Source organism: Streptomyces sp. NPDC042364, assembly GCF_056437585.1.
Window position 1 is genome coordinate 1 of sequence record NZ_JBWKAJ010000032.1, and the last position, 57,671, is coordinate 57,671.

The following is a 57,671-nucleotide window of genomic DNA, read 5'->3' on the forward strand; positions in this document are numbered from 1 at the left end:
GACAACACCGGATCCCCGGCCCCACCACCCCACGCCACCGCCCCCTCGGTGACCACCACCAACCGCGCACCCTCGAACCGATCCTCCGCCAACCACTCCTTGAGGAGGCCGAGGACCCGCGTGGTCGTGGCGTGGGTGGCCGCGGCGCTGTCGTCGGCGGGGCGCTCGATCCGGACGAGCACATCGGCGGGAACCGTCTCGTCGGGTTCCGGCAGCTCGGTGAGAACAGCCGCGGGGGCGGGGCCCGGGCTCGTGGGGACCCTCACCCAGTCGGTCTGGAAGAGGTTGTCGACGTGGACGGGGCCCGTCTCCGCCAGGCCACCGGATGCCTCCCGCAGCGTCAGCGACTCCACCGAGGCGACCAGACCACCCGAGGAATCCGCCAGCTCCAACGCCACCGCGTCCGACCCGAGCGCCACCATCCGCACCCGCAGCGCACGCGCACCGGACGCCCACAACGACACACCCGACCACGAGAAAGGCAACCGCGCCCGACCGTCACCGAACACCGGCGTGAACATCACCGCGTGCAGAGCCGCGTCGAGCAGAGCCGGATGCGCACCGAAGCGCTCCGCGACCGCCTCCTGCTCCTCGGGCAGCCCCACCTCGGCGAAGACCTCGTCACCACGCCGCCACACCGCACGCAGGCCCCGGAACACCTGCCCGTACGCCAGCCCCAGCCCGGCCAGAGCCTCGTACACACCGTCGACCGGCTCCACCACCGCGTCCCGCGGCGGCCACACACCGAAGTCGAAGGAACCGGCAGGCGACGCCTCTCCGGCCGGGGACAGCGCGCCGGTCACGTGGAGCGTCCACGGATCGGAGTCGAGGGCGTCCTCGGCGCGGGAGTGGATCTCCAGCGTGCGCCGGCCGGCGTCGTCCGCCGCACCCACCCGCACCTGAACCCGAACCCCACCCCGCTCCGGCACCACCAACGGCGCCGCGATCGTCAGCTCCTCCACCCGGTCACAGCCCGCCTGCTCACCGGCCCGCAACGCCAACTCCAGGAAGCCCGTCCCCGGAAACACCACCACACCCGCCACCACATGGTCCCGCAACCACTCCTGCGCGACCAACGACACCCGACCGGTCAACAGCAGACCGTCACCACCGGCCAACTCCACCGCGGCACCCAGCAACGGATGACCCGCCGCACCCAACCCGACCGCACCCAGATCACCCGACGCCGAGCCCGTGTCCCGGGACCAGTAACGGCGCCGCTGGAACGCGTACGTCGGCAGGGCGAGCCGCTCGCGTCCGCCGGCCGCCGGCTCGTCCTGGGGAAACGCCGTCTCCCAGCGGACCGGAAGGCCGCTGACGTGGAGCTCGGCGAGGGCGGTGAGGAGGCTCTCGGGCTCCGCGCGGTCCTTGCGCAGGGCGGTCGCGAAGACAGCGGAGCCGCCGTCCAGGCAGCTCTGGGCCAGGGCGGTCAACTGGCCGTCGGGGCCCAGTTCCAGCAGGCGGCCGACCTTGCGCTCCGCCAGAGCGCGGATGCCGTCGGCGAAGCGGACGGGACGACGGACGTGCCGCACCCAGTAGTCGGGGGAGGTGAGTTCGTCGGGTTCGGCCGGGCGGCCGGTGACGTTCGAGATCACGGCGATACGTGGGGCACTGTAGGTGAGGGTCTCGGCCACGGTCCGGAACTCGTCGAGCATCGGCTCCATCAGCGGCGAGTGGAAGGCATGGCTCACCCGCAGCGCGGTGACCTTGCGGACCTGGGCACGGAAGTGGTCCGCGATGTCCTCCACCGCCCGCGCCGCACCCGAGACCACCACCGCCCGGGGACCGTTGACCGCCGCGATGCCCACCTCGTCACCCAGCAGGGGCAGCACCTCGTCCTCGGTGGCCTGGAGCGCGACCATCGCACCGCCGGACGGCAGCGCCTGCATCAACCGGCCGCGGGCCACCACCAGACGGCACGCGTCCGCCAGCGACCACACCCCCGCCACATACGCCGCAGCGATCTCCCCGATCGAATGCCCCGCCAGAACATCCGGGCGCACACCCCACGACTCCAGCAACCGGAACAACGCCACTTCGAGAGCGAACAACGCCGGCTGCGCGAACTCCGTACGGTTCAGCAGGTCCGCGTCCTCACCGAACACCACCTCACGGAGGCTGAAGGGCAGTTCCGCGTCCACCGCGTCGAAGGCCTCCGCGAACACCGGATACGCCTCGTACAACTCCCGGCCCATACCCAGTCGTTGCGAGCCCTGGCCGGTGAACAGGAAGGCCAGCCGTCCGCCGGGGCGGGCGCTGCCGGTGACGGTGAGCGGGTGGGGTTCGCCGGCGGCGAGGGCGGTGAGGCCGGTGCGCAGGTCGTCCAGGGTGCGTCCGGTGATCACGGCCCGGTGTTCGAAGGTGGAGCGGGTCGTGACGAGGGCGCGGCCGATGCCGGCCGGGTCCGGGTGGGACTCGTCGTCGAGATGTGCGAGCAGCCGTGCGGCCTGCGCGTGCAGTGCGGTGCGGCTGCGGGCGGAGACCACCCAGGGCAGCGGCTGTTCACCGGTGGGCCGCTTCGGGCCGGTCGGGGCGGGGGCACTCGTGGATGCGTGGTCCGCCTCGCCCTCCCCGTCCGGTGTCTCGGGTGCGGGCGCCTCCTCGACGATCAGGTGGGCGTTGGTGCCGCTGATACCGAAGGAGGAGACGGCCGCACGGCGGGGCCGGTCGTCGGGGCGGGGCCAGGGCTGCTCATGGGTGAGCAGGCGGAGGTCGGCGGCGGTCCAGTCGATGTGCCGGGACGGCTCGTCGGCGTGCAGGGTGCGGGGCAGGAGGCCGTGGCGCATGGCAAGCACGAGCTTGATGACGCCGGCGACGCCGGCCGCTGCCTGCGTGTGGCCGATGTTGGATTTCACCGAGCCGAGCCACAGGGGGCGGTCGTCCGGTCGTGCCGCGCCGTAGGTGGCCAGCAGCGCCTCCGCCTCGATGGGGTCGCCGAGGGGCGTGCCCGTGCCGTGGGCCTCGATGGCGTCGATGTCCTCGCCTGTCAGGCCGGCGTCGGCCAGAGCCGAGCGGATGACCCGTTCCTGGGCCGGGCCGTTGGGGGCGGTCAGGCCGTTGGAGGCACCGTCCTGGTTGACGGCGCTGCCGCGGATCACGGCGAGTACGGGGTGGCCGTTGCGGCGGGCGTCGGAGAGGCGTTCGAGGAGCAGTATGCCGACGCCCTCGGCGGGCCCGAAGCCGTTGGCCGCGGCGGAGAACGCCTTGCACCGGCCGTCGGCCGCGAGGGCGCGCTGCCTGCCGAAGTCGACGAACATCTCGGGGCCGGACATGACGGTCACGCCGCCGCCGAGCGCCAGGTCGCACTCGCCGGAGCGCAGTGACCGTACGGCGAGGTGGAGGGCCACCAAGGACGACGAGCAGGCCGTGTCGACCGTGACGGCGGGGCCCTCCAGGCCGAAGGAGTAGGCGATGCGGCCGGAGGCGACGCTGATGGTGCTGCCGGTGAGCAGATGGCCGCCGAGGTCGGCCTGGGAGTCGTGGGAGCGTGGCAGGTAGTCCTGGGCGATGGCGCCCACGAACACGCCGGTGGCCGAGCCGCGCAGGGAGGCCGGCAGGATGCCCGCGCGCTCCACGGTCTCCCAGGAGGTCTCCAGGAGGAGCCGCTGCTGCGGGTCCATGGCCTGGGCCTCGCGGGGCGAGATCTCGAAGAACTCGGCGTCGAACAGCGGTGCCTCGTGGAGGAAGCCGCCCTCACGGACGTACGAGGTTCCGGGCCGGTCGGGGTCCGGGTCGTACAGCGCGTCCAGGTCCCAGCCGCGGTCGGTCGGGAAGGAGGTGACGGCGTCGGTGCCGGAGGCCAGGAGCCGCCACAGGGCCTCGGGGGTGTCCGCGCCGTCGGGGAAGCGGCACCCCATCGCGACGATCGCGACGGGTTCCTGCCGCTGTTCCTCGAGGTCCTGCAGACGCTTGCGTGTCTGACGAAGGTCGGCCGTGACCAGTTTGAGGTAGTCCCGCAGCTTCTCTTCGTTGCTCGCCATTCGATGCCACTTCCTAGGGAGGAGCCCCGAGGGGGTCCGGAGACGTCGGGTCCTGAGCGGTCCGGGGTCGGTCGGGGTCAGGAAATGCCCAGCTCTTTGTTGATGAGGTCGAACATCTCGTCGTCCGTCGCGGATTCGAGTCCGGTGGCGGTCGTCGTGGTGCCTTCCGTGCCGCCCGTCCACCGGGTCAGCAGGTCCCGCAGTCGGGCGGTCACCTTGTCGTTGAGCGCGTCGTCGCTCTCCGCTCCGTCGGCCGTGCGGTGCGCGTCGGCCATGACGGATTCGAGCCTGTCGAGTTCGGCGAGGAGGACGTCGGCCGGTCGTTCGTCCGGCGGTGCGCACTGTTCCAGCAGGTGGCGGGCGAGGACGGCGGGGGTCGGATAGCTGAAGACCAGCGTGGCCCGCAGGGTGAGTCCGGTGGCCGCGCCGAGCCGGTTGCGCATCTCGACCGCGGTGAGCGAGTCGAAGCCCAGTGACTTGAACGGCCGGTCGGCGTCGACCGCTTCGGGGTCGGCGTGCCCGATGACCGCCGCGGTGTGGGTGCGGACCAGGTCCAGGGCGGCCCGTTCCCGTTCCTCGGCGGAGAGCGGCCGCAACAGTTCGGTGAACGACACGCTCGTACCGCTGTCGTCCTGCGTGCCTCCCGCGGTGCGGGACGTGTCCGCCGCGGCCCGCCGGACCGGGGTCCGGGCCAGCGCCCTGAGCAGGGCGGGCGGTTCGGCGCCGCGGCGTTCCAGCCCGGCCAGGTCCAGGCGGGTGGGCAGCAACAGTGCGTGGTCGGCGGTCAGGGCGGCGTCGAACAGGGCCAGGCCCTCGTCCGCCGGGAGGGGGGCGAGGCCCATGCGGCCGATGCGCCGGAGGTCCGCCGCGCCGAGGGTGCCCGCCATGCCGTCGTCGGTCTCCCACAGACCCCAGGCCAGGGAGAGCGCGGGCAGTCCCCGGGCCCTGCGGTACTGGGCCAGGGTGTCGAGGAAGGCGTTGGCGGCGGCGTAGTTGGCCTGCCCCTGGCTGCCGAAGGTGGCGGCCACGGAGGAGAAGAGGACGAACGCCGACAGAGGCAGGTCGCGGGTCAGTTCGTGCAGGTTCCACGCGGCCTGTGCCTTCGGGCGCAGGACGCGGTCGACGCGGTCGGGCGTCATGGCGTCCAGGATGCCGTCGTCGAGGAGGCCGGCCGCGTGGACGACCGCTGTCAGCGGACGGTCGGCGGGGATTTCGGCGAGCAGTGCGGCCAGGGCGTGCCGGTCGGCGATGTCGCAGGCGGCGACGGTGACGGTGGCGCCCAGCGCGGTCAGTTCGTCGCGGAGCCCGGCGGCGCCCGGGGCGTCCGGACCGCTGCGGCTGGTCAGCAGCAGATGGCGGACACCGTGGCGGGTCACCAGGTGCCGTGCGAACAGCGCGCCGAGGGTGCCGGTGCCACCGGTGATCAGGACGGTGCCGTGGGGGCGGGTGTGTTCCGGGCCCCGTACGTGACCGGTGTCCGCCGCGGTACGTGCGTGCTCGGCCGGGGTGCGGGCGAGGTCGGCCGGCAGCTCGGGGACGGTGAGGACGATCTTGCCGGTGTGGCGTGCCTGGCTGAGGTGGCGGAACGCCTCCGGGGCCCGCCGTACGTCCCAGGTGGTGACCGGGAGCGGACGCAGTGCCCGCTGCTCGAACAGTGCGAGCACGGCCGTGAGCATCTCGGCGGTGTGGTCGGGGTCGACGTCCCTGAGGTCGAACGCCCGGTAGACCACGCCCTGGTGCTCGGCGGCGACGGTCCGCGGGTCGCGCGGGTCGGTCTTGCCCATCTCGATGAAGCGTCCGCCGCGTGGCAGCAGCCGGAACGACGCGTCGATCAGTTCCCGGGCCAGGGAGTTCAGGACGACGTCCATGCCGCGGCCGGCGGTCACCCGCAGGAACTTCTCCTCGAAGCCGGTGTCGCGCGAGGACGCGATGTGGTCGTCGTCCAGGCCCATCGCCCGCAGGGTGTCCCACTTGGCAGGTGCGGCGGTGGCGAAGACCTCGGCGCCCAGGTGCCGGGCGAGCTGGACGGCGGCCATGCCGACGCCGCCGGTCCCCGCGTGGACGAGGACGGCCTCGCCAGGGCGCAGGTCCGCCAGGTCCACCAGGCCGTGGTAGGCGCTGAGGAAGACGATGGGGGCCGCTGCGGCCTCGGTGAAGGACCAGTCGTCGGGCTGCCGGGTGAGCAGACGGTGGTCGGTCACGGCGAGCGGGCCGTACGCGCCGGAGAAGAGTCCGAGCACTCGGTCACCGGGAGTGAGTCCGGTGACGCCGGGGCCGGTTTCCAGGACCACGCCCGCGCCCTCGCGGCCGGGGACCTCGCGGTCGAGCATGCCCAGGCAGACCAGGACGTCGCGGAAGTTGACGCCGGTGGCCCGCATCGCCACCCGCACCTGGCCGTGGGCGAGCGGTCCTGTGACGTCCGGGCAGCCGACGAGAGCCAGGCTGTCGAGGGTGCCGGGCGTGGTGACGTCCAGTCGCCAGACGGACTCCCCGGGCGGCGGGAGCAGCGCGCCGCCGGTTCCGGCCGGGGCCAGCCGGGGGACGTGGGTGACACCGCCGCGCAGGGCGAGTTGCGGTTCGCCGGAGGCGAGGGCGGGGGCCGGGTCGGTGCGGTCGGTTCGGGCACCGGCGTCGTCGACTGCGGCGGGAGCAGGGGTGGTGGAGGCGGGGGCGTCGGTGGCTTCGGGGGCGAGGTCGAGCAGGATCAGGCGTCCGGGGTGCTCCGACTGCGCGGTGCGGACGAGCCCCCAGACGGAGGCGGCCACCGGGTCGGTGAGCGCCCGGTCGCCGTCGGCGGGGACCGCGCCCCGGGTCACCAGCACCAGCGGGGCGGCGCCGAGGCGGTCGTCCGCCAGCCAGCCCTGTACGAGGGAGAGGACACGGTGCAGCACGGTCCTGGTGACGTCCACCGGGTCCGGCGTTTCGGTGCCGTACGGGTCCGGCTGCGGCGCCGGTCCGGCCGCGATGCCGTCGTGGGCGGACGGCGTGGCCGGTGCCCCGCTCGTGGACGGATCGCAGGCGACGAGTACCGCGCCCGGCAGAGGCGTTCCCGCGGCGACCGCCTCGGCCAGGGCGGTGACGTCCGGGTAGTGGCCGGCCGGCGCCTCGCTCAGCCCGGCGATACCGGGCCCGACGACGGCCCACTGGACGTCCTGTCCGGGGTCGGGAGCGGACGGCGCGGGCAGGGCGGTCCAGTCCAGCCGGAACAGGGCCTCCCGCGCCGGCGCCGGACCGTACGTGGCGGGAACCAGCGCGTCCCGGCTCAGCTCGCGCAGGGTGAGGGCGTCGACGCGGGCCACACCACGGCCCTCGGCGTCGGCGGCGGTGAGCGTGATCGTGTCCTCGTCCACGGGAGCCAGTCGCACCCGCACGGCGGACGCGCCGACCGCCGTCAGCGAGGCGCCGCTCCAGGAGAACGGCAGCCGCACTCCGCCTCCGGCGGGTGCCCCGCCGGAGGCGACCGCCGACGCCCGCCCGGCGGCGAGCCAGGCGTGCAGCGCGGCGTCCAGCAGGGCCGGGTGCAGGCCGTGGCGCCCGGCTTCGTCGTGCTGGTCGCCGGGGAGACGTACGTCGGCGTAGACGTCCTCGCCGTGGCGCCAGACGGCGTGCAGGCCCTGGAACACGGGACCGTAGGTGTAGCCGTCGTCCGCCAGTCGGTCGTAGAAGCCGTGCAGCGGGATCGGGGTGGCTTCCGCGGGCGGCCAGTTCTGGAAGTCACGCACGCCGTCGAGGCCGTCCGCCTCATCGGTGGGGTCCGCGTCCAGGACGCCCTCGGCGTGCCGCACCCAGCCCTCGGCCGCGGCCTCGGCGGCGTCTGACCGCGAGTGGATGGACACGGTCCGCCGTCCCGACGCGTCCGAGCCGCCGACGGCGACCTGGATCCGTACGCCGCCGTGCTCGGTGAGGACCAGTGGCTTTTCGAGAGTCAGGTCGGCCAGACGTGCGCAGCCGAAGCGGAGACCCGCCTGAAGCGCCAGTTCCAGGAAGCCGGTGCCCGGGAAGAGGACCGTGCCGGCCACGGCGTGGTCCCGCAGCCACGGGTGGGTCTCGAGGGACAGTCTGCCGGTGAGCACGGCCCCGCTGCCCTCCGCCAGTGCGACTTCGGCGCCGAGCAGCGGATGCCCGGCGGCGGTGAGCCCGAGCCCGGCCGCGTCCGCGGCAGTGGCGTTCGGGGCGCCCGGCCAGAAGCGCTGCCGCTGGAACGCGTACGTCGGCAGGTCGGCGCGGCGGGCGCCGCTGCCCGCGAACACGGCCGGCCAGTGCGGTTCGGTGCCGCGGACGTACAACTCGGCGACGGCGGTCAGCAGTGTGCCGGGTTCGTCGCGGTCCTTGCGCAGGGCGGTCACGAAGAGCGTCCGCTCGGCGGGGTCGCCGTCCACCTCGGCCCGCGCCAGCGCGGTGAGGGTGCTGTCCGGCCCCAACTCGAGCCAGTGGGAGATCCCCTCGGCCCGGACCCGGCGAACGCCGTCGGCGAACCGCACGGCGTGGCGGACGTGCCGCACCCAGTAGTCGGCGGTCATCAGGTCGTCGGCGTCGGCGAGGTCGCCGGTGAGCCCCGAGACGACGGCCAGTCGCGGACGACCGTACGCCAGGCTCTCCGCGACCGCGCGGAACTCGGCGAGCATGGGCTCCATCAACGGCGAGTGGAAGGCGTGGCTGACGCGCAGGCCGGTGGCCTTGCGGCCCTGGCCGCGGAAGTGGTCCGCGATCTCCTCGACGGCGGTCTCGGTGCCCGCGACCACGGTCGCCTCCGCACCGTTGAGGGCGGCGATGCCGACCTCGCTCTCCCGGCCCGCCAGCAGCGGCAGCACCTCGTCCTCGGACGCCTGGAGCGACACCATCGCCCCGCCCGCCGGGAGGGCCTGCATCAGCCGGCCGCGGGCCGCCACCAGACGGCACGCGTCCGTCAGCGACCACACCCCCGCCACATGCGCGGCGGCCAGCTCACCGATGGAGTGACCGAGCAGCACGTCCGGGCGCACACCCCAGGACTCCAGCAGCCGGAACAGGGCGACTTCGAGCGCGAACAGCGCGGGCTGCGCGTACTCCGTACGGTTCAGGCGGTCGGCGTCCTCACCGAACACGATCTCCCGTAGATCGAAGGGGAGTTCGGCGTCCACGGCGTCGAAGGCCTCGGCGAACACCGGATACGTTGCGTACAGCTCCCGGCCCATACCGAGGCGTTGCGAGCCCTGACCGGCGAACAGGAAGGCCGGCCGTCGGCCCCCGGCGACCGCGGTGCCGCTGATCACCTGTCCGGACGACTGCTGCTCGGACGACTGCTGCTCGGACGACTGCTGCTCGGCCAACTTCCGCAGGCCGAGCATGGCCTGCTGACGGTCGGCGGCCAGCACCACGGCACGGTGCTCCAGCGCGGAACGCGTCGTCGCGAGGGACAGGGCGACGTCCCGGTGCGACAGTTCGGCGTTCGACACCAGGAGATCCACCAGACGCTCGGCCTGGGCCTGCAGGGCCCGGGGTTCGGCGGCGGAGAGGGGGAGGAGGACGGTACGGCTTTCGGTGTTCTCGTCGTCGTGCTTCGTACCGCGCGGGTCGTTCTCCTCCGCGTCAGGGGCCTGTTCAAGGATGACGTGGGCGTTGGTACCACTGATACCGAACGACGACACACCCGCCCGCCGGGGCCGGTCGTCCGACCGGGGCCACTCGACACTCTCGGTCAGCAGGGTGATCTCCCCCGCCGTCCAGTCGACGTGCGAGGACGGCTCGTCCACATGCAGAGTGCGAGGCAGCACACCGTGCCGCATCGCCAGCACCATCTTGATCACACCACCCACACCGGCCGCAGCCTGCGTATGACCGATGTTCGACTTCAACGACCCCAACAAAAGCGGCCGTTCACGATCCTGACCGTAGGTGGCAAGCAGCGCCTGCGCCTCGATCGGATCACCCAGCGGCGTCCCCGTACCGTGCGCCTCCACCGCGTCCACGTCGGCCGGCTTCAGCCCCGCACCGGCCAGCGCCTGCCGGATCACCCGCTGCTGCGACGGACCGTTCGGCGCCGTCAAGCCGTTGCTGGCACCGTCCTGGTTGACCGCACTCCCCCGCACCACCGCCAACACCCGATGACCGTTACGACGCGCGTCCGACAACCGCTCCACCAGCAGCAGACCCACACCCTCCGACCACGCCGTACCATCCGCGCCGTCCGAGAACGCCTTGCACCGACCGTCCACCGCAAGCCCACGCTGCCGCGAGAACTCCACGAACGTGTCCGGTGTCGACATCACCGTCACACCACCGGCCAACGCCAGATCACACTCACCCGACCGCAGCGCCTGCACCGCCAGATGCAACGCCACCAGGGAAGAGGAACAGGCGGTGTCCACCGTTACCGCAGGCCCCTCGAAACCAAACGTGTACGCGATACGACCCGACGCCACACTGCCGGTGTTCCCGGTCATGAGGTATCCGCCGGAGTCGAGCTCACCCGAGCGAAGGAAGGAGCCGTAGTCCTGGGCCATGGCTCCGGCGAAGACGCCGGTGCGGCTGCCCCGCAGCGTCGCCGGGTCGATCCCAGCCCGCTCCAGAACCTCCCACGACGTCTCCAGCAGCAACCGCTGCTGCGGATCCATCGCCAGCGCCTCACGCGGCGAGATCCCGAACAACCCCGCATCGAAGGACGCGGCGTCATAGAGAAAACCGCCGTGACGGACATACGTACGTCCGGGCACCCCCGGCTCGGGGTCATACAACCGGTCAAGATCCCAGCCACGGTCGGACGGGAACCCGCCGATCGCGTCACCGCCCTCGCTGACCAGCCGCCACAGATCCTCCGGCGAACCCACCCCACCCGGGAACCGGCACGCCATACCGACGATCACCACCGGATCGTCATGCACGCTCGTCGGGACGGGCAGCATCGCGTCGGTGGTGACGGTGTCGGCCCCGCCGTCTTCCACCAGCTCCGCGAGCACAAGGCGCGCCACATCAGCCGGGGTCGGGTAGTCGAAGACCAGCGTGGCGGGAAGACGCATACCGGTCCCGGCGTTCAGCCGGTTGCGCAGCTCAACCGAAGTGAGCGAGTCGAAGCCGAGGTCCTTGAACGTGTGCTCCGCGTCCACACCCTGTGTCGACCCATGTCCCAGAACGGAGGCCGCCTGCGCCGATACGAAGTCCCGCAGGAAGCGTTCACGCTCGGCCACCGGAAGGGCGAGCAACTGCTGCCGCAGGTTCGTTGCCTCGCCGCCGGCCCCGTTCCCGGCCCTGCGGCGGCCATGGCTGCGAACCAGAGCGCGCAACAGCGGGGGCACATCCTCCGGTGCCCGCCTGCGCAGCGCCGCGATGTCCATGTCGACGGGCAGTACGACGGCACGTTCCATGCTCGCGCCCTGGTGCAGCACCGTGTCCAGCAGTCCGAGGCCCTGGGCGGGGGCGAGGGGAAGCATCCCGTTCCGTGCCAGACGCCGCAGGTCCGCCTCGGTCAGCTCGGCGGTCATGCCCGCGCCGGGGGCCCAGGGGCCCCAGGCGAGGGCGGTCGCCGGTAGACCGGAAGAGCGGCGGCGGGCGGCGAAGGAGTCCAGGAAGGCGTTGGCAGCCGCGTAGTTGGCCTGGCCAGCACCGCCGAAGGTACCGGCGACGGAGGAGAAGACCACGAAAGCCGCAAGGTCCGCGTCACGGGTCAGTTCGTGCAGATGCTCCACGGCATCGGTCTTCGGACGCATGACCTTGGCAAGCCGGTCCGGGGTGAGGGAGGCGACCACGCCGTCGTCCAGGACGCCGGCGGTGTGTACGACGGCGGTCAGTGAACGCCCGGCCAGCACGTCGGCCACCTGGTCCCGGTCCGCGACATCCACCGCCACGACCTCGACCTCGGCACCCAAGTCACCCAGCTCCGCGACCAGTTCGCGAGCACCGGGAGCTTCCAAGCCCCGGCGGCCGGCCAACAGCAGACGCCGTATCCCATGCTCGGTCACCAGATGCCGGGCCACCAACGACCCCAGACCACCCGTGCCACCGGTCACCAGCACCGTCCCGTCCCGGTCCAACGGCGCCGGGACGGTCAACACCACCTTGCCCACATGCCGCGCCTGCGACAGATACCGGAACGCCTCCGGAGCCCTGCGCACATCCCAACAGGTGACGGGAAGCGGCCGCAGCACCCCCGCCTCGAACAACCCCACCAGATCGGACAGCATCCCGCCGATCCGCTCCGGCTCCACATCCATCAGATCGAACGCCCGGTACATCACACCCGGATGCCCGGCCGCCACCACCTCCGGATCACGGACGTCGGTCTTGCCCATCTCCAGGAACCGGCCGCCACGCGGCAGCAACCGCAACGAGGCGTCCACGAACTCACCGGCCAGCGAGTCCAGCACCACATCCACACCACGACCACCGGTCGCCGCCAGGAACGCCGCCTCGAACCCCGTGTCACGAGAGGAAGCGATGTGCCCCCCGTCCAGACCGAGTCCCCTCAGCGTGTCCCACTTGCCGGCACTCGCCGTACCGAACACCTCAGCACCCAGATACCGCGCCAACTGCACCGCCGCCATACCCACACCACCGGCAGCCGCATGCACCAGCACCGACTCACCCGAGCGCAAACCACCCAGATCGGTCAACGCGTAATAGGCGGTCAGGAACACGACCGGCACCGACGCCGCCTCAGCGAACGACCAACCCTCCGGAATCCGGGCCACCGTCCGCGCATCCGCCACCGCAACCGGACCGAACGAGCCGGAGAACAGGCCCATCACGCGGTCGCCGACGGCCAACCCCGTAACACCCGGGCCGACCTCCGTCACCACACCCGCGCCCTCCAGACCGAAGTCCTTCGCATCACCGGGGTACATACCAAGCGCGTTCAGCACGTCGCGGAAGTTGACGCCCGCCGCACGCACCGCGATACGGACCTGGTGCTCGGCCAACTCCTCGGACGTCACGGCACGCAGCCCAAGCCCTTCCAGCGTGCCCTTCTCCATGATGTCCAGCCGCCAAGCCGACTCCCCCGCCGGAACCGCCAGCCCCGGATGACTGACGGTGCGAACCAGTCGGGGCGCGTAGGCGGTGCCGACGCGCAGCGCCAGCTCCGGTTCGCCCGTGGCGAGAGCCGCCGGCACCAGGGCCCAGGACTCGTCCGTGCCGTCCACGTCGAGCAACGCGAACCGGTCCGGTGCCTCGGCGCGTGCCGCGCGGACCAGGCCCCACGCCGCTGTCAGGGCCGGATCGGGGGACGATTCGTCGACCGCGACGGCCCCTTCGGTGACGACCACCAGACGGGCACCCTCGAACCGCTCTTCCGCCAGCCAGGTCCGCACATGGGCGAGCACCTCAGCGGTGACCTCGTACGCGGCCTCCGCCGCGCGGCCGGCCCTCCGTCCCACGTGCACCATGACGTCCGTACCGGGTTCGACATCCGCGGCGGGCAGACTGGTGTGGAGGTCGAGAGCGTGCGCGGCTCGTCCGTCGGAAATCTGGACCGGCACCGGAGTCCAGTCGGTCTGGAAGAGGTTGTCGACGTGGACGGGGCACGTCTCCGCCAGGCCACCGGATGCCTCCCGCAGCGTCAGCGACTCCACCGAGGCGACCAGACCACCCGAGGAATCCGCCAGCTCCAACGCCACCGCGTCCGACCCGAGCGCCACCATCCGCACCCGCAGCGCACGCGCACCGGACGCCCACAACGACACACCCGACCACGAGAAAGGCAACCGCGCCCGACCGTCACCGAACACCGGCGTGAACATCACCGCGTGCAGAGCCGCGTCGACCAGCGCCGGATGCGCACCGAACCGTTCGGCCGCTTCCTCGTGCTCCTCGGGCAGCCCCACCTCGGCGAAGACCTCGTCACCACGCCGCCACACCGCACGCAGACCCCGGAACACCCGCCCGTACGCCAGCCCCAGCCCGGCCAGAGCCTCGTACACACCGTCGACCGGCTCCACCACCGCATCCCGCGGCGGCCACACACCGAAGTCGAACGCATCCGTAGGCGTGGAGTGGGCCAGTGCCGCCAGCACACCCGTCGCGTGCAAGGTCCACGGGAGGTCGCCGGGCAGGTCATCCGGACGGGAGTGGATCTCCAGCATGCGCCGGCCGGCGTCGTCCGCCGCACCCACCCGCACCTGAACCCGAACCCCACCCCGCTCCGGCACCACCAACGGCGCCGCGATCGTCAGCTCCTCCACCCGGTCACAGCCCGCCTGCTCACCGGCCCGCAACGCCAACTCCAGGAAGCCCGTCCCCGGAAACACCACCACACCCGCCGCCACATGGTCCCGCAACCACTCCTGCGCGACCAACGACACCCGACCGGTCAACAGCAGACCGTCACCACCGGCCAACTCCACCGCGGCACCCAGCAACGGATGACCCGCCGCACCCAACCCGACCGCACCCAGATCACCCGACGCCGAGCTGGTCGGCCAGAAGCGGCGTCGCTGGAACGCGTACGTCGGCAGATCGACGGGCGTCGCGGCGACGGCCGTACCGGCGAAGACAGCCGCCCAGTCGAGCGAAGCGCCTCGCGTGAACAGTTCCGCGACCGCCGAGAGTACGGAACGGGCCTCCGCGCGATCCTTGCGCAGGGTGGGAGTCAGCAGACGACCCGCCGGACCGTCGTCCAGACCGCTCTGCGCCAGCGCGGTCAGCGTGCCGTCGGCCCCCAGCTCCACGAACCGGGACACACCCTGCTCGTCCAACCGCCGCACCGCACCCGCGAACCGCACCGGCCGACGCACGTGCTCCACCCAGTAGTCCGCCGACATCAACTCCTCGGACGTCGCCACCTCACCGGTCACCGTCGAGACCATGGCCAGGCACGGCTCACGGTAGACGAGAGCCTCGGCAACAGCCCGGAACTCATCGAGCATCGGCTCCATCAACGGCGAGTGGAACGCATGACTCACCCGCAACGCCGTCACCTTGCGGCCCTCGCCACGGAAGCGGTCCGCGATCTCCTCCACTGCCTGGGCCGCACCCGAGATCACGGTGGCCCGGGGTCCGTTGACCGCCGCGATGCCCACCTCGTCGCCCAGCAGGGGCAGCACCTCGTCCTCGGTGGCCTGGAGCGCGACCATCGCCCCACCCTCCGGCAGCGCCTGCATCAACCGGCCCCGCGCCACCACCAGACGGCACGCGTCCGCCAGCGACCACACCCCCGCCACATACGCCGCAGCGATCTCACCGATGGAGTGACCGGCCAGCACGTCCGGGCGCACACCCCACGACTCCAGCAACCGGAACAACGCCACTTCCAGCGCGAACAACGCCGGCTGCGCGAACTCCGTACGGTTCAGCAGGTCCGCGTCCTCACCGAACACCACCCCCCGCAGATCGAAGGGCAGTTCCGCGTCCACCGCGTCGAAGGCCCCCGCGAACACCGGATACGCCTCGTACAACTCCCGGCCCATACCCAGGCGTTGCGAGCCCTGACCCGCGAACAGGAAGGCCGTACGGCCGCTGCCCTGCGCGGAGTTCCGTATGACGTCGGGCTCCGTGCGGCCCTCGGTCAAAGCGCTGAGGGCGTGGTGCAGCTCGTCGCGGTCGGCGGCCAGGACCACCGCGCGGTGCTCCAGCACCGTCCGGGTGGTCGCCAGCGCCCGGGCGGCGGCGGAGAGAGCAAGATCCGGCCGTGCTTCCACGAAGGCCGCCAGGTTCTCGGCCTGGGCCGACAGACCACCCCCGGCCGCGGACAACACCCACGGCAACACCGACCCCTCGGCGACGTCGGTGCTCTCCACGGCCACCACCGCGTCAGGGGCCTGTTCAAGGATGACGTGGGCGTTGGTACCACTGATACCGAACGACGACACACCCGCCCGACGCACCCGGCCCGTCTCGGGCCACGGGCACTCCTCAGCGAGCAACTCGACGTCACCGATCGTCCAGTCGACGTGCGAGGACGGCTCGTCCACATGCAGAGTGCGCGGCAGCACACCGTGCCGCATCGCCAGCACCATCTTGATCACACCACCCACACCGGCCGCAGCCTGCGTATGACCGATGTTCGACTTCAACGACCCCAGCAGCAGAGGCCGTTCACGATCCTGGCCGTAGGTGGCAAGCAGGGCCTGCGCCTCGATCGGATCACCCAGCGGCGTCCCGGTACCGTGCGCCTCCACCGCGTCCACGTCGGCCGGCTTCAGCCCCGCACCGGCCAGCGCCTGCCGGATCACCCGCTGCTGCGACGGACCGTTCGGCGCCGTCAGGCCGTTGCTGGCACCGTCCTGGTTGACGGCCGAACCCGCCACCACCGCCAACACCCGATGACCGTTACGACGCGCGTCCGACAACCGCTCCACCAGCAGCAGACCCACACCCTCCGACCACGCCGTACCGTCCGCGCCGTCCGAGAACGCCTTGCACCGGCCGTCCACCGCAAGCCCACGCTGCCGCGAGAACTCCACGAACGTGTCCGGTGTCGACATCACCGTCACACCACCGGCCAACGCCAGATCACACTCACCCGACCGCAGCGCCTGCACCGCCAGATGCAACGCCACCAGCGACGACGAACACGCCGTGTCCACCGTCACCGCAGGCCCCTCGAAACCAAACGTGTACGCGATACGACCCGACGCCACACTGCCGGTGTTCCCGGTCAGCAGGTAGCCGTCAGTGCCTTCGGAAGTTCCTCGCAGCGACGCACCGTAGTCCTGGGCCATGGCTCCGGCAAAGACACCGGTGCGGCTGCCCCGCAGCGTCGCCGGGTCGATCCCAGCCCGCTCCAGAACCTCCCACGACGTCTCCAGCAGCAACCGCTGCTGCGGATCCATCGCCAGCGCCTCACGCGGCGAGATCCCGAACAACCCCGCATCGAAGGACGCGGCGTCATAGAGAAAACCGCCGTGACGGACATACGTACGTCCGGGCACCCCCGGCTCGGGGTCATACAACCGGTCAAGATCCCAGCCGCGGTCGGACGGGAACCCACCGATCGCGTCACCGCCCTCGCTGACCAGCCGCCACAGATCCTCCGGCGAACCCACCCCACCCGGGAACCGGCACGCCATACCGACGATCACCACCGGATCGTCACTCACACTCGTCGGCACGGGCAGTGTGGCAGTGAGTGCCTGCCCGTCTCCGCCCAGGAGTTCCGTCCCTATGTGGCGGATCAGGGCCGCAGGTGTGGGGTAGTCGAAGATCAGGGTTGCGGGGAGCCTCATGCCGGTGGCGGCGTTCACCCGGTTGCGCAGTTCCACCGAGGTCAGGGAGTCGAAACCCAGCTCCTTGAAGGTGTGGTCCACCTCGATGTCAGCGGTGGAAGCATGGCCGAGAACAGCGGCCGCAGCTGCCTGGACCAGGTCGGACACGATCCGGTCGCGGTCTGCCGGCGAAGCCGCCGACAGCTGTGCCCTGAGGTCCTGGTGCCGCGTGCCGCTTCCGGTTCCGGCTTCTGCCTTCCTACGACCACGGACCCGGACCAGGGCACGCAGCACGGCGGGAACCTCTTCCGCCGGTCGCCGACGCAGCTCCGCGAGATCGAGGTCGATGGGCAGCACCGCCGCTCGCTCCAGGCCAGAACCCTGTTCGAGCACAGCGTCCAGGAGGCGCAGGCCCCGCTCCGGAGCCAGCGGCTGCATGCCCTGGCGTGCCATGCGCCGCAGGTCTGCCTCACTCAGCTCGGCCGTCATACCGGCCCCGGGGGCCCAGGGCCCCCATCCGAGGGACACCGCGGGCAGCCCCGCCGTCCGGCGGAAGGAGGCGAACGCATCCAGGAATGCGTTGGCGGCCGCGTAGTTGGCCTGGCCCGCACCACCGTAGGTGCCCATGACCGAAGAGAAGACCACGAACGCGGACAGGTCGGCGTCACGGGTCAGCTCGTGCAGGTGCGTCACCGCGTCCACCTTCGGCCGCAGCACCTTCGCCAGCCGCTCCTCGGTCAGCGAACCCACCACACCGTCATCGACGACGCCGGCGGTGTGCACCACCGCGGTCAGCGGATGCTCCGCAGGTACGGCGGCCAGCACGTCGGCCACCTGGTCCCGGTCGGCGACATCCACCGCCACCACCTTGACCTCGGCACCCAAGTCGTGCAATCCCGCGACCAGTTCGCGAGCACCGGGAGCTTCCAAGCCCCGGCGGCCGGCCAACAGCAGACGCCGTATCCCATGCTCGGTCACCAGATGACGGGCCACCAACGACCCCAGACCACCCGTGCCACCGGTCACCAGCACCGTCCCGTCCCGGTCCAACGGCACCGGGACGCTCAACACCACCTTGCCCACATGCCGCGCCTGCGACAGATACCGGAACGCCTCCGGAGCCCTGCGCACATCCCAACAGGTGACGGGAAGCGGCCGCAGAACCCCCGCCTCGAACAACCCCACCAGATCGGACAGCATCCCGCCGATCCGCTCCGGCTCCACATCCATCAGATCGAACGCCCGGTACATCACACCCGGATGCCCGGCCGCCACCACCTCCGGATCACGGACGTCGGTCTTGCCCATCTCCAGGAACCGGCCACCACGCGGCAGCAACCGCAACGAGGCATCCACGAACTCACCGGCCAGCGAGTCCAGCACCACATCCACACCACGACCACCGGTCGCCGCCAGGAACGCCGCCTCGAACCCCGTGTCACGAGAGGAAGCGATGTGCCCCCCGTCCAGACCCAGCCCACGCAGCGTGTCCCACTTGCCGGCACTCGCCGTACCGAACACCTCAGCACCCAGATACCGCGCCAACTGCACCGCCGCCATACCCACACCACCGGCAGCCGCATGCACCAGCACCGACTCACCCGAGCGCAGACCCCCCAGATCGGTCAACGCGTAGTAGGCGGTGAGGAAGACGATCGGCACCGACGCAGCCTCAGCGAACGACCAACCCTCCGGAATCCGGGCCACCGTGCGGGCGTCCGCCACCGCAACCGGACCGAACGCACCCGAGAACATCCCGAACACCCGGTCGCCGACGGCCAGCCCCGAAACACCCGGGCCGACCTCCGTCACCACACCCGCGCCCTCCAGACCGAAGTCCTTCGCATCACCGGGGTACATACCAAGCGCGTTCAGCACGTCGCGGAAGTTGACGCCCGCCGCACGCACCGCGACACGAACCTGCCCCGGCGCCGGCTCGGCATCCGCCTCAGGGACCGGACGCAGCCCAAGCCCCTCCAGCGTGCCCTTCTCCACGATGTCCAACCGCCAAGCCGACTCCCCCGCCGGAACCGCCAGCCCCCCACCCGACACCGCACGCACCAGACGCGGAACGAACACACCCCCCGCACGCACAACGAACTCGGCCTCACCAGAAGCCAGAGCACCACCCACCACGGCCCACGACTCATCCGCGCCGTCCACATCAACCAGCACGAACCGACCCGGATTCTCCGCCCGAGCCGCCCGCACCAAACCCCACACCGCCGACAACACCGGATCCCCGGCCCCACCACCCCACGCCACCGCCCCCTCGGTGACCACCACCAACCGCGCACCCTCGAACCGATCCTCCGCCAACCAGGCACGTACCGTTTCGAGCGCTGTGCGGGCGACGGCATGGGCGGCTGCCGGCTGAACGCCGTCAGGGCGCTCCAAGCGCACCAGCACGTCACCGGTCACGGCCTCACCCGGTTCGGGCAGTCCGCTCCTCACCTGGGGGGCCGGTCCGGCGGCGGCCGGGATCCGCTTCCAGTCGAGCTGGAACAGGCCGTCTCGTCCACCGTCGGCCGGGGCGATCTCCCCTGTCATCTCCCGCAGCACCAGCGAGTCCACCGATGCGACCGCGGCGCCGGTCGCGTCCGCGAGGTCGAGCGTCACCGCGTCCGCCCCCGCGGGAGCCACCCGTACCCGCAGTTCACGCGCGCCCGAGGCCCACAGCGACACACCGCGCCAGGAGAACGGCAGCCTGAGTGAGTCGTCGGCGCCGAACGTGCCTCGCAGGACGGCGTGCAGGACGGCGTCCAGCAGCGCGGGGTGCATCCCGAACCTGTCCGCGAGCTCATCGTGGGCCTCGGGCAACGCCACCTCGGCGAAGACCTCGTCGCCGCGCCGCCACATGGCACGCAGGCCCTGGAACACCGGCCCGTACGCCAGCCCCAGCCCGGCCAGAGCCTCGTACACGCCGTCGACCGGCTCCGCCACCGCGTCCCGCGGCGGCCACACGCCGAGATCGACGTCGAAGGCACGGTCAGGGTGCCGGTCCGCGGGCGCACCGCTCACCACACCGGTGGCGTTGAGGGTCCACGTCTGGCCGTCCGTCGCGTCGTCCGGCCGGGAGAAGACGCTGACGCCGCGGCGTCCGGATTCGTCCGGGCCGTCGACCAGCACCTGGACCACGACACCGCCGTGTTCGGGGAGCGCCAGCGGGACGGCGATCGTCAGTTCCTCCACCTGGTCGCATCCCACCTGGTCGGCCCCGCGGAGGACCAGTTCCAGGAAGCCGGTTCCGGGGAAGACAACCGCTCCGGAGACCACGTGGTCCCGCAGCCACGGGTGGCTCCGCAGTGACAGCAGACCGGTGAACACCACACCCTCGGAGTCGGCCGGTGTCAGCGCCGCCCCGAGCAGAGGGTGATCAGCGGCCGAGAGGCCGAGTCCGGAGACGTCACCGTCGAACGCGTCTCCTGCCTTGGTGGGCCAGTAGCTCTTGCGTTGGAAGGCGTACGTCGGCAGCTCGACCGGACGCGCCCCACTCCCTGCGAGGACCTCGCGCCAGTCCACATCGTCGCCCCGGGTGAACAGGCCGGCGATCGCGGTCAGCACCGCTTCGGTCTCCGGCCGGTCCTTGCGCAGGGAGGACAGCAGCAGCGGTCCGTCGCCTTCCACGTCGAGGCATGCCTGAGCGAGCGCGGTCAGCGTGCCGTCAGGACCGAGCTCCACGAACCGCGCGACCCCTTGTGCCGCGAGTGTGCGCACGGCGTCGGCGTAGCGGACGGCCTGGCGTACGTGCAGTACCCAGTAATCAGGGGTCATGAGCCGTGCGGGCTCCACGGCGGTCCCGGTGAGCGTGGAGACCATGGCCAGGCGGGGTTCGCGGTAGGTCAGTGATTCGGCAACGGCCCTGAAGTCGTCGAGCATCGGTTCCATCAGCGGCGAGTGGAACGCATGGCTCACCCGCAGCGCCGTGGCGCTGCGGCCCTTGCCCCGGAAGTGCGCGGCGACCTGCTCCACGGCGTCCGCGACACCGGCGATCACCACGGCCCTCGGGCCGTTGACCGCGGCGATGCCCACCTCGTCACCGAGGAGCGGCAGGACCTCCTCCTCGGTGGCCTGGAGCGCGACCATCGCCCCACCCTCCGGCAGGGCCTGCATCAACCGGCCCCGGGCCGCCACCAGACGGCACGCGTCCGCCGGCGACCACACCCCCGCCACATACGCGGCAGCGATCTCACCGATCGAATGCCCGGCGAGGACGTCCGGGCGCACACCCCACGACTCCAGCAACCGGAACAGCGCCACTTCCAGCGCGAAGAGCGCGGGCTGGGTGAACTCGGTCCGGTTCAGCAGGTCGGCGTCCTCACCGAACACCACCTCACGGAGGCTGAAGGGCAGTTCCGCGTCCACGGCGTCGAAGGCCTCGGCGAACACCGGGTACGTGTCGTACAGCTCCCGGCCCATGCCCAGGCGTTGGGACCCTTGCCCGGCGAAGAGCAGGGCCGTCTTGCCCGAACGTGTCGCCGCGCCCCGGACCAGCTTCGGCGCGTCCACGCCCTCGGCCAGCGCGCGCAAGCCCCGCAGCAAGTCGTCCCGACCGGTGGCCAGGACGACCGCCCGGTGATCCAGCACGGCCCGGCTCGTGACCGACGCCAGTGCGACATCGGGCACACGGACGCCCTCGTCGGACATGTCCCGCAGCCACGCCGACAGCCGTTCCGCCTGACCGCGCACCGCCGACTCGCTCGCACCCGACACCACGACCGGTGCCAACGCGCCCACCACCGGCCCGGACGACGACTCGGCCTCCACCGCGATGTGCGGGACGTGTTCGAGGATGACGTGGGCGTTGGTGCCACTGATACCGAACGACGACACACCGGCCCGGCGCGCACGGCCCGTCTCGGGCCACCCGCGCTCCTCCATCAGCAGTTCAACCGAACCCGCCGTCCAGTCGACGTGCGAGGACGGCTCGTCCACATGCAGAGTGCGAGGCAGCACACCATGCCGCATCGCCAGCACCATCTTGATCACACCACCCACACCGGCCGCAGCCTGCGTATGACCGATGTTCGACTTCAACGACCCCAGCAGCAAAGGCCGTTCACGATCCTGGCCGTAGGTGGCCAGCAGGGCCTGCGCCTCGATCGGATCGCCCAGCGGCGTCCCGGTACCGTGCGCCTCCACCGCGTCCACGTCGGCCGGCTTCAGCCCCGCACCGGCCAGCGCCTGCCGGATCACCCGCTGCTGCGACGGACCGTTCGGCGCCGTCAGGCCGTTGCTGGCACCGTCCTGGTTGACGGCGCTCCCCCGCACCACCGCCAACACCCGATGACCGTTACGACGCGCGTCCGACAACCGCTCCACCAGCAGCAGACCCACACCCTCCGACCACGCCGTACCGTCCGCGCCGTCCGAGAACGCCTTGCACCGACCGTCCACCGCAAGCCCACGCTGCCGCGAGAACTCCACGAACATCTCCGGCCCGGCCATCACCGTCACACCACCGGCCAACGCCAGATCACACTCACCCGACCGCAGCGCCTGCACCGCCAGATGCAACGCCACCAGCGACGACGAACACGCCGTGTCCACCGTCACCGCAGGCCCCTCGAAACCAAACGTGTAGGCGATACGACCCGACGCCACGCTCAGGGTCGTTCCGGTGAGCACATAGCCGTCGGACTCCTCGGCGGCATCGCGCAGACAGGCTCCGTAGCCCTGTTCCACGAGCCCGGCGAAGACACCGGTACGGCTGCCCCGCAGCGTCGCCGGGTCGATCCCCGCCCGCTCCAGGACCTCCCACGACGTCTCCAGCAGCAACCGCTGCTGCGGATCCATCGCCAGCGCCTCACGCGGCGAGATCCCGAACAACCCCGCATCGAAGGACGCGGCGTCATGGAGGAAACCGCCCTCGCGGACATAGACCCGGCCCGGGGTGCCGGGCTCCGCGTCGTAGAGGGCGTCGAGGTCCCAGCCGCGGTCCGACGGGAATCCGCCGATCGCGTCGCCGCCCTCGCTGACCAGCCGCCACAGGTCCTCCGGCGAACCCACCCCACCCGGGAACCGGCACGCCATACCGACGATCACCACCGGATCGTCACCCGCACTCGTCGGGACGTGGCGGGCGGGCTCGGTGGTGACGGCGCCGGTGAGCCGGCCGTCCAGGTAGCCGGCGACGGCTTCGGGGGTCGGGAAGTCGAAGAGGAGGGAGGCGGGCAGGGGCAGATCGGTCGCGGCCTTGAGCCGGTTGCGGAGGTCGACGGAAGTGAGGGAGTCGAAGCCGAGATCCTTGAAGGTGCGGCGGGGCTCGACCTGGTCGGCCGAGTCGTGGTCGAGGATGCGGGCCGCGTGGTCGCGGACCAGTTCCAGGAGCGCGCCGCGGCGCTCGCGCGGGGGCAGGCCGGCCAGGCGGTCATGGAGCGGCGAGGTCACGTCGGCGACGTCCTCGTCGTCGGCGACGGTGTCGTTCCCGACGACCGGAGCGGCCACGGCGGTCCCGGGAGCCGACGGGGCCGCGGTCGCGTCGGCGGCGGGGTCGGGGAGCCAGTAGCGGCGCCGCTGGAAGGCGTACGTGGGCAGTTCGGTACGGCGGGCGCGGCGCGTGGCGAAGAGGGGGGTCCAGTCGACGGGGAGGCCGCGGGTGTGCAGGGCCGCGAGGGCCGTGACGAAGGCCGCGGTCTCGGAGCGGTCCTTGCGTACGGCGGGGACCGCGAACGCGTCCTCGTCCTGCAGACTCTGCTCGGCCAGGGCCGTCAGGGTGCCGTCCGGCCCGATTTCCAGTAGGCGGCGGGCGCCCATCGCGTCCAGTGTCCGGACGCCGTCGGCGAACCGTACGGGCCGTCGGACGTGCTGGGTCCAGTAGTCGGGGGACATGAGCTCTTCGGCCGTGGCGAGGCGGCCGGTGACGTCGGAGACGACGGGGAGGTCGGGCTGCCCGTAGGAGACGGCGGCGAGTACGGCGTGGAACTCGTCGAGCATCGGTTCCATGAGCGGGGAGTGGAAGGCGTGGCTGACGCGCAGGGCCGTCGCCTTGCGGTCGCGGGCCCGGAAGTGCGCGCTCACCTCCTCGACGGCTTCCCGCGTGCCCGAGACCACCACGGTGCCGGGGCCGTTGACCGCGGCGATGCCGGCCCGGTCGTTCAGCAGGGGCAGCACCTCGTCCTCGGCCGCCTCCACGGCGACCATCGCGCCGCCCGCGGGGAGGGCCTGCATCAGCCGTCCCCGGGCGACGACCACACGGCAGGCGTCGGCCAGCGACCAGACGCCGGCCACGTGTGCCGCGGCGATCTCGCCCACGGAGTGGCCGAACACGACGTCGGGGCGGACGCCGTGGGACTCGGCGAGGCGGAAGAGTGCGACCTCGAGGGCGAAGAGGGCGGGCTGGGTGTACTCGGTGCGGTTCAGCCGCTCCGCGGCCTCGGCGTCGTCCTGTCCCTCGCCGAACACCACCTCCCGCAGGCTGAAGGGCAGTTCCCGGTCCACGTCGTCGAATGCCTCGGCGAAGACGGGGTACGTCTCGTACAACTCGCGTCCCATGCCGAGCCGTTGGGAGCCCTGGCCGGCGAAGAGGAAGGCGGTGCGGGTGGCTCCGGGGGTGTCGGGGGTGCCGTCGGCGGTGGTCGGGGCGGTGCTCACGGAGGGCTGGGCGACGCCTGTGACGACATCGTTCGACGGGGTGCCGGCCACGAGGGCGGTCAGGCCCCGCAGGAGCTCGTCCCTGTGTGTGCCGAGCACGACGGCACGGTGTTCGAAGCGGGTCCTGGTCTGGGCCAGCGAGTACGCGATGTCGGCCGGGTCGGTGGCGGGGTCGGTCCCCAGGCGGGTGAGCAGTCGGCGGGCCTGGCCGCGCAGTGCCTTGCGGGTCCGGGCGGAGATGATCCAGGGGAGCGTGCCGGCGGCTTCGGGGGTGGCCGCTTGCGGCTCGGCGTGGGTCGGCGGCGCGGCGGCGTCGGGCGTGCCGGTTCCGGCGGCGGGTGCGGGTGTGGGCCATTCCTCCAGGACGACGTGGCAGTTGGTGCCGCCCATGCCGAAGGAGCTGACGCCCGCCCGTCGCGGGCCGTCCTGCTCGGGCCACGGCTGGGGCTCGGCCGCGACCCGCAGATTCAGGGTGTCGAGGGGGATCGCGGGGTTCGGGCTCTCGAAGTTGAGGCTGGCGGGGATCTGCCCGTGGCTGAGCGAGAGGACGGTCTTGACGAGTCCGGCGACGCCGGCCGCGCCCTCCAGGTGGCCGATGTTGGTCTTGACGGAGCCGACGAGCAGAGGGGTTTCACCGGTGTGGGCGCGGCCGACGACCTCGCCGAGGGCGGCGGCCTCGACGGGGTCGCCGAGCCGGGTACCGGTGCCGTGCAGTTCGACGTACTGGACGTCGGCGGGGTTCACTCCGGCCTGGTGGTAGGCGAGGCGCAGCACCTCCTCCTGGGCCTCGCGCAGGGGTGCCGTCAGGCCGTCGCCGCCACCGTCGTTGTTGGTGGCGCTGCCGCGGATGACGCAGTGGATGCGGTCGCCGTCGGCGAGGGCACGGGTGAGGGGCTTGAGGAGGACGAGGGCGCCGCCTTCGCCGCGGACGTAGCCGTTGGCGCGGGCGTCGAAGGTGTAGCAGGTGCCGTCCGGGGAGAGTGCGCCGAATCCGGCTGAGGCGCGGGCGCTGTCGGGGGCGAGGGTGAGGTTGACCCCGCCGGCCAGGGCGAGTTCGGACTCGCCGCGCCGCAGGCTCTCGCACGCCAGGTGGACGGCGACCAGGGAGGAGGACTGGCCGGCGTCCACCGTCATGCTGGGGCCGCGCAGGCCGAGGACGTAGGAGAGGCGGTTGGCGATGATGCCTCGGTTGAGGCCGCTGAGGGTGTACCGGCCGACGGTCTCGGGGCCGAGGCGGCGGGCGAGGGACGCGTAGTCGTCCCAGATGGCGCCGACGAAGACCCCGGTGCGGCTGCCACGCAGCCGCCCGGGGACGACGGCTGCCTCCTCCAGTGCCTCCCAGCCGAGTTCGAGGACCAGGCGCTGCTGGGGGTCCATCGCCGTGGCCTCGCGCGGCGAGATGGCGAAGAAGCCGGGGTCGAAGCGGTCGACGTGGTCGAGGTAGGCGCCGCGGGGGACGGTGCCGGGGGCGGCCGGGTCGGATACGGCGAGCGCGTCGCGGCGGTTCTCGGGGGTTTCGGTGACCGCGCTCCCGCCTTCGATCAGAAGGCGCCAGAAAGCCGCGGGGTCGGGTGCCTGGGGAAAGCGGCAGGAGATTCCCACGACCGCCACGGCGTTCTCGAACGCCGCGGTGTTCTCGGGGTGCGACGCGATACGGGTCGTCTTCTCCGAAAGGGATTCAAGCTCTTGAGGAGCATTCCCTTCCCGAGCGTTCTCGGGTCCCTGAAGGGATGTTGACGCGATTTCCCGTGCGTGTGCGTCTTCTGGCAACACGGCCACTGCCTCCGCCCTACGGATCCGGCTCGACTTCCGGCCGCGTATTCCGGCCGGATCCGACTCCCGCGCGACCTGCGAGACGATCGATGGTTGCTGTGCGATCGGTGGTTCCGGTGTTCGTCATACTGGCGGCTGCCGGGGGATCAGTCCCGTGGGCAGCTCGTGATCTAGGGAGACTTCTACTTCTTCTCCCCTGGTCAGCGGCGTTCAGCGCCTACGGCGGGCGATCATCTGGAGGCCGCCGCGGGGCTGCAGGGTGATGTCGCTCGCGACTCGGACGGGCCCCTTGGCGACCGGCTCGAACTCCCAGTGGCGGCTGAGGGTTGCCAGGGCCATGACGCCTTCCATCTGGGCGAAGACGTTGCCGATGCACTGGCGGGGTCCGGCACCGAAGGGAAGGTATGCCAGCCTGGGTCGGCCGGCGGCCTTGGCCTGGCCCGCCAGCGGGTCGGACGGGTCGGTCTCGGTCAGGAACCGCTGGGGGGCGAACCGCTCGGGCTCGGGCCACCACGTGGGATCGCGGTGCAGGACGTACGGGCTGCAGATGACCACGCTGTTGCGCGGGATGTGGTAGCCGTTGGCCGTGTAGTCCTCCAGTGAACGCCGCACCAGGTTCCAGGCCGGCGGGTACAGGCGCAGCGCCTCGGAGTACACGGCGTCGGTGTACTTCAGGTCGGGCAGGTCATCGACGGTGGGCAGCCTGTCACCGAGGACCTCGTCGATCTCGGCGTGCAGCCGCTCGCGTGTCTCCGGATTGGTGCCGAGCAGGTGGTAGGCCCAGGTCAGGGCGCCCGAGGAAGTCTCGTGACCGGCCATCAGCAGGGTGACGGCCTCGTCGCGTACCTCGACATCGGTGAGGTGCTCGCCGGTGTCGGCGTCGGTGACGGTCAGCAGTACCGACAGCAGGTCCGCGCCGTCGCCGGGTCCCCTGCGCCGTTCCTCGATCATGGCGTAGACGATGTCGTCGATGTTCCGCAGGCCGCGCTTCAGCTGGCGGTTCGCGGGCAGCGGGAGACGCAGCAGGACCTTGCCGAAGGGGCTCAACTCCCATCGCAGCGGGCCGCCCTCGCGCGGGAAGGCGGTACGGATGCTTTCGGCGGCCTCGCTCTTGAGGGACACGTCGAAAAGGGTGCGGGTGACCATGCCGAGAGCGAGTTCGTACATGGACTCGTGGAAGTTGAACTTCTCGCCGTCGGTGAACCTTGCTGACGCCTCGTCGGCGATGGCGGCGAACGTGGAGCCGTACCCCGCGATGCGCTTGCGGTGGAAGACGGGCTGGATGAGCCGTCGCTGCCTGCGGTGGTAGGTGCCGACGCTGGTCACCAGCCCCTTGCCCAGGACGTTGCGGCCCAGGATGGTCTCGAGGTTGGCGCCCCAGTCGTCGGGGCCGGGGCCGGTCTTCTTGGTGTCCTTGTCGAAGCGGCGGCTGGAGGCGACGATCACGTCCTGGACGACATCGAAGTCGCTGAGGAGGAAGACCTCGTCCTTCCCCATGGGGATGCGGACCACGGGGCCGTGCTTGTCGCGCAGGCGGGACATGTAGCCCGGGATGTTGCGGATGACCTCGCGCATCTCCTTCAGGCCCAGGGAGTCCGGAGTGGGTATGGACTCGGTCGGCGCAGCCGACCCGGGAGTCGTTTGAACGTCGGTCACGGATGTCTCCTGGTCTGCGGAGGCTGACAGGGTTCGGTGTGCCGGGGCGGCGGTGCGCGCGTCGGATTCCTGCGGCCGCGGCGAAAAGGGGCATTTGCCCTGGTGGACCTGGCGCCCGACGCTAACACCGGGGAGCCGGCGGGCGATGGAGTGCCGCCGACTTCTAGGGAATTCCAAAGGGTTGGCGCGCTGAGGTCGGTGACGGCGGGCCCGTGGCCGTGATCGCCCGTACGCTGTGCGTATGCCGGACTGCCTCGGCATAGGGCGACCCGGTACCCGTTCCGTAGGCCCCCACCGGACGGAGAACTCATGACCAGCGGCGGAAGCACACTCCCGGGACAGTCCCCGAAGGACGCCGCCCGCGGACCGGCCGACGGTCAGGTCACCGCAACCGGCGCTCCTCGCACCGGCTCCGGGCCTTCGCTGCCGCTGACCGTCCTGGTGGACCTCGGTATACCCGTCGGCCTGTACTACGGGCTGACGGCGGCGGGAGTGAGCGATGTGATCGCGCTGACCGCCGGGGCCGTGGTCCCGGCGGTGGCGACGCTGGTGCGCTTCGCGCGGACGCGACGGGTGGACGTGCTCGGCGTGTTCGTGACGACGATGCTGGTGCTCGGCATCGTCGTGTCGCTGGCCGGGGGGAGCGCGCGGCTGCTGCTGGTGCGGGACGGCTGGCTGACGGCGGTGGCCGGACTCGGCTTCCTCGTGTCCCTGCGCGGCAGGCGTCCGCTGGCGTTCGGTTTCTCCCGCCGGCTGCTGGAGCGGCGTACCAGGGGCGGCCGGGACTGGGACCGACTCTGGGACGAGGAACCCCGCTTCCGGCGGATCTGGCGGGTCACCACGGTGATCTGGGGCATCGGGTTGCTGGTGGACTCAGGGATCCGGACGCTGATGGCGTACACGCTGCCGGTGCACGTGGTGCCCGCCCTCAACGGCGTCCAGTACGGCGTGTTCACCCTGCTGATGCTGGTGATCGTCAACATCTACCACGCACGCGCCGGTCTGTGGCCCATCCTGACGCCGGACCCCGGCACTCCCTCGGCCGGCGGCCAGGACACCGGGGCCGGCCCTCACCGACGAGGATGACTACGTGTTGCACACTCAGCTGGGCCGGACGGGTCTGCGCGTCAGCAGGCTGGTCCTCGGCACCGTGAACTTCGGCGGCCGGGTGGAGGAACCCGAGGCGCACCGTCTGATGGACCACGCCCTCGCCGAGGGCATCAACTTCGTCGACACGGCCAACATCTACGGCTGGCGCGTGTACAAGGGGCACACGGAGGAGGTCATCGGCAGATGGCTGGCCAAGAGCCCCTCCCGGCGTGACGAGGTGGTCCTCGCGACCAAGGTCGGCGACCCCATGGGAGACGGTCTCAACGCGCACGGGCTGTCCGTGCGCAACATCGTCGCCGCCTGTGAGGCGTCGCTGCGGCGGCTCGGCACGGACTGGATCGACCTCTACCAGATGCACCACATCGACCGGTCCGTGGGCTGGGACGAGGTGTGGCAGGCGATGGACCTGCTCGTCGCCCAGGGCAAGGTGCGGTACGTCGGCTCGTCCAACTTCGCCGGCTGGGACATCGCGTCGGCCCAGGAGGCGGCCCGGCGCCGGAACACGCTCGGCCTGGTGTCCGAGCAGTGCGTCTACAACCTGGTCACCCGGCACGCCGAGTTGGAGGTCATCCCCGCGGCGCGGGCCTACGGCCTCGGGGTGCTGGTGTGGTCGCCGCTGCACGGTGGTCTGCTCAGCGGTGTCCTGCGCAAGCTGCGGGAGAACGACGCCGTGAAGTCGGCCCAGGGGCGGGCCGCCGAGGCCCTCGACCGGTGCCGCGACACCGTCGAGACCTACGAGAAGCTCTGCGCCGACCACGGTCTCGATCCCGCGGAGGTGGGGCTGGCCTGGGCACTCTCACGCCCCGGTGTGACGGGCGTGGTGATCGGCCCGCGGACGGAGCGGCATGTCGACGGGGCTCTCTCCGCGCTGCGTTCCCCTCTGCCGGAATCCTTCGTGGCGAGGCTCGACGACCTCTTCCCGCCCGTCGGACGCGGCGGCCCGGCGCCCGACGCATGGCTGTCCTGACGGACCGCCCCCACGGGTGAGGCCGTGCCACCGCGCCGCCCGCCGGGTGAACGCCCCGACCTACCGTCGGGAGGGCCGGGTGGCTGAAGCCGTGACGGTCACGCCTCGCGCCCGGCCTCGCCTTCGCCCACGCCCTCGACCTCGCCGCCCTAGCCGCCGCCCGTCGGCTGCACCGGCCGGAGTGCCGTGGCCGGCCGGCGCGGACGCCGGCAACGCCACGGGCGGCCCGTCCTGTGATCCACCGGGCGGCGCTGCACGGCGAACGCGAACCGCTGTTGGCGACCGGCCGCACCCCGTCCGCGGCACGCACCGCCGCGGACGGCGGCCCCGCACTCCGCTCCGGTGTGCACGGTCGCGGCCGGATCGCCACCCGGCCTGCGGGGCGGCCTGATCCTCGGGGAGGGGTCACCCTGGCGGTCATCGCCGGCTCCGGCTCGCCGTTCACCTCACGAGGACGGCCCCCGGACGCACGGTCCTTCGCCGACGGCCGCGGCACCACACGGGAGGCCCTCGCCTTGATCGAGCCGGCGACCGTCGACAGCTCGTGATCAGTGCCCCTGGCCGGCAGGGGCCGCCGTGGGCAGCCCCGTCCACACGGCTTCGCTCTCCACCAGGGGCCGGATCTGCTGGGCGGAACGCGGCAGGTTGACCGCGACGGCGCCGCGGACCCGGTCCCCGGCGCAGTAGACGGCCGTGAACCTGCGTTCGGCGGGGCTGCCTTCGACGATGTGGCAGCGGTCGGTACCGGCGAGCTCACCGAACACCTGGATTCTCAGGTCGTGTTGGTCGGTCCAGAAGTACGGCAGCGGCGCGACGGGCCGGGCGCCGGCGCCGGCGAGGATGTTGCGGGCGATCGCGACCGCCTGTTCGGTGGCCTGTGTGCGGTGCTCCCACCGTCTGCGCCGTCCCGTGCGCGGGTCGGGCCGGTTGGCGATGTCGCCCGCGGCCCACACCCCGGGCCGGGCCGCGCCCAGCTCGTCGCAGACGACGCCGTCCCCGACCCGGACCCCGCTGCCCGCCAGCCACTCGGTGTTGGTGAGTGAACCGGTCGCGACCAGCACCACGTCCGCCGGCAGACGCGTCCCGTCGGCAAGCAGGACTCCGGTGGCGGCGCCCGCCTCACCCGTCACCCCGGACACCTTCCCCCGTCGTACGCGCAGCCCGAGATCGCGGTGGACGGCGGCGACCAGTCCCGCCGCCTGTGGCCCGAGCAGGTCGAGCAGCGGTACGGGGTCGGTGCCGACCAGGGTGACGTCGGCCCCCAGGGAGCGGGCGGCGAGGGCCGCCTCCGTGCCGAGCAGACCGGCCCCGGCCACCACCAGCCGCCGTCCTTCACCCAGGGCCGCTCGCAGGGCGAGGGCGTCGTCGAGGGTGCGCAGGACGTGGACGCCCTTCAGTCCCCGGGTGCCGGGCAGCGTGCGGGGGCGGACGCCGGTCGCGACGACGACCGCGTCCGCGCGCAGCCGGCTGCCGTCGGCCAGTTCGACCGCGCGGCCGGCCGTGTCCAGCCGGGTCGCGGCGGTGCCGAGGCGCAGGTCGATACCGAGGCGGTCGTGGACGTCGGGCCCGCGCAGCCGGATGCGGTCCGGCTCCCACTGGCCGGAGAGGATCTGCTTGGACAGGGGCGGCCGGTCGTACGGCGCGTGCGGTTCGGCGCCGACGATGGTGAGGCGGCCCTCGTAGCCCTGCCGTCTGAGGGTCTCGGCGGTGGTGGCGCCGGCGGCGCCCGCACCGACGACCACGATGGCGTCGAGGCCGGTCAACGGGTCACCCCCGCGGTCGGTTTGAGCGGCTCCCACCAGGCCCGGTTCTCCCGGTACCAGGCGACGGTCTCGGCGAGGCCGGCGGCGAAGTCCTGGCGCGGCCGGTAGCCCAGCTCGTCGCGGATCTTGGACCAGTCGACGCAGTAGCGGCGGTCGTGGCCCTTGCGGTCCGTGACGTACTCGACGCGGTCGGGCGCGGCGCCGCAGGCGTCGAGGAGGAGGTCGGTCAGACGGCGGTTGGTCAGCTCGGTGCCGCCGCCGATGTTGTAGACCTCGCCCGCGCGGCCGCGGGTGCGGACCAGTTCGATGCCCCGCACGTGGTCGTCGACGTGCAGCCAGTCGCGTACGTTGCCGCCGTCCCCGTACAGCGGCACCTTGTGGCCGTCGAGGAGGTGGGTGACGAACAGCGGGATCACCTTCTCCGGGTGCTGGTGGTGGCCGTAGTTGTTGGAGCACCGGGTCACCCGCACGTCCAGGCCGTGGGTGCGGTGGTGGGCGAGGGCCAGCAGGTCGGAGGACGCCTTGGACGCGGAGTAGGGGGAGTTGGGGAGCAGCGGGCTCTCCTCCGTCCAGGCCCCGGTGTCGATGGAGCCGTACACCTCGTCGGTGGAGACGTGGACGAAGGTGCGGACGCCGTGGCGCAGGGCCGCGTCGAGCAGGGTCTGGGTGCCCAGGACGTTGGTGCCGACGAACTCGGCGGAGTTCAGGATCGAGCGGTCCACATGGGACTCGGCGGCGAAGTGCACCACCTCGTCGTGGTCGGCCATGAGGTCGTCGACGAGTTCCCGGTCGCGGATGTCGCCCTTGACGAAGGAGAACGCCGGATGGCCGTGCACGGGGTCGAGATTGGCCGGGTTGCCCGCGTAGGTGAGCTTGTCGAGGACGGTGACGGTGACACCGGCCGGACCGCCGGGTCCGAGCAGGGTCCGCACGTGGTGGGAGCCGATGAAGCCGGCGCCGCCGGTCACCAGGATGCGGGCCGCACCCGTGACGGCGGCGGACGGGTCGGGGTTCGGTCGGGTCATGAGGAGATCTGCACCCGCCCGTGGTCGCCTATCACGAGCCGGTGGGTGGCGGGCATGCGAGGGCCCAGGGAGACCCGTACGTTGCGTCCGACGAGGGAGCCCTCCACACGGCGGATGCTGTCGAACCGGGACTCCCTCAGGATGATCGAGAACTCGATCTCGCTGTTGCGGATGACGCAGTCCTGCTCGATGGACGTCGACGGCCCGATGTAGGAGTCCTCGACCACCGTGCCGGGGCCGATGATCGCCGGCCCCACGATGCGTGAGCCGCGGATGACGGCACCGGCGTCGATGTGCACGCGGCCGACGATCTCGCTGGTCTCGTCCACGTCCCCGTCGACGCGGTGCTCCAGCAGGTCCAGCAGTCTGCGGTTGACGTCGAGGATGTCCGCGGCGTTTCCGGTGTCCTTCCAGTACCCGTTGATCACGGTGGTGCGCACGTCGTGGTCCCGTTCCAGGAGCCACTGGATGGCATCGGTGATCTCCAGCTCGCCGCGAGCGGAAGGACGGATGGCGCGCACCGCCTCGTGGATCGCGGGGCCGAAGAGGTACACGCCGACCAGCGCGAGGTCGCTGCGGGGCTGCTCGGGTTTCTCCTCCAGGCGTACCAGCCGTCCGAGGTCGTCGAGTTCGGCCACACCGAAGGCGGACGGGTTGGGCACCCGCGTGAGCAGGAGCTGGGAGTCCGGACGCTCCTTGCGGAACTCGTCCACGAAGTCGGTGATGCCTCCGAAGACGAAGTTGTCGCCGAGGAACATCACGAAGTCGTCGTCGCCGAGGAAGTCACGGGCGATGAGGACGGCGTGGGACAGGCCCAGCGGGGCGTCCTGGCGCAGGTAGGTGACGTCGAGTCCGAAGTCGGAGCCGTCGCCGACGGCTTGCCGGATCTCGGCCTCCGTGTCGCCGACGACGATCGCGACCTCGGTGATCCCGGCGTCCGCGATCGCCTCCAGGCCGTAGAAGAGGATGGGCTTGTTGGCGACCGGCACCAACTGCTTCGCCGAGGTGTGGGTGATCGGCCGCAGCCGGGTGCCCGCACCGCCCGAGAGCACGAGAGCCTTCACGGTTTCCATCCCGCCTAACTGGTGTCGTGGGTGAGGGTGGCGGCGGTCAGGACTGCAGCTCGATCGCGCCCGAGGGGCAGATCAGCTCCGCCTCGGTCACGGCGTCGTGCAGGTCCTGCGACGGCTCGGGCTGGAGCAGCTCCACCAGACCGTCCTCGCGGTTCTGCTCGAAGACGGCGGCGGCGGCCAGCACGCACTGACCGGCTCCGACGCAGCGCTCACGGTCCACATTGATCTTCACGGTTCGTTCCTGTTCCTTCGGTCGGTTGGGTTCGCGGTGCGCCAGGCCGGCGGACGGCGGGTGCTCAGCGCACTTCCGCCAGTCGCTCCAGGGTGGCCACCAGGTCGTGCGGGCTCGGCATCGCCTCGGACTCGGCCCGCAGGCGCCGGGCGGCCTCAGCGGTCTCCGGCTGCCCGACGAGCCGCCGCACCCCGTCGCGGACGTTCTCCACGGTGGCGTCACCGTGGTGCAGGTACAGGCCCGCTCCCGAGCGTTCGAGCGCCCGCCCGCGCTGCTCGTGGTCGGCGATCAGGGTGGACAGCATCATCTGGGGCACTCCGGCCGCCATGGCTGTGGCGAACGTGCCGTAGCCGCCGTGGTGGATGACGGCCGAGCAGCTCGGCAGCAGGGTGCTCAGGGCCACCGAGTCGACGGCCCTGGCGTTGTCAGGAACGGTGCGGAGCTGCTCCAGCTGCGCGGGCAGCAGGGCGGCCACCACCTCCACGTCCTCGTCGGCCAGGGCGTCGAGGATCTTCGGTACGGAAACGTAGTCGCCTCCGTAGTCCTCGGTGTTGGAGGTACCGAGGCTGAGACAGATCCGGGGCCGCTTGGGCGCCTCGCGCAGCCAGTCCCACACCACGGCGCGTCCGTTGTACGGGACGTACCGCATGGGGAGTTCGGGGGACGCCGACGGGATCGACAGGGACTGGGGCAGGGTGCTGATGGTGGCCTGGCCGTGCAGGAGCTCCTCGTCGCAGGAGAACCCGTACGGCTCGGACCTCGCCGCGATCCAGTCGGCGAGCGGGTCGACTTGCTCGGCCTCGGGCTGCTCGCGCATCAGTTCCAGATATGTCTGCCGGGTACGGCCCCACACGTCGGAGCACCACATCAGGCGGGCGTGGGCGGCCCCGCTGATCCGGGCGGCGATGGCACCGGCGTACGCCAGCGGGTCCCGGATCACCAGGTCGGGCCGCCAGCCCTGGGCGAACGCGGCCAGGTCCTCGATCATGGAGTCGTTGTAGGGGGCGAAGGCGTACGGGACGCTCAGTGCCATGCGCTCCTTCAGCTCCGCCCAGTCCACCTGGTCGCGTTCGCAGCGGCTCCAGTTCGCGGTCTGGTAGTCCTGCGACTCGCGGTAGGCGGACATGTCCCGGTGGAGGCCGTGGTCGGTGCCGACGGGTACGGCGGTGAGTCCCGCGCGGGTGATGGTCTCGATCGCCAGCGGATGGCTGGCGACACGGACGTCGTGTCCTGCCGCGCTGAGCGCCCACGCCAGCGGAACCATCAGATACACGTGGGATTTCTCGGACAGGCTGACGAACAGGACCCGCATCATGCTCCCTCGGTCGGTCGGGCCGGTTCACGGCCCGCGGTGTGCGATGGCAGTGCCGTGGCGATCCAGCCGGCGAGGGCACCCGCCGTGGTGGCGGCATGGGACTCCATCATCGTGAAGTGGTTGCCGGGGACCTCGACGACGCCGTCCGCGCCCTCCCAGGTGCTCTGCCACTCCCCCGGTGTGAGCGGCTCCCGTCCGGCGGCGGTCACCGGCGGCTCGGCGGGCCGCACCAGCAGCACGGGCGTGGACAGGTCCCCCGGGTCCCACTCGCCGATCATGCGGATGTACCAGCTCATCGCCGAGAGCCGGTCGGAGTCCATGTGCGCGAACATCGACTCCCGGTCGAACATCCCGCCCAGCATCTCGGCCGAGAAGCGGGTGAACGGCGAGTCCGCGCGCGGCATGTAGGTGTCGAGCAGGGCCACCCCCAGCGGCGGATGCCCCGACCGCTCCAGATGGCGGGCGGCGGCGAGGGCCAGGATGCCGCCGGACGACGACCCGGTCAGCACGAACGGCCTGCCGTCCGCGCAGCGCAGCACCCACTCGGCCTGCGTCCTCGCCACCACATCCAGGGAGGCGGGCAGCGGCTCGCCGCGGCCGAAACCGGGGGTGGGAAGCGCCCACACGTCCTGCCGGCCGCGGAACGCGGAGGCGAACCGCGCGTACTGGTGCACACCGGCCAGCGCCACGTACGAGCTGAAGCAGATCAGCGCGGGCCCGTCGTCGCCGGCGGCCAGCCGCAGCCCGGCGGTCCCGCCGGTCAGGTCGGACGGGGACTCGAACACCGGCCGCAGTTCGGCGACCGCCTGCAGCAGGGCGAAGCCGTCGTCGACGCGGCCCTGTTCACAGGCGCCGCGGAACAGCGCGCCCACGGTGTCCTCCGGGCGGGCGGTGCGCCCGGCCGTGTCGTCGTCGCCGGGGGCCGCGCCCCGGCCGTCCGGTCCCGGGCCGGCCGCAGCCGCGAACCGTTCGGCGAGGTCCGCGGCGAGCGCCTGCGGGGTGTCGAGGTCGAAGACGAGGGTCGGGGGCAGCCGGAAGCCGGTCAGGGCGCCGAGCCGATTGCGCAGTTCCACGGCGGTCAGCGAGTCGAACCCCAGTTCCGCGAAGTGCCGGTCGGGCAGCACCTCGTCCGTCGAGTCGTGCCCGAGGACGGCGGCCACCTGGTCCCGGACGGTGTCCAGCAGCAGCCGGAGCCGCTGCCGGCCGGCGAGGCCCGCGAGACGTGCGGACAGCGACCGTCCGCCGTCCGCCGGCGTCTCGGAGGCCGCCGCGCGGCGCACCGCCGTACGGGACGGGGCCGCCGGTGACTGCCTCGCGACCGCGACCACGGCCGCGTCGGGTGCGGCGACGGCGGCGTCGAAGAGGGCGAGTCCCGCTTCGGCGGTCAGCGGCAGCATGCCGTTCCTGGCCATCCGCTCCCGGTCGGCGGCGCCGAGGCCCGCGGTCATGCCGCTCTCGGCCGCCCACAGTCCCCAGGCGATGGAGGTGGCGGGCAGCCCGCGCGCCCGCCGGTGCCGGGCGAGCCCGTCGAGGAAGGCGTTGGCGGCCGCGTAGGCGCCCTGCCCCGCCGCGCCGAAGGTGCCCGCCGCGGAGGAGAACAGCACGAACGCCGACAGGTTCAGTTTCTCGGTCAGCCGGTGCAGATGCCAGGCCGCGTCCGCCTTGGGCCGCAGGACCGCGTCGGCCTGGGTGTCGGTCAGGGAGGTCAGGGTCGCGTCGTCGACGACACCGGCGACGTGCACGACCGCGGTCAGCGGATGCTCGTCGGGCACACCGGCGAGCAGCTCGGCGAGCCGGTCGGGATCGGCGACGTCGCAGGCGGCGAGGGTCGCTTCGGCGCCGTGCGCGCTCAGCTCGGCGACCAGCGCGCCGGCCCCCGGCGCGTCCGCCCCCCGCCGGGACGCCAGCAGCAGCCGGCGCGCTCCGTGCGCGGTGACCAGATGGCGTGCCACCAGGGTGCCGAGGGCGCCGGTGGCGCCGGTGACGAGGACGGTACCGCCGGACACGAACGGGGTCACGGACGCGAGGTCGCCCTCGGGGGCGGGATCGGGCGCGGTGAGGTGGGGTAGCAGAAGCGCTCCGGCGCGTACGGCGGACTGCGGGAGGCCCGCGGCGATCGCGGCGGCAAGGGTGCCGGCCGAGCCGTCGTCCGGCCCTGAACCCTGGTCCGGCCCTGAACCCTGGTCCGGCCCTGAGCCGTGGTCCGGCCCTGAGGTGTGGTCCGGCCCTGAGGTGTGGTCCGGCCCGGTGGGCGTCTCGAGGTCCAGCAGCAGCACCCGGTCGGGGTGTTCGAGCTGGGCGGAGCGGACGAGCCCCCACAGCGCGGCGCCGGCGAGGTCGCCGACGTCCTCCGCCTGGGAGGTGGCGAGGGCGCCGCGAGTGACCAGGACCAGGCGCGAGTCGGCGAACCGGTCGTCGCCGACCCACTGCCGGACCAGGCCGGCGGCCGCGACCAGCAGGTGCCTGGTGCCCTCGGGGACGGGCCCGGCGGGGGCGGCGCAGGTGGCGAGGACGACCTTGGGTGCGGCGGTGCCGGTGTCGACGGCCGCGGCGAGTGAGGTGAGGTCGGCGTAGCACTCCAGGTGGACTCCGGCGGCGTCCAGGGTCTCGGCGAGACCACCGTCCCCCTGTCCGATCAGCGCCCAGCGCACGGTCTCGGGCGCCGGGGCGACGGGCTGCGGGTCGGCGTGCCGCCAGCCGTGCACCAGCAGGGGCGGCGCCGCGGGAGCCGTACCGCTCTCGGCGGGGTCGTGCGGCTGCCCGGCGGAAACCCTCCGCAGCAGCAGGCCGTCCGCCGTGGCGACCGGCCTGCCGTCGGTGTCGTCAACGGTCAGCGTGTACTCGTCCCGACGGCCGGCGGGCGCCAGACGGACGCGGAGCGCGCTCGCGCCGGTGGCGTGCAGGGAGAAGCCGCTCCAGGCGAACGGCAGGGCCGCCGCGGCCTCCTCCTCGCCGGAGGCCTCCAGCGCCCGGACGAGCAGTGTCTGCACGGCGGCGTCCAGCAGGGCCGGATGCAGCCCGTAGCGAGCCGCCTCCGCACGGTGCGACTCCGGCAGCGCCACCTCGGCGAACAGGTCCCGGTCCCGGCGCCACACCCGGCCGAGGCCCTGGAAGGCCGGCCCGTAGTCGAACCCCCCGGCGGCGAACGACTCGTACCAGTCGCCCTCCCCCTCAGGGTCCGGTACGACCGGGACGGCGTCCGCCGGCGGCCACGAGCCGCCGTCCCGCGGCACCGGCCCGGACTCCTCGGCGAGCCACCCCTGGGCATGCCGGGTCCACGGCTGGTCGGCCTCGGCGTCGGCGGCCCTGGAGTGCACGCTGAAGGACCGCCGCCCCTCCTCGGTCTCCCCTCCGAGGGCGATCTGAAGCTGGACGGAGCCACGCTCGGGCAGCACCAGCGGGGTCTGCAGGGTCAGCTCGGCGACATGGCCGAGACCGACCTGGTCACCGGCGTACACGGCCAGTTCGAGGTAGGCGGTGGCGGGCAGGATGGCACGGCCCAGGACACAGTGGTCGGCGAGCCACGGGTGGGTGCGGGCCGACAACCGCCCGCTGAGAACCAGCCCGCCGGTCTCGGCGACCCTGACGGCGGCCGACAGCAGGGGATGCCCGGCGCGCTCCAGCCCGGCAGCGGTGACATCCCCGGCATGGTCGGCGCCGTCCAGCCAGTAGCGGCGGCGCTGGAAGGCGTAGGTCGGCAGCTGCACCGGTGATGTGCGGGGTAGTTGAGCCGCCCAGTCGACATGAGTGCCGTGGACGAACAGGGCGGCGAGGGCGGAGAGCGCGGTCGTGGCCTCGGGTCGGTCCTTGCGCAGCAGCGGTACGAGCACCGCGGAGTCGGTGCCGCGGGTGTCGCCGGTGTCGCCGGTGTCGTCGGTGTCGTCGAGGCAGGTCTGGGCGAGGGCGGTGAGGGTGCCGTCCGGACCGAGTTCCACGAAGCGGCCCACGCCCTGCCCGGCGAGCACTCGGACGGCATCGCAGTAACGGACCGCCCGGCGCACCTGGCCGACCCAGTAGTCCGCCGACATCAGCTCGTCGGCCGTGGCCGCCTCACCGGTCACCGTCGAGACGACAGGCAGCTTCGGACGCCCGAACGTCAGACCCTCCGCCACCTTGCGGAAGTCCGCCAGCATCGGCTCCATCAACGGCGAGTGGAACGCATGACTCACCCGCAACGCCGTCACCTTGCGGTCCTGGCCACGGAAGCGGTCCGCGATCTCCTCGACCGCCTGGGCCGCGCCCGAGATCACGGTGGCCCGGGGACCGTTGACCGCCGCGATCCCCACCTCGTCACCCAGCAGCGGCAGCACCTCGTCCTCGGTGGCCTGGAGCGCGACCATCGCCCCACCCTCCGGCAGCGCCTGCATCAACCGGCCCCGCGCCACCACCAGACGGCACGCATCCGCCAGCGACCACACCCCCGCCACATACGCGGCGGCCAGCTCACCGATGGAGTGACCGGCCAGCACGTCCGGGCGCACACCCCACGACTCCAGCAACCGGAACAGGGCGACTTCCAGCGCGAACAGCGCGGGCTGGGTGAACTCGGTCCGGTTCAGACGGTCGGCATCCTCACCGAACACCACCTCCCGTAGATCGAAGGGCAGTTCCGCGTCCACGGCGTCGAAGGCCTCGGCGAACACCGGATACGTCTCGTAGAGCTCCCGGCCCATACACAGGCGTTGCGAGCCCTGCCCGGCGAACAGGAACGCCGTGCGCACATCGCGCCGGGCCGTGCCCGTCACGGCGTTGGACGCCTCCCCGCCGGAAGCGACCGCCTCCAACGCCCCCAGCAACTCCCCACGCTCCGAACCCCAGACCACCGCCCGATGCTCGAACAGCGACCGCGACCGCACCAGCGCCCCAGCGACCTCGACCGCACCCAGCGACTCGTCACCGGCCACAAACCCGGCCAGCCGCCCGGCCTGAGCCCGCAACGCCGCACCCGTACGACCCGACACCACCCACGGCACCACACCAGCCCCCACCGGCACACTCACCGGCACAGGCCCCGGACCCGGCTCCGGCTGTGGCTCCGGCTCGACCGGCGGCTCCTCCAGCACCACATGCGCGTTCGTCCCACTCAGACCGAACGACGACACACCCGCCCGACGCACCCTGCCCTCGACACACGGCCAGTCCGCACCATCCGTGAGCAACTCCACCGCACCCGCAGACCAGTCCACATGCGACGACGGCTCATCCACATGCAACGTCCGCGGCAACACACCGTGCCGCATCGCCAACACCATCTTGATCACACCCGCGACACCCGCCGCGGCCTGCGTGTGGCCGATGTTCGACTTCACCGACCCCAACCACAGGGGCCGTTCACGGTCCTGGCCGTAGGTGGCCAGCAGCGCCTGCGCCTCGATCGGGTCACCCAGCGCCGTCCCCGTCCCGTGCGCCTCCACCGCGTCCACATCCGACGGCTTCAGCCCCGCACCCGCCAGCGCCTGCCGGATCACCCGCTGCTGCGACGGACCGTTCGGCGCCGTCAGACCGTTGCTGGCACCATCCTGGTTGACGGCCGAACCCGCCACCGCCGCCAGCACCCGGCGACCGGCCGCCCGCGCGTCCGACAACCGCTCCACCAGCACCAGACCCGCGCCCTCGGAGAACCCGGCCCCGTCCGCCGCGTCCGAGAACGCCTTGCACCGGCCATCCGCCGCCAACCCACGCTGCCGGCTGAAGTCCAGGAACAACCCCGGCGTCGACATCACGGTCACACCACCGGCCAACGCCAGATCACACTCACCCGACCGCAACGCCTGCACCGCCAGATGCAACGCGACCAGTGCCGAGGAACAGGCCGTGTCCACCGTCACCGCCGGGCCCTCCAGCCCCAGGGTGAACGACACCCGTCCGGACATCACGCTCGCGGTGTTGCCGGTGCCGAGGTGGCCCGCGACCTCCTCGGCCGTGGCGGGGTCGAGGGGGCGGGAGGCGTAGTCCTGGTAGTTGGTGCCGGCGAAGACGCCGGTGCGGGAGCCGCGCAGGGACGTCGGGTCGATCCCGGCCCGCTCGAACGCCTCCCACGCCAGCTCCAGCAGCAGCCGCTGCTGCGGGTCCATCGCCAGCGCCTCACGCGGCGAGATCCCGAAGAAGCCGGGGTCGAAGTCGGCGACGTGGTCGAGGAACCCTCCGCCGCGGGTGCTGGCGCGGCCGGGGACCCCGGGTTCGGGGTCGTAGAGCGCCTCGACGTCCCAGCCGCGGTCCTCGGGCCATGCGGTGATGGCGTCGGTGCCGTCGGCGAGCAGTCGCCAGTAGTCCTCGGGGGTGTCGGCCCCGCCGGGGAAGCGGCAGCTCATCGCGGTGATGACGACCGGGTCGTCGTCGATGGCACGCGGCATCGGAAGCGCGGCGTCCGGGGTGTGCCCGGTGGCCTGCGCGAGGGCGGCTCGGAGGTGTTCGGCGAGGGCGACCGGGGTGGGGTGGTCGAAGACCAGGGTGGCGGGCAGGGGGCGGCCGACGACGCCGCTGAGGGCGTTGCGGAGCTCCACCGCCGTGAGCGAGTCGAAGCCGAGGTCGCGGAAGGAACGGGTGGGTTCGACGTCCTGGGGGCCGGCGTGGTTGAGGACGACGGCGGCGTGGGCGCGGACGAGTTCCTCGAAGGCGGCCCGCTGTTCGGGTTCGGCGAGGGCGGCGAGCCGCCGGATGAGGTCGCCGGTGTCGTGGGGCTCACCGTCGTCGGCATGCCGGGGGTCGTGGTCCGGGCTCCGGCGGGCGGTCAGGGCGCGTCGGGCGTCGGGCAGGTCGTCGAGGAAGGGGCGGGGCCGGGCCGTGGTGTAGGCGTGGGCGAACAGGTCCCAGTCGATGTCGGTGACGGCGAGGGTGGTGTCGTCGTGGTCGAGGGCCTGTTGCAGGGCCCCGAGGGCGAGGTCGGGGTTCATGGGGCGTACGCCGTGCCGCTGGAGGCGTTCGCCGACGGAGCCCTCGGCCATGCCGCCGTCGGCCCAGGGGCCCCAGGCGATGGCGGTGGCGGGCAGGCCGCGGGAGCGGCGCTGCTGGGCCAGGGCGTCGAGGAGCGCGTTGCCGGGGGCGTAGTTGGCGTGGCCGGGAGCTCCGATCGTCCCCGCGGTGGACGAGAAGAGCACGAACGCGGAGAGGTCGAGCCCGGTGGTGAGGGTGTCGAGGTTGCGGGCGCCGCCGACCTTCACCCGCAGTACTTCCGCGAGCTGGTCGGGGGTGAGGGTGGTGATGACGCCGTCCCGCAGGACGGCGGCGGTGTGGAAGACGGCGGTGAGCGGCCGTTCGGCGGGGACGGTGGCGAGCAGGGCGGCGAGCTGGTCGGGGTCGGCGATGTCGCAGGCGGTGATGTCGACGTGTTCGGCGCCCAGTTCGGTGAGTTCGGTGCGCAGCTCTGCGGCGCCGGGCGCGTCGGGGCCGGTGCGGCTGACCAGCAGCAGGCCGGGGGCGCCCTGGCGGGCGAGTTTGCGGGCGACCTGGCGGCCGAGGGCACCGGTGCCGCCGGTGACGAGGACGGTTCCGGTGGGTGTCCACTCCCGGACGCCGTCCAGACCGCCCGTCGCCGCCCGCTTGAGCCGGCGGGCGAGGAGGCCGGTGTCGCGGACCGCGAGCTGGTCCTCCTGGCCGACACCGGCGAGGGCGGCGGTGAGGCGTTCGGCGGCGATGGGGTCGAGGGTGGCGGGCAGGTCGAGCAGACCGCCCCAGCGCTGGGGCTGTTCCAGGGCGACGACGCGGCCGAAGCCCCAGACGAGGGCCTGCTCGGGAGCGTCTACGGTCTCGGTCGGGCCGGTGGCGACGGCACCCCTGGTGGTGAACCAGACGGGTGCCTCCCGGCCGAGGTCGTCGAGCGCCTGGACGAGGGCGACGGTGGCGGCGAAGCCGCGGGGCAGGCCCGGCAGGCCGTCGTACTCCTCGTCGTCCAGGGCGAGCAGCGACAGTACGGCCTGTGGCCGTTCGGCTCCGGTGGCGCGCAGGGAGTCGGCGATGCGGTCGCGGCCGTCGTGTGGGGCGACGGCGAGGGTGACCGGGTCGGCGCCCGCGCGGGTGAGGGCGTCGACGACGGCGGCGACGAGGGCGTGGCCGGGGTGCGCCGGGTCCTGGTGGGCTGCGGGCAGGGCGACGAGCCAGCTGCCGCTCAGTACGGGTGCCAGGGTGGCGGGCAGGGGCTTCCAGGTGACGCGGTAGCGCCAGGCGTCCACGGTGGCGTTCTCGCGGCTGCGCCTGCGGTAGTCGCTCAGGGCGGGCAGGACCGTGGCGAGGGTGTCCTGGTCGAGGTGGAGGGCGGCGGCGAGCGGGGCGGTCTCGCCGTTCTCGACGGATTCCCAGAAGCGGGCGTCGAGGTCGGTGCCTGAGGGCGCCGAGGGGGCGGTGAGCTGGGCGGGCGTGGGCCAGTAGGTGCGGCGCTGGAAGGCGTAGGTGGGCAGGTCGACGCGGGTGCCGGGGTCGACGAGGGCGGTGCGGTCGGCGGGCCCGGCGCCGCGGACGCACAGCTCGGCGAGGGAGGCGAGGAAGCGGCGGGGTCCGCCTTCGCCGCGGCGCAGGGTGCCGGTGACGACCGTACCGGTGCGGCCCTCCTCGTCGAGGGTGTCGCGGACGGCGGCGGTGAGGACGGGGTGCGGGCTGGACTCCACGAAGGCGCGGAAGTCCTGGTCGGCGAGGGCTTTCACGGCGTCGGCGAAGCGGACCGTGCGGCGCAGGTTGTCGTACCAGTAGGCGGCGTCGAGGCGCTCGGTGTCGAGCCAGTCGCAGGTGACGGTGGAGAAGAACGGCACGTCGGCGGTGCGCGGCCGCAGCCCGGAGAGATCGGCGAGGAGGCGTTGGTGGATCTCCTCGACCTGCGCGGAGTGGGAGGCGTAGTCGACGGGGATCGGCCGTGCCTGCGCGCCGGAGGCGGAGAGCTCGGCGACCAGGTCGCGTACGGCGTCGGCGTCGCCGGAGACGACCACGGAGGCGGGTCCGTTGACCGCGGCGACGGAGAGCCTGCCCTCCCACGGGGTCAGCCGCTCGCGGACTTCGGTGACCGGCAGCAGCACGGAGGCCATGCCGCCGTGTCCGGCGAGGGTGGTGATGGCCCTGCTGCGCAGGACGACCACGCGGGCCGCGTCGTCCAGGGTGAGGCCCCCGGCGACACAGGCGGCGGCGATCTCACCCTGGCTGTGGCCGACGACGGCGTCGGGGCGCACACCGCGGGCCTGCCAGAGCCGGGCCAGCGACACCATGGTCACGAACAGCAGGGGTTGGACGACGTCCACGCGATCGAGGGTGGGGGCGCCGTCGGCGCCGCGCAGGACGTCTTCGACGGACCAGTCCACGTGGCGCTCGACGGCGGTCGCGCAGGCCGTGAAGTGTTCGCGGAACTCGGGTTCGCTGTCGAGGAGTTCGAGGGCCATGCCGGGCCACTGGGGGCCCTGGCCGGGGAAGACGAGGACGGTGCGGCCGTCGACGTCGGCCACGCCCTGGACGAGGCCGGCCGCCGGGGAGCCCGCCGCCAGGGCCTCCAGGCCGCGCAGCAGTTCGGCACGGTCGTCCGCGAGGAGCACCGCGCGGTGTTCGAACGCGGACCGGGTGGCGGCCAGCGACCAGGCGAGGTCGTGCGGGGGCACCGTCTCGTCGGCGCGCAGCCGGGCGTGCAGGGCGGCGGCCTGGGCGCGCAGCGCGGCGGCACTGCGCCCTGACACGACGTACGGCAGCGTGGTGCGCGGGGGCGCGGTGGGCTGCCCGACGGGCGGGGCGGCCGGTTCGGGGACGGGCTGTTCGAGGATGACGTGGGCGTTGGTGCCGCTGACGCCGAAGGAGGAGACGCCGGCCAGGCGCGGCCGGTCGGCGGCGGGCCAGGGGCGGGCCTCGGTGAGGAGTTCCACACGGCCCGCCGTCCAGTCGACGTGGGTGGAGGGCCGGTCGACGTGGAGGGTGCGGGGCAGCAGGCCGTGCCGCATGGCCAGGACCATCTTCATGACCCCGGCGACGCCCGCGGCGGCCTGGGTGTGCCCGATGTTCGACTTGACGGAGCCGAGCCACAGCGGTGTTTCGCGGTCCTGCCCGTAGGTGGCGAGCAGGGCCTGCGCCTCGATCGGGTCACCCAGCGTGGTGCCGGTGCCGTGCGCCTCCACCGCGTCGACGTCGGCGGTGGTCAGCTGGGCGTCGGCGAGGGCCTGCCAGATGACGCGCTGCTGGGAGGGACCGTTGGGGGCGGTCAGACCATTGGAGGCGCCGTCCTGGTTGACGGCGCTGCCGCGGACCACGGCGAGCACGGGGTGCCCGAGGCGGCGGGCGTCGGCCAGCCGCTCCACCAGCAGCATGCCGGCGCCCTCGGCCCAGCCGGTGCCGTCGGCGGCCTCGGCGAACGCCTTGCACCGGCCGTCGGGGGCGAGGCCCCGCTGTCTGCTGAACTCCATGAACAGGCCGGGTGTGGACAGCACGGTGACACCGCCGGCGAGCGCGAGGTCGCACTCCTTCGAGCGCAGCGCCCGTACGGCGAGGTGCAAGGCGACCAGCGAGGAGGAGCACGCGGTGTCGACGGTGACGGCGGGGCCCTCCAGGCCGAGGGTGTAGGAGATACGGCCGGAGACCACGCTGGCGGCGTTGCCGGTGCCGACGTGTCCTTCCAGGCTCTCCCGCGAGGCCAGCAGCAGGGCGGGGTAGTCCTGGCCGTTGGTGCCGGCGAAGACGCCGGTGCGGGAGCCGCGCAGAGTGGTGGGGTCGATGCCGGCCCGTTCGAACGCCTCCCAGGAGATCTCCAGCAGCAGCCGCTGCTGCGGGTCCATCGCCATCGCCTCGCGCGGCGAGATCCCGAAGAACGAGGCGTCGAAGTCGCCGGCCCCGGCGAGCGCGCCGCCGGACGTGCTGTACGTCTTCCCGGGGCGGCCCGGCTCGGGGTCGTAGTGGTCGGCGAGGTTCCAGCCCCGGTCGGCGGGCCACTCGGTCACGGCGTCGCCGCCGGAGGCGAGCAGCCGCCACAGTTCCTCGGGCGAGTCGGCGCCGCCGGGGAAACGGCAGCTCATCGCGACGATGGCGACCGGCTCGCGGGAGGCGGACTCCGCCTCCCGCAGCCGCCTGCGGGTCTCGTGCAGGTCTCCGGTGACCTTCTTGAGGTAGCTGAGGAGCTTTTCCTGCTCGTTCACGCGTACTCCCCCACCTGGAAGGTCGTGTCGGTCGCGATGTTCGCGGCCCTGGCGGTGTTCGCGGCCGTGTTCGCGGGCGTGGCCGTGGCCGTGTTCGCGGGCGTGGCCGTGGCCGTGTTCGCGGGCGTGGCCGTGGTGACGGTCATGACATGCCCAGGTCGTTGTCGATGAGGGCGAAGATCTCCTCCGCGCCGGCGGACTCGATCCGGTCCTGGAGGTCGCCGCCGCCGTCGTCCGTGCGTTCGGTGGACGGTTCGCCCTGACCGCTCCAGCGGGAGGCGAGCGCCAGCAGGCGGGAGGTGATCCGGTCGCGCCGGGTGTCGTCCTCGGCTAGTTGGGCGAGTGCGGCCTCCAGCTGGTCGAGGGCGTCCAGTGCGGGGGCCCCGCCGCCGCCCTCGGCCACGGTCAGCGACCGCAGGTGGCGGGCGAGGACGCGGGGCGTGGGCTGGTCGAACAGGAGGGTGGCGGGCAGTTGCAGCCCGGCGGCGACGCCGAGCCGGTTGCGCAGTTCCACGGCCATCAGCGAGTCGAAGCCGAGTTCGCTGAAGGCCCGGTCGGCGTCGACGGCGTCGGCGGAGGCGTGTCCGAGCACGGTGGCGACATGGCCGCGGACCAGCTGGCTCAGCAGCCGCTCCTGCTCGGCCTCCGGGAGCCCGGCCAGCCGGGTGCGCAGCGTGCCGCTGTCCGCCCCGGTGTCGCCGTCCCGCTCCCGTGCCCGCCGTGACAGGGCCCGGGCCTCGGGCAGTTCGGCGAGCAGTGGGGCGGGCCGTACGGCGGTGAAGCCGGGCACGAAGCGGTCCCAGGTCAGCTCGGCGACGGTGAGTGTGGCGTCCTCTCGGGCCACCGCCCGGTCGAGGGCTGCGAGCGCCCTGTCCGGGTCGAGCGGGACGACTCCGCCGCCCCGCAGCCGTGCCTCGGCCTCGGGGCCGCCGCCCGCCATGCCGCCGCCGGCCCAGGGGCCCCAGGCCACGGAGGTGGCGGGCAGGCCCTCGGCGCGGCGCCGGGCGGCGAGCGCGTCGAGGTAGGCGTTGGCGGCGGCGTAGTTGCCCTGGCCCGCCGAGCCGACCGTGCCGGCGAAGGAGGAGAACAGGACGAACGCCGACAGTTCGCGGTCGCGGGTGAGCCGGTCGAGGTTGCGGGCGGCGGCCAGCTTCGGCCGCAGGACCGCGTCCAGCCGCTCGGGGGTGAGCGACTGCAGCAGCCCGTCGTCCAGGACTCCGGCGGCGTGCACCACGGCGTCGACCGGGTGCTCGGCCAGCAGGGCGGCCAGGGCGTCGGGGTCGGCGGTGTCGCAGGCGGCCAGCGTCACTTCCGCGCCGTGGGCGGTCAGTTCGGCGCGCAGCGCGTCGGCGCCGTCGGCGTCCTTCCCGCGGCGGCCGGCCAGCACCAAGTGGCGGGCGCCGCGTTCGGCGAGCCGCCGGGCGATCCGGGCGCCGAGCGCTCCGGTGCCTCCGGTGACCAGCACGGTCTCGCCCGCACAGGTCCACTCGGGTGCCTGGGCTTCGGAGGGCCGGGCGTGCACCAGGCGGCGGGCGAAGACGCCGGCGGCCCGTACGGCGGTCTGGTCCTCCCCCGTGGTGCCGCAGAGCAGGGCCGCGAGCCGTTCGGCGGTCCGCCCGTCGAGGTCGGCTGGGAGGTCGACGAGACCGCCCCAGCGTTGCGGGTGTTCCAGCGCGGCGACCCGGCCCAGGCCCCAGGTGGTGGCCTGGGCGGGCGCGGTCACGCTCTCCCGGTCGGTCACGGCGACGGCGCCGACGGTGGCGGCCCACAGCGGGGCGCCGATCTCCAGGTCGCCGAGTGCCTGGGTGAGGGCGAGCAGCGCGGCCAGACCGGCGGGGGTGGCGGCGCGGTCCGTGGTGGCCGCGGGCTCCTCGTCGAGCGCCAGCAGCGACAGCACGCCGTGCACGGCGTCCGGTTCGGCGACCTTGCGCAGCTGCTCGGCGAGCGCCGCGCGGTCGGTGAGGGCGCAGTCCACGACGAGCGGCACGATCTCGGCGCCGTGCGCGGTCAGGCCCTCGGCCAGCGTGTCCGTCCACGGGTCGTCGGCCCGGGAGGCGGGCACGGCCAGCAGCCAGGTGCCCGACAGCACGGGCGCGGGGCCGTCCGGTACCGGGCGCCAGACCACGGTGTAGGCCGAGGAGTCGAGCGCGGAACGCTCCTGGCGGCGACGCCGCCAGGAGGACAGCGCGGGCAGTAGTTCGCCGAGAGTGGTGCCGTCGTCGAGGTCGGGGTGCTCGGTCAGCTCGCCGAGGTCGCCGCGCTCGACGGCGGCCCAGAACTCGTGGTCGACGCCGTCCGTGTCGCCCGGTGTGCCGGTGGCGGCGGGCGTGGCCGCCTCCAGCCAGTAGCGGTCGCGCTGGAAGGCGTACGTCGGCAGTTCCACCGTGCGGGCGGGGCCGGTCAGTCCGGTCGGGGCGGCGGCGAGCCCGCGCACGTGGAGGGTGGCGGCGGCCAGCAGGGCGGCTACCGGCTCCGGGCGGCCCCGGCGCAGCACGGGGACGGCGACGGCGGGCTCGGCCGGTTCCCGCGAGCCGTGCCACCCCGGTTCCTGAAGGGTGTCGAGGGTCATCGCGGTCAGTGAGCCGTCCGGACCGAGTTCCACGAACGTTCCGACGCCGTCCGCCCTCAGGCGGCGTACGCCGTCCGCGAAGCGCACCGTCTGCCGGACATGCCGCACCCAGTGGCCGGGCGAGGTCAGTTCCGCCTCGGTGGCCCGGTCGCCCGTCACGTTGGAGACGATGGGGATCGCCGGCGCGGCGTATCGCACGCCGCGCGCGATCTCTTCGAACTCCGCAAGCATCGCGTCCATATGCGCCGAGTGAAACGCATGGCTGACCCGCAAACGCCTAGTCTTTCGGCCCAGCGCGGCGAAATGCCCGGCGATGTCGGACACGGCGTCCTCGTCGCCGGAGACGACCACGGCCGCGGGCCCGTTGACGGCGGCGACCGCGATGTGCTGTTCGCGTCCGGCGAGCAACGGGGCCATCTCGTCCTCGGACGCCTGTACGGCTGCCATCGCGCCGCCCTCGGGCAGCGCATCCATCAGCCGGCCGCGGGCCGCGACCAGGGCGCACGCGTCGGGCAGGGACAGCACTCCGGCGACGTGCGCGGCGGACAGTTCGCCGATGGAGTGCCCCATCAGCGCGTCCGGCACGGCCCCCCAGGAGCGGGCCAGTTCGTACAGGGCCACGTGGACGGCGAACAGGGCGGGCTGGGTGTAGGCGGTGCGGTCCAGCAGACCGGCCCGCTCCGTGCCCTCGTCCCCGAGGACGACGTCGGCGAGCGGTACGTCGAGGTGCGGGGTGAACGCGTCGCAGACGCGGTGGAAGGCGTCGGCGTACACCGGGAACCGCTCCAGGAGTTCCCGGCCCATGCCCGGCCGTTGCGAGCCCTGTCCGCTGAACAGGAACGCCGTGTGGCCCCGTGGCCCGGTGCGGCCGCGCACCACCGCGGCGGTGTCCTCGCCGCTGCCGAGCGCCGCCAGGCCGGCCAGGAGTCCGGCCCGGTCCTCGGCCACCACCACGGCCCGGTGTTCGAGGGCGGCGCGGCCGGTGGCCAGGGAGTGGGCCACGTCGGCGGGGGACGGCGGCTCCGGGTCGGCGGTCAGCCGGGCGCGCAGTCGCTCGGCCTGCCCGCGCAGGGCGGCGGCGGATCGTGCGCTCAGCGGCCAGGCGACCGGCCCCTCGGCCGGCGGCTCGATGGCCGCCTGTCGCGTCACCTCCTCCTCCAGGACGACGTGGGCGTTGGTGCCGCTGATGCCGAACGACGAGACCGCGGCACGTCGCGGGCGTCCCGTACGCGGCCAGGGCACCGGCTCGGCCAGCAGCTCGATCCGCCCGGCCGTCCAGTCCACGTGGCTGGTCGGCTCGGTGACGTGCAGGGTGCGCGGCAGTGTCCCGTGCCGCATCGCCAGCACCGTCTTGATGACGCCGGCGACACCGGCGGCGGCCTGGGTGTGGCCGATGTTGGACTTCACGGACCCGAGCCACAGGGGCTGTTCGCGGTCCTGGCCGTAGGTGGCGAGCAGTGCCTGGGCCTCGATCGGGTCGCCGAGTCTGGTGCCGGTGCCGTGCGCCTCGACCGCGTCGACGTCGGCGGGTGTGAGTCCGCCCGACGCCAGCGCTGCGCGGATGACGCGCTGCTGCGAGGGGCCGTTGGGCGCGGTCAGGCCGTTGCTGGCGCCGTCGGAGTTGACGGCGCTGCCGCGGACCACGGCGAGCACCGGGTGGCCGTTGCGGCGGGCGTCGGAGAGCCGCTCCAGCAGCAGGATGCCGGCGCCCTCGCCCCAGCCGGTGCCGTCGGCGTCGTCCGAGAATGCCTTGCAGCGGTGGTCACCGGCGAGACCGCCCTGCCGGTCGAACTCGGCGAAGGCGCCCGGTGTCGCCATCACGGTCACACCGCCCGCGAGCGCCAGGTCGCACTCGCCGGACCGCAGCGACTGCACGGCCCAGTGCAGTGCCACGAGGGAGGACGAGCAGGCGGTGTCGACGGTGACCGCCGGGCCCTCCAGGCCCAGCGCGTAGGCGACCCGGCCGGACGCCACGCTCGCGGCGTGGCCGGTGAAGAGCTGGCCGCGCGCCTCCTCGGGGACGTCGTGCACGGCCGACCCGTAGCCCTGGTAGTTCGTGCCGACGAACACGCCGGTACGGGAACCGTGCAGGCCGCGCGGATCGACCGCGGCCCGCTCCAGGGCCTCCCAGGAGATCTCCAGCAGGAGTCGCTGTTGGGGATCCATGGCCACCGCCTCGCGCGGCGAGATCCCGAAGAAGTCGGCGTCGAACTCGGCGGCGTCGTAAAGGAATCCGCCCTCGATGCCGTCCGCGTGCCAGCCGCGGTCGGCGGGCGGGGCCCCGATGGCGTCCACGCCGTCGGCGAGGAGTCGCCAGAAGTCCTCCGGGCCGCGCACGCCACCGGGGAACCGGCAGCCGATGCCCACGATGGCGATCCGCGCGTCGTCGGCGGCGGGATCGGTCGCCGTGACGGCCGCGACCGTGGCGGCGGCGGTGGTTCCGGCGGAGGGCTCGACACCGAGGAGTTCGGCGCCGATGTGGCGCGCGAGCGCCTGCGGCGACGGGTAGTCGAACACCAGGGTCGCCGGCAGCCGCAGACCGGTCGCCGCGGTCAGGCGGTTGCGCAGTTCCACGGCGGTCAGCGAGTCGATGCCGAGGCCGCGGAAGTCCCGGGTGGCCTCCACGGTGTCCGGGCCGGAGTGCCCCAGTACCAGGGCCGTCTGGGTGCGTACGAGGTCCAGCACCGCCGTCTCGCGCTCGGCCTGCCCGAGCGCCCTGAGCCGGGTCAGGAAGCCGTGCCCGTCGGCGGTGCCGTCCGCCGTGGCGGCCTCGCGCCGTGCCGGGGTGACGGCCAGAGCGCGGAGCATGGCGGGCAGCGCTGCCACCGCCTGCCGGTCCCGCAGCACGCGCCGGTCGAGCGCGATCGGCACGAGCACGGGTTCGGTCCGGCGCAGGGCCGCGTCCAGGGCGCCGAGGCCCTGTTCGGGGGCGATCGGAAGCATGCCGCCGCGGGTCATGCGCCGCAGGTCCGCCTCGGTCAGCTCGGCGGTCATGCCCGCGCCGGGGGCCCAGGGACCCCAGGCGAGAGCGGTCGCCGGCAGACCGGAAGAGCGGCGGCGGGCGGCGAAGGCGTCCAGGAAGGCGTTGGCGGCCGCGTAGTTGGCCTGGCCCGCGCCGCCGAACGTACCGGCGACCGAGGAGAAGACCACGAACGCGGACAGGTCGGCGTCACGGGTCAGCTCGTGCAGGTGCGCCACCGCGTCCACCTTCGGCCGCAGCACCTTCGCGAGCCGCTCGGGGCTCAGGGACGACACCACACCGTCGTCCAGGACACCCGCCGTGTGCACCACCGCGGTCAGCGGGTGCTCGGCGGGGACGGCCGCGAGGACGTCGGCGAGCCGGCCGCGGTCGGCCACGTCCACCGCCGCCACCTCGACCTCGGCACCCAAGTCACCCAGTTCCGAGACCAGTTCGCGAGCGCCAGGAGCTTCCAAGCCCCGGCGGCCGGCCAGCAGCAGGCGCCGTATCCCATGCCCGGTCACCAGATGCCGGGCCACCAGCGCGCCCAGACCACCCGTGCCACCGGTCACCAGCACCGTCCCGTCCCGGTCCAACGGCGCCGGGACGGTCAGCACCACCTTGCCCACATGCCGCGCCTGCGACAGATACCGGAACGCCTCCGGAGCCCTGCGCACATCCCAGCAGGTCACCGGCAACGGCGTGAGCACCCCCGCCTCGAACAGGGCGACCAGATCAGCCAGCATGTGCCCGATCCGCTCCGGACCGGCGTCCCACAGATCGAAGGCACGATAGGTCACGCCCGGGTGCCCGGTGGCGACGGCCTCCGGATCACGGACGTCGGTCTTGCCCATCTCCAGGAACCGGCCACCACGCGGCAGCAACCGCAACGAGGCATCCACGAACTCACCGGCCAGCGAGTCCAGCACCACATCCACACCACGACCACCGGTCGCCGCCAGGAACGCCGCCTCGAACCCCGTGTCACGGGAGGAAGCGATGTGCCCCTCGTCCAGACCGAGTCCCCGCAGCGTGTCCCACTTGCCGGCACTCGCCGTACCGAACACCTCAGCACCCAGATACCGCGCCAACTGCACCGCCGCCATACCCACACCACCGGCAGCCGCATGCACCAGCACCGACTCACCCGAGCGCAGCCCCCCCAGATCGGTCAACGCGTAATAGGCGGTCAGGAACACGACCGGCACCGACGCCGCCTCAGCGAACGACCAACCCTCCGGAATCCGGGCCACCGTCCGGGCGTCCGCCACCGCAACCGGACCGAACGCACCCGAGAACATCCCGAACACCCGGTCACCCACAGCCAGCCCCGAAACACCCGGGCCGACCTCCGTCACCACACCCGCGCCCTCCAGACCGAAGTCCTTCGCATCACCCGGGTACATACCAAGCGCGTTCAGCACATCGCGGAAGTTGACACCCGCCGCACGCACCGCGACACGAACCTGCCCCGGCGCCGGCTCGGCATCCGCCTCAGGGACCGGGCGCAGGCCAAGTCCGTCCAGCGTGCCCTTCTCCACGATGTCCAGCCGCCAGGCCGACTCCCCTGCGGGGGGCGCGAGTTCAGGGCCGGTGGTGGCACGGCCGAGGCGCGGGCTGAAGGCGGTGCCGGCGCGTACGGCGATCTCGGCCTCGCCTGAGGCCAGCGCGGCCGGGACGACGGCCCATGACTCCTCGGCGCCGTCGACGTCGACCAGCGCGAACCGCCCCGGGTTCTCCGCCCGGGCCGCCCGTACCAGACCCCATACTGCGGCCAGGGCGGGATCGGGGGTCGCCGCGTCCAGGGCGACCGCGCCTTCGGTGACCACCACCAGGCGGGCGTCTTCGAAGCGCTCCTCGGTCAGCCAGGCGCGGACCAGTTCCAGCACGTCGGTGGTGACCGTGTGCGCCGCCCGCGCGACGTCGCCGGCCGGGGGCGCCACGCGTATCAGCACGTCCTGTCCGGCGTCGACTCCGGTAGGAGGCAGCGACGTCGGAAGGTCCGAGGCGGTGGTGTACCGCGTGCCGTCCGCGGTCGCGTCGAGCGGGAGCGGCGTCCAGTCGACCCGGTGCAGCAGCTCGGCGTGCGGGGTTGACGGGGTTCCGGCGGCCGGTGCGGTGAGGGCGCGCAGCGTGAGGGAGCCGATGGTGGCGACGGGCGCGCCGGAGGGATCGGCCAGGTCGAGGGCGACCGAGCCGGTACCGGTGGCCCGCAGGCGGGCGTGGAGCCGTGTCGCGCCGGTGGCGTGCAGGGTGACGCCGGTCCATGAGAAGGGCAGGCCGGGGCCGGACGCCTCTCCCGCGGGGCTGCCGGTGGCCGCCGGAGCGACGCCGAGGGAGTGCAGCACCGAGTCGAGCAGGGCGGGGTGGACGCCGTAGCGGCGGGCGTCGGGAGCGGCCTCATCGGGGAGGGCCGCCTCGGCGAAGAGATCGTCGCCGCGCTGCCGGACGGACACCAGTCCGCGGAACAGAGGTCCATAGGCCAGCCCGGTCTCCGCCAGCCGCTCGTAGAGCGTGTCGGTGGGGATCTCGGCGGCGTCGGCGGGCGGTCGCACGGGGGCTTCCGCTTCCGCGGCCGGGGTGGCGGCCTCGGGGAGCAGGGTGCCGCTCGCGTGCTGGATCCACGGCTCGTCGTCGGGTCCGGTGGTGTCCGAACCGGACGAGGGACGTGAGTACACGCCGATCTCGCGGCGCCCGGCGGGGTCCGGGGCACCGACGGTGACCTGGAGCTGGGCCGCGCCCTGGGCGGGCAGTACCAGAGGTGTCCGCAGCGTGAGTTCCTCCACCTGGCCGCAGCCGACCCGGTCCGCCGCGTGAAGGGCGAGTTCCAGGAAGGCGGTGCCGGGCAGCAGGACGGAACCGGAGACGACGTGTTCGGCGAGCCAGGGCTGGAGCTGGGCGGAGAGCCGCCCGGTGAAGACCGCAGCCCCGCTGTCCGCCAGGGTGACGGTCGCGCCGAGCAGCGGGTGGCCGGCGGCGGACAGACCGGCCGAGCGGAGGTCGCCGAGGTGGCCGCCGGCCGGGCGCGGCCAGTAGCGGCCGTGCTGGAAGGCGTAGGTGGGCAGTTCGACGGGGCGCCCGGCGGGGAAGAACGCGGACCACGTGACCTCGGCGCCGTGTGCGAAGAGGGTCGCGGTCGCCGAGAGCAGCGTCGTGGTCTCGGGGCGTTCGGGGCGCAGGGCCGGGGCCACGACCGCGTCGCCGTCGGTGAGGGAGAGGTGGGCCAGCGCGGTCAGGGTTCCGTCCGGTCCCAGCTCCAGGTACCGGGTGACACCTTCGGTCTCCAGGGCGGCCACGGCGTCGCCGAAGCGGACGGTCCGGCGGACATGGCGGACCCAGTACTCCGGGGTGCACATCTCGTCGGCAGTGGCCGACTCACCGGTGACCGTGGAGACGACGGGCAGGTGGGGCCGCTCATACGTGAGACTCTCGGCGACCTTGCGGAAGCCGGCCAGCATCGGCTCCATCAGCGGCGAGTGGAACGCGTGACTCACCCGCAGTGCCGTGACCTTGCGGTCCTGGGCACGGAAGTGGTCCGCGATCTCCTCGACTGCGTGGGCCGCGCCCGAGATCACGGTGGCCCGGGGTCCGTTGACCGCCGCGATGCCCACCTCGTCGCCCAGCAGGGGCAGCACCTCGTCCTCGGTGGCCTGGAGCGCGACCATCGCACCGCCCTCCGGCAGCGCCTGCATCAGCCGGCCGCGGGCCGCCACCAGACGGCACGCGTCCGCCAGCGACCACACCCCCGCCACATGCGCGGCGGCCAGCTCACCGATGGAGTGACCGGCCAGCACGTCCGGGCGCACACCCCACGACTCCAGCAACCGGAACAACGCCACTTCCAGCGCGAACAGCGCGGGCTGGGTGAACTCGGTCCGGTTCAAGAGGTCGGCGTCCTCATCGAACACCACCTCCCGTAGCTGACGCGGTAGTTCGCTGTCGAGGTGGGCGCACACGGCGTCGAAGGCGTCCGCGAAGACCGGGTACGTCTCGTACAACTCCCTGCCCATGTGCGGGCGTTGAGCGCCCTGGCCCGCGAAGAGGAACGCGGTGCGGCCGTCGGCCCGGACGCGGCCGGTGATGACGCCGGAGGCGGGCTCGCCCCGGACCAGGGACGTCAGGGCGGACACCAGTTCCGCGCGGTCCGCTCCCAGGACCACCGCGCGGTTCTCGAGCGCGGTGCGGGTGGTGGCGAGGGAGAGGCCGATCCCCTCCGTGGTGAGGCCGGGCCGGGCGTCGACGTGTGCGAGGAGCCGCTGTGCCTGTTCGCGCAGGGCGTTCTCGGACGCGCCGGAGATCACCCAGGGCAGCGGGGGCCGGGGCTCGGGGCCGCTGCCGGCTTCCGCCCGGACCGCCGATCCGGGTTCGGCCACGGCTACGGCCGCGGCGTCCTGATGGGTCGTCGGGGCGGTATCGCCGGGACCCTCGCCGGTCCGCGGCTCGTCGTCCGACCAGGGCTGTTCGACGATGACATGGGCGTTGGTGCCGGAGACGCCGAACGCCGAGACGCCGGCGCGGCGTGGCCGGCCGGAGTTCGGCCACGGCGTGCTCTCGGTGAGGAGTTCCACGGCGCCCGCCGACCAGTCGACGTGCGTGCTGGGAGCATCGGCGTGCAGGGTGGGCGGCAGCAGGCCGTGGTTGATGGCCAGCACCGTCTTGATGACGCCGGCGACACCGGCGGCGGCCTGGGTGTGGCCGATGTTGGACTTCAGCGAGCCGAGCCACAGGGGCTGTTCGCGGTCCTGCCCGTACGCGGCGAGCAGGGCCTGCGCCTCGATCGGGTCGCCCAGCGTCGTACCCGTGCCGTGCGCCTCCACCGCGTCCACCTCGGCCGGGGTCAGACCGGCGTCGGCGAGGGCCGCACGGATGACCCGCTGCTGGGCGGGCCCGTTGGGGGCGGTCAGGCCGTTGCTGGCGCCGTCCTGGTTGACGGCGGAACCGGCGACCACGGCCAGCACCGGATGTCCGTTGCGGCGGGCGTCGGAGAGCCGCTCCACGACGAGCACGCCCACGCCCTCGGCCCAGCCGGTGCCGTCGGCGTCGTCGGAGAACGGCTTGCACCGGCCGTCCGCGGCCAGCCCGCGCTGCCGGCTGAACTCCAGGAAGGCGCCCGGGGTCGACATGACGGTGACACCACCGGCGAGGGCGAGGTCGCACTCGCCCGCCCGCAGCGCCTGCACCGCGAGGTGGAGGGCGACGAGTGAGGACGAGCAGGCGGTGTCGACGGTGAGGGTCGGTCCTTCGAGACCGAGGACGTAGGCGATACGGCCGGAGACCACGGCGGCGGCGTTGCCGGTGCCGAGGTATCCGTCGCCGCCGTCGGGCGTGCTGAGCAGCAGCGCGGGATAGTCCTGCCCGTTGGAGCCCATGAAGACGCCGGTACGGCTGCCGCGCAGGGCGCCGGGGGCGATGGCGGCGCGCTCCAGCGCCTCCCACGAGGTCTCCAGCAGCAGC

General features: G+C 72.9%; 14 protein-coding genes (1 of these 14 running past the window's edge). 3 read left to right on the forward strand and 11 right to left on the reverse strand.

The genetic code is table 11. The features are described from left to right. From AC067N_RS36805 to AC067N_RS36815, 3 genes are all read right to left on the reverse strand, one after another. Window positions 1-3,980: type I polyketide synthase (locus AC067N_RS36805; RefSeq protein ID WP_478683307.1), on the reverse strand; the 3,980-nt coding region annotated here is incomplete at its 3' end. Window positions 3,981-4,057: 77 nt separating this feature from the next. Next, window positions 4,058-26,296 (reverse strand): SDR family NAD(P)-dependent oxidoreductase, encoded by a 22,239-nt coding sequence (locus AC067N_RS36810; protein ID WP_478683308.1) that lies wholly within the window; start codon window positions 26,294-26,296, stop codon window positions 4,058-4,060. A 372-nt stretch (window positions 26,297-26,668) separates the two neighbouring features. Continuing rightward, window positions 26,669-28,114 carry a cytochrome P450 gene (locus tag AC067N_RS36815; protein WP_478683309.1) on the reverse strand — a complete coding sequence of 482 codons (1,446 nt, stop codon included), beginning with the start codon at window positions 28,112-28,114 and terminating at the stop codon, window positions 26,669-26,671. A 309-nt stretch (window positions 28,115-28,423) separates the two neighbouring features. Between AC067N_RS36815 and AC067N_RS36820 the strand changes: the two genes are divergently transcribed. The 3 genes from AC067N_RS36820 to AC067N_RS36830 all read left to right on the forward strand — a co-directional run bounded on the left by AC067N_RS36820 (window position 28,424) and on the right by AC067N_RS36830 (window position 30,739). After that, window positions 28,424-29,200, forward strand: a complete 777-nt coding sequence (locus AC067N_RS36820) for a VC0807 family protein (RefSeq protein ID WP_478683310.1) — start codon at window positions 28,424-28,426, stop codon at window positions 29,198-29,200. Window positions 29,201-29,204: 4 nt separating this feature from the next. Continuing rightward, the gene (locus AC067N_RS36825) at window positions 29,205-30,191 is read left to right on the forward strand and encodes an aldo/keto reductase (protein WP_478683311.1); all 987 of its coding nucleotides are present in this window, start codon (window positions 29,205-29,207) and stop codon (window positions 30,189-30,191) included. A 233-nt stretch (window positions 30,192-30,424) separates the two neighbouring features. Next, window positions 30,425-30,739, forward strand: coding sequence for a hypothetical protein (locus AC067N_RS36830; protein WP_478683312.1), 315 nt, complete (start codon window positions 30,425-30,427; stop codon window positions 30,737-30,739). Here the strand turns inward: AC067N_RS36830 and AC067N_RS36835 are convergent, their stop codons facing one another. From AC067N_RS36835 to AC067N_RS36870, 8 genes are all read right to left on the reverse strand, one after another. Then, window positions 30,740-31,954, reverse strand: coding sequence for an NAD(P)/FAD-dependent oxidoreductase (locus tag AC067N_RS36835; protein WP_478683313.1), 1,215 nt, complete (start codon window positions 31,952-31,954; stop codon window positions 30,740-30,742). Beyond that, window positions 31,951-32,979, reverse strand: coding sequence for a dTDP-glucose 4,6-dehydratase (gene rfbB / locus AC067N_RS36840; protein ID WP_478683314.1), 1,029 nt, complete (start codon window positions 32,977-32,979; stop codon window positions 31,951-31,953). The genes AC067N_RS36835 and rfbB overlap by 4 nt, the downstream gene beginning before the upstream one ends. After that, complete coding sequence (locus tag AC067N_RS36845) at window positions 32,976-34,043, reverse strand: glucose-1-phosphate thymidylyltransferase (RefSeq protein ID WP_478683315.1); 1,068 nt, start codon at window positions 34,041-34,043, stop codon at window positions 32,976-32,978. Before AC067N_RS36845 ends, rfbB begins: the two co-directional genes overlap by 4 nt. Window positions 34,044-34,089: 46 nt before the next feature. Then, complete coding sequence (locus tag AC067N_RS36850; protein ID WP_468105210.1) at window positions 34,090-34,284, reverse strand: ferredoxin; 195 nt, start codon at window positions 34,282-34,284, stop codon at window positions 34,090-34,092. A gap of 64 nt (window positions 34,285-34,348) precedes the next feature. Further along, the gene (locus AC067N_RS36855; RefSeq protein WP_478683316.1) at window positions 34,349-35,599 is read right to left on the reverse strand and encodes an activator-dependent family glycosyltransferase; all 1,251 of its coding nucleotides are present in this window, start codon (window positions 35,597-35,599) and stop codon (window positions 34,349-34,351) included. Continuing rightward, window positions 35,596-46,689: a type I polyketide synthase gene (locus AC067N_RS36860; RefSeq protein ID WP_478683317.1), complete on the reverse strand. Its 11,094-nt coding sequence runs from the start codon at window positions 46,687-46,689 to the stop codon at window positions 35,596-35,598. The genes AC067N_RS36855 and AC067N_RS36860 overlap by 4 nt, the downstream gene beginning before the upstream one ends. Continuing rightward, window positions 46,686-46,835 carry a hypothetical protein gene (locus AC067N_RS36865; protein WP_478683318.1) on the reverse strand — a complete coding sequence of 50 codons (150 nt, stop codon included), beginning with the start codon at window positions 46,833-46,835 and terminating at the stop codon, window positions 46,686-46,688. The genes AC067N_RS36860 and AC067N_RS36865 overlap by 4 nt, the downstream gene beginning before the upstream one ends. Next, a protein-coding gene (locus tag AC067N_RS36870) for a type I polyketide synthase (RefSeq protein ID WP_478683320.1) crosses the window boundary here: on the reverse strand, window positions 46,832-57,671 show its 3' portion. Its footprint extends 4,976 nt past the window's final position; the window shows 10,840 of its 15,816 coding nt (coding positions 4,977-15,816); the start codon falls outside the window, past its right edge; its stop codon occupies window positions 46,832-46,834. The genes AC067N_RS36865 and AC067N_RS36870 overlap by 4 nt, the downstream gene beginning before the upstream one ends.

Coding starts and splice junctions, on each gene's coding strand:
- AC067N_RS36820 (WP_478683310.1), top strand. CDS start 28,424: ATGACCAGCGGCGGAAGCACACTCCCGGGACAGTCCCCGAAGGACGCC.
- rfbB (WP_478683314.1), bottom strand. CDS start 32,979: ATGACCCGACCGAACCCCGACCCGTCCGCCGCCGTCACGGGTGCGGCC.
- AC067N_RS36855 (WP_478683316.1), bottom strand. CDS start 35,599: ATGATGCGGGTCCTGTTCGTCAGCCTGTCCGAGAAATCCCACGTGTAT.
- AC067N_RS36865 (WP_478683318.1), bottom strand. CDS start 46,835: ATGACCGTCACCACGGCCACGCCCGCGAACACGGCCACGGCCACGCCC.